This window comes from Baaleninema simplex PCC 7105 (assembly GCF_000332355.1).
Lineage (GTDB): Bacteria > Cyanobacteriota > Cyanobacteriia > Cyanobacteriales > Geitlerinemataceae > Baaleninema > Baaleninema simplex.
Map to the genome: position 1 here is coordinate 2552290 of NZ_KB235958.1, position 57671 is coordinate 2609960.

Below are 57671 nucleotides of genomic sequence, written 5' to 3' on the forward strand. Positions count from 1 at the left end.
CGCTCGCTTCGACTTCGCTCAGCGTTGAGTCCGAGCGGAGTCGAGGACTCAAACACTGGTTTTTTCCAACCTGACAAACCCCTATCTATCCCCCCAACCCCCCTTTCAAAGGGGGGCGAAGGGGGGATAGGGGGCTAAGGAGGGATGTGGTGAAGACTTCTTGAAACCTAGCTTATCAGAATTTAAAATGAGGTTTACTACCTTTTTTTTGGAAATTGAAACGTGACGAGAAGTAGCGATCGCATTTCCAAAATTTCAGCATCCGATTCGCTTTCGCAGTTGCCACAATAGCCACATTATAACACTACCACCAATACCAATTATTATACTAACAATAAAGGTATACTGAAAATAAAGGCAGGATCGAGCAAAATATTAAAAATTGTGAGTTCTCGTGTTTGCTATGAATCCGGGGTTTGAGTCGTCGCGACTGTTACCGCCAGCACACTGTCGGCTAAGCCGACATTTGCAATTCAAATTGTGACATTTAGCTTGCGATCGCTCTTGGTTTGTGCGATGTGGATAACACCTTCGGCAATAGATGGCTACTCTCGTTCTCTAGCACAGAGCGCTCCCTGATGTTGATGCCCCCTGCCGTTACCCTCTCCTTTCCCCGAGGCTGGTTAACTTCACGACGCCTCCCCTGTTAACTCTTCTGAAACTGCCGAATATCAGTGCTTAGAAACTCAGCCTTCACCAGTATTAGTATTAGCGTCGCCCTCGTCCTCACCCTTCCCGGCTGCACCTCCCTGGTTATCGACGAGTACGAAGCGACCGCCCTCACCACCTACACCTGGCGCGTCCCCTACGAAGAAACAACGAGCGACAAACTGCCGCGTTACGAAGAATTTGCCTCCAATTCCGTCCTCAACGTCAACGGAGAACGCCCCGAAGGAGCGGTGGGGAACGCCGACGAAAAAGGGCTGTGGTGGCCGAAACTCCCGCCTCGTCCGACTGTCGAAAACATTGAAGCGCGAGAAACGCCCCGAGAACGACCCGGAACTCCCGAACTGCTGAAGACAGTAGAATATTACATATCCTACGAACAGGGCGGACGCCAGGTGACACTCCCGACGGATTACGCCTCGTACCGACAAGCCGTCCGCGCCCGCGAGGCCGGAAAATCTCTCAAGCTCACCCTCGGAGTCAACGATCGCACGGTGGAAAAAGCCGAACCTCTCTAAGCCTATGGTTTCTCAGCTCCTCAACAACCGTTACCTCGCTCTCGAAACCCTCGGAACTGGGGGTTTCGGACAAACTTACCTCGCCGAAGACACCCACCTGCCCTCGCGACGCCGTTGTGTCATCAAACAACTGCAACAGGTCACGCAAACCCCCGATCGCTACGCCGACGTCTGCACCCGCTTCGAGCGCGAAGCTGCCGTTCTCGAAGAACTCGGAGAGGAACACCCACAAATTCCCCGTCTGTATGCCTACTTTTCCGAAGCCGGTCGTTTTTACTTAGTTCAAGAATGGATCGACGGCGATACCCTCTTGCAACAAGTCCAGCAACGGGGATTGTGGAACGAAGGCGCTGTGGTTCGGCTGTTAAGGCAAATTCTCCCGGTTCTCGACTTCATTCACAGTCGCCACATCGTCCACCGAGACGTCAAACCTGAAAATATCGTCGTGCGCCGCAAAGACGGACTTCCTGTCCTTATCGATTTCGGAGCAGTGAAGGAAGCCGTGAACGCGCCCGAGTTGCCCACAAAATCTTCTGTGGTTATCGGGACGCCCGGATTTATGTCGAGCGAGCAGGCCGCCGGACGTCCGACCTACGCCAGCGATCTCTACAGCTTGGCATTGACCGCCATTTACCTGCTGTCGGGAACGCTACCCCAGGACATTGCCGTCGATCGCCGCACGGGAGAACTGCGCTGGCGCGAGGTGGTGCCGAACCTGCGGGGAAATTTGGCGACGACCCTCGAGCGAGCCGTGCGCTTCCATCCGCGCGATCGCTTTTCAAGCGCCAGCGAAATGCTCGCCGCCCTGACGCCGGGAAACAACCTCTCGTCGATGAAAACGATCGCCGTCGCCCCGGCCGCCCCGTCGCAAGTCGTCACGCAAGTTCGATCGCCGGTGACGATCCCTCAAGTGACGCAACCGCCATCTCGCCAACACCTGCCCCGAACGATAAAACCCACTCAGGCGAAGCCAGGGTTCGGACGCCTTCCGGCCGTCGTCGCAGCGATCGTCGCGGCAGCGTTGGGCGGCCTGGCTATCGGTTGGGAAAGCATGGAAAACGACCGCGAGACCCCAAATACCCCCGTCCTCGACAAAACGCGCGATCGCCCCGACGCCCCCCAACCGGTCGCTCGACCGGCCGTCGATCCGACACCGAACACCGAACCCGACGAACCCGCCGTTCGCGACGTTTCGGCACCCCGAACCGACGAAACGTGGGAAGAGAAAAAGCAGATCCCGAACCCCGAACCCGAGGTGACGCCAGAACCGACCCCCTCCCCCGAGGTGACTCCAGCGCCAGAACCGACCTGGGAACCCCAGATGGAGGAGAACCCGGAAGAACTCACAGACGACCCCGCACCGACGCTGAAAACGCCCTCAGACGCGAAACCCGTACCGGTGGTCGAGTCGGAGTCTGCCATCGACGAGATCGAGGGTTCCGCGATGCCCGAGTCGAAATCTGCACCCGCTACCGTTCTCGACTGGGGAGACGATCCGGCAGAGGTGACGAGGTAGGGCTGAAATCATGATAAAACGCGTGTTTCCCCTGCTCGTCGCGATCGCGGGTCTCATCTTTTGTCTCGATTTCGCCGCGCGGATCGTCGGTGAAGTGTTTTGGTTTCAGGAAGTCGGCTATCTCCCGGTCTTCCAAACTCGACTGCAAACTCAGGTCGCCGTGTGGGTGCTGTCGGTGGGGGCGACCCTCTCGGTCGGTTGGGGAAACCTGCGTTTGGCGCAACGGTTGAAATATCTCGATCGCGTCCAGTTCCCCCGCCAAGCTAACGGAAGCGATCGCTCCAAAACGCCAGCCCTCGGCTTGGGGGGACTGCTGTTCGTGGGATGGGGACTGGGATTTTTGCTGTCGTTGATGTTGCTGTACTACAGCGACTTAGCCCTCGATCGCTGGCATCCCGATTGGAACCTCCCCAGTATCGCCGCGACGCTTCCCCAACGCTTTAACGCCATCGAATACCTGCGATCGCTGCAACCGATCGCCGAGTATCCCCTCGCTTGGGGCGTTTTGGCCGTGTTGCCCGTGGTAATTCTCCTGTCGCCCCGCCTCTGTTTGCGGATCTCCACGATCGCCTTGAGTCTCGGCTTCGGCGTCCTGTTACCGGCCCAGTGGGCTCGGATATTGCAAGCGTTTCGTCCGACGGAATTCGCCCAAACCGACCCGCTCTTCGGCCTCGATATTGCCTTTTACAGCTTTCGCCTCCCAGTCCTCGAACTCTTGGAATTTTGGAGTTTCGGCATCGTCGGCTACTGTTTCGTGGCCGTCACCCTTACCTATTTGCTCTCGGGGGATTCTCTCAGCGAAGGGCGCTTTCCGGGGTTTTCGCGACGCCAGCAACGCCACTTACAAGGACTCGGCGGCGTTACGGCGATGGTTTTGGCGTTGAGTTTCTGGCTGCAACGATACGAACTCCTGTACTCGGAAGACGGGGTGGTGTACGGTGCCAGTTATACGGACGTTAACGTCACGCTTCCGGCCTATACGGCGTTGGCGTTGTTGGCGGTGGCGATCGCCGTGTTGCTGCTGTGGCAAGCGCTGACGGGGGCCTCTCCCTTCGATCGCCGTTCCCGTCGCCGACCGACCTTGGAGGAAAAACTTGCCCCCCGACGGCCGCGAAAAACTCTGGTTCCGCCACTGTACGTTATTTTGGGCGGTTACGCGATCGCCGCCGGTGCGACGACCTGGCTGCTTCCGGCGTTGGTACAGCGTATCGTGGTGCAGCCCAACGAGTTGGCTCGGGAACGCCCGTTTATCGAACGCAGCATCGCCTACACGCGAGGGAGTTTCGATCTCGACAACATCGAAGTCGAAACCTTCAATCCCACGGGAACCTTAGACGAAGCGTCTTTGAAAGCCAACAGCCTCACCATTCGCAACATTCGCTTGTGGGACAGTCGCCCCCTGTTGGACACCAACCGCCAACTGCAACAAATTCGGCTGTATTACAAGTTTGCTAACGCCGATATCGATCGCTACACCATCCGACGCCGACCGACGCCGAACAATCCCCAGGCTAACGAAACGCGTCAGGTGATTTTGGCAGCGCGAGAGTTAGACTACAGTGCGGTTCCCGAACGCGCCCAAACTTGGGTCAACCAGCATTTGGTGTACACTCACGGCTACGGGTTTACGATGAGTCCGGTGAACACGGCCACGCAAAGCGGGTTGCCGGAGTATTTTGTCAAGGGTATCGCCACCGAACCCACCCCCGGACAAGACGACCCGATCGAGGTGACCGATCCGTTGGTTCGCGATAGTATCCCCATCGGTTCGCCCCGGTTGTATTACGGGGAACTGACGGATACTTACGTGATGACCTCGACGCGGATTCAGGAGTTGGACTATCCCAGCGGGGACGAGAACGTTTATAACACTTACGACGGACGCGGGGGAATTCGCATCGGGACGGGGTGGCGGCGTTGGCTGTACGCGGTCTATTTGCGCGATTGGCGCATGGTGTTGACGGAGAATTTTTTACCGGAGACGAAGTTGCTGTTTCGCCGCACGCTCGATCGCCGGGTTAAGTCGATCGCGCCGTTTCTGCGCTACGACGCCGATCCCTATCTGGTGACGGCGGATTTAGACCCGGACAACGACGATCCGAACAAGAACTATTTGTATTGGATTCTCGACGCGTACACGACGAGCGATCGCTATCCTTACGCCGATCCCGGAGACCATTCGTTTAACTATATTCGCAATTCGGTCAAGGTGGTCATCGACGCCTACAACGGCTCGGTACAGTTTTATGTGGTGGACGGCCGCGATCCGATTTTGCAAACCTATCAAAAACTGTTTCCGACGTTATTTCAACCCCTCTCGGTGATGCCTCGGACGCTGCTGCGCCACATTCGCTACCCTATCGATTTGTTCTCGGTGCAGTCGGAACGGTTGCTGATTTACCACATGACCGATCCCCAGGTGTTCTACAACCGAGAGGACCAATGGCAGGTTCCCACGGAAATCTACCGCAACGAGGAGAAGTCGGTGGAACCGTACTATTTGATTATGAAGCTGCCTCAGTCTACCTCGGAGGAGTTTATTTTGCTGCACCCGTTTACGCCGCGACGACGGGCGAATTCGATCGCGTGGCTGGCGGGGCGATCGGACGGGGAAAATTACGGCAAACTGTTGTTGTATCAGTTCCCGAAACAGGAGTTGGTTTACGGGCCGGGGCAAATTGAAGCCCGCATCAATCAAGATCCGGTGATTTCCCAGCAGCTTTCGTTGTGGAACCAGCAGGGATCGCGGGTCATTCAGGGGAATTTGTTGATGATTCCCATCGAGCGATCGCTGTTGTACGTCGAACCGCTGTATTTGGAAGCCGAACAGAATAGTTTACCGACGTTGGCGCGGGTGATCGTGGCTTATGAGAATCAGATCGCGATGGCACCGACGTTAGATCGGGCGTTGACGGCCATTTTCGAGCCGGAACAGTTACCCGCTCGGAGTATTATTCGGTCGATCGAGGGAATTTTGCCGGGTGCGGGCGATGGAGAGGAGGAAACGGAGGAATAGGTCGCGCGAGGGTTCGATACAATCGGAGAAACGACGACGGAGAAAGTTATGAGTCGCCAATCGAAACCGGGAACTACTGCTACGATCGCTCTGTACGTGGCGGGATTTGCCCTCGTCTTCGTGGCGATTATTTTGCTGTTGAAGGGAATCGGTTTGTTGGGGAATTTGCCGAATTCGATTTTGTGGGCGATCGGTTTGTTTGCAGCGGGTGCGGGGATTCTCGCCGGGATCGCCAACGTGACGAAACGCAGGCGGTAAGAGTTGGTCACGAATCCCTGGACAGGGTGGAATCGGCTTTAGGATTCCTGTTTCTCGGGATTTTCGATGAGGTTTTGAAAACGCAGGTCGTTGCGAAGTTCGTTGAAGTCGGTGTTAGTTTGTACTAGCTGGCGAGACTCATCGGGATTGAGTTGAAACGCACGTTTTAAGCTGTCGAGAGCGAGTTCGATCTGGTTTTGCAACAGGTAGATATGGGATTTGTAGTACCAGCTTCGGAAGTTGTTGGGAGTGATTTCGAGGGCTCGCTTGAAACTGTTGAAGGCTTCTTCGTAACGTTTGAGGTTAAATAACGCAATCCCTCGATTGTACCAGCCGAGATCTTCGTTGGGATTGATAGATACAGCGCGATCGTAACTGGCCAGGGCTTCTTCGTGGCGACCGAGATTAAATAGAGCGTTACCTCGATAATCCCAAGCTGCATATCGGTTTGGCTCGATTTCGAGCGATCGATCTAAACTCGTAACGGCTTCTTCGTAACGTTTGAGGTTAAATAACGCAATACCCCGATTTTTCCAAGCTTTATGTTTGTTGGGCATCAGTTCTAGAGCGCGATCGTAGCTGGTAATGGCTTCTTCGTAATATTTTAACGCCAAGAAAGCGTTGCCTCGGTTGTTCCAAGCTTGATGGTGGTTTTCATCAACTTTTAGGGTGCGATCGAAACTGGCGAGCGCTTCTTCGTGGCGACCGAGTTTGTCCAGAGCAATGCCTCGGTTGTTCAAGAGGTCGGGAAGGTTAGGATTGAGAACGAGCGCTCGTTCGTAATAGGCGATCGCTTCTTCTAAAAAACCTGTTTGAATGCAATGGTCTCCGAGAACAGTCAAAGTCTGTAAATTGTTAAAGTCAGGTTTCATTTTTTTATTTAAGTTTTTAGCATTTCAAGCCATCGAAAGTCAATATCTTAAAAGATAGGATTTATAATTTAAAGTATAAAAATATCATATTAAGGACACCTCAATTAATTCAAATTTATTGAGAAACAGGCTCTACTATCGAGAATTGACAAGGAGATTTCGGGTCTTCGGATTTTGAGGTGATAAGCGAATTTTATACCCGGTCAAAACCATCCCCCCAACCCCCCTTCGCAAGGGGGGCTAAGGGGGGATGCGCCTCGGTTCGATTTCGTATTATTAATAACAAATTACACCGTAATTTCAGGAGACCCGAGATTTCAAGGATTTCAGCCATTGGAGTTTGAGCCAGAATCAATTTTTCGAGGTTCCCTTCAGTCAGGATATATTCGTCGTCGTATTGAAACATCGTCGTCTCGCTCCACTCTACTTCGATTTTACGCGAACAAAAGACTGACTCCAGCCACAGCTGCGATCGCCCCTAAAACTGCTCGAATGCCAATTTTTTCTCCCGTCCAGGCGGCGATCGGTAGGACGAACAGGGGACTCGTGGCACTCAAGGTCTGAGAAATGCCCGCCGGGGCAAATTTTAACGAGGTTTGTTGCAACCAGATCGCTAAATACGTCCCGATAAAGGCAGCGACGATTAAAATTCCCCAAATTCGCCCCGATCGCACGGGTTTCCACTCGACACGCCGCTCTGCGGGCAGCCACAACATCCACAGGGGTAACACGACTACCCCCGCGACTAACCGTACTAATGCCGCACTGAGGGGACTCGTCGTCGTTTCGGCTAAGGCGGCTCGGGAGAGAATCGCACCTCCGGCGTGGGACAAGGCCGCGATCGCTCCCCAGACGACCCCCTCGGAGATGTTTTGGGCTTCTGTGGAAGTTTCTCCGACGCGATCGCCCACGACCCATGTGACGCCAAATAAAATTAAACCTATACCACATATATCTAGTATTGTCAATAGTTCGCCGAGAAAGATCGCTGCAAGCAAGGCGGTTAGGGATGGGGCAAGGGTTTGCACGAGCAGGGTGCGCCGAGGTCCCAAACGATTTAATGTTTGGAAAAAAGCAGTATCGCCCCAGCTAATCCCGATAATTCCACTGAGGGCTAAGAATAAAAGTGAAAACGTGGGAATTTCGGGAACTAGCATCCCTCGCAGCCCTAACGTCATCAAAATCATCGCAATGGCGAGCGTTCCTTTAATGACAGTCAGTTGGAACGGGGAAATTCGCTGTCCGAGGCGACTGTACAGGACGGACGAGATCGTCCAAAATGCCGCCGCTAAAAGGGCCGCCAGTTCGCCTCGGAAGGTCGTAAGGAAGTTCGACACGATCGCTCTCGGTAACGTTACATCACGTAATGTAACGAAACTGGAGCTGCTAGGGTTTGCGGAATTCGATGTTCCCGTCGGGGGCGATGATGTAATGCGTCTCTTGACGGGAGAAGGGGAACGGCGGCGGCGAAATCCGTCCGGGGTTGCGATATCCACCGCCCCCTCCGCCGTAACCGTTTCCGTAACCGTAGCCGTTTCCGCCGTAACCCCGTCCGATGCGTTGGTTGGGGTGGGCTTGGGGGGAATCGGCGTGTTTGAGTCCCTCGAAGGCGTCGTCTAAGTCGGATTTCGTCACGCCGTCGCCGAGAGACTGGCTGAGGGGAAGGTTCTCCAGTGGGGACGGGGTTTCGGGTTCGGCGGTGGCGGAGAGGGGAACCAAGGGAATGGTGAGGGAGGCGAGAACGGCGGCGACGCGGGCGAAGGGTACGGCGGGACGCGGACGCAGGAGAAATTGACCGTCTACGACGTCGAGTTTGAGGGTGTCGCTGAGGTGGCGGCGTTCGAGGGCGTTTTCGACGGCTTTTTTCGATCGCGCGATTTGCAGGGTTTGATGTCGCCGGGAGGTGTTCTCTCGGTGGAGGCGGTAGAAGTAGAGGGGTTGGGGAAGGTGGTAGATTTCGGTGATTTCGGAGAGGCGCAAGCAGAGGTCGTAGTCTTCGGCGTACTCGAAGGCGGGGTCGATGCCTCCGGCGCGATCGAAGGTGTCTCGACGCAGTAGCCGAAAATGGAAGGTGACGAAATCTGTCAGGAGGCGATCGCGGGAGTAGGGAATGCGGCAGCGATCGCCTTTTTGCAGGATGTTTCCAGCTTCGTCGATGTCGAGATAGTCGGTGTACACCATCCCGATGTGGGGGTGGGTCTCGAGGACGGCGGCGGTTTGTTCGAGGGCGGTGGTGGCGAGGAGATCGTCGCGATCGACCCAAGCTAGGTATTGTCCGCGAGTTGCTTCGATCGCGGCTTTCAGGGCTTTTCCGCGTCCTTGGTGTGAGGCGGCGACGACGCGAATTCGGCTATCGGTGACGGCGAATTCTCGGGCGACGGCTACGGAGTCGTCGGTGGAACCGTCGTCCCAAATGAGTAACTCGAAGTCTTTGTAGGTTTGGGCTAAAACGCTTTCGATCGCTGGTTTGAGATAGTGGGATTGGTTATAGCTATTGATGACAATTGAGATGTTTGGTGTCATGGTTTTAATGAGATGGGTTGGGTGGTATGTTAATGAATATTATTGGGCGTATGGTAACACAAGTCTCGGGGAAGGATTGAGGCAGAAAATCACCACAGAGACACGGAGAACACGGAGGGATTTGAGGGTGTTTGTTTAATTTTTGTTAAAAATACTTGACGTGTTTTGCTTTTGATATTAGCTCGAGCGTGCGATCGATGTAGTTGGAGGAATTCGGCGCGATCGCCCCTTGAAAATTGACAGTTTTGAGAAATTTGGCGTGAGTTTGGTCGTGTCCAGTTTTTGTCACGATGGGAAGCTCGAATTCGAGGGCTTTTTGAATTCCTAATATTGGAGAGTTTGGGAAGTTGTCGAGGTAGATGTTGGCTTGGGAGTAGAGAGAATTTAAGGTATCCACGTTTATGGAATTGAGAAGGAGAACGCGGGAGCGATCGAGTTGGTGATGTTGCAAGGTTTCGGAGATGCGATCGCGCGGGTTTATTTGCAAAAGGTTACGGTGTTCGAGGTTGCAGAGGGCTAATACGAGGAGAGTGTCGGGTGTGCGATCGAGAATTGTTGCCCAAATTTCTCGCCATTCAGCCGTCAATCCATCTGGGTAAACGTAGGATAGTAAAATTTGGGTTTCGTCTGAAAGTCCTAATCTCGATTTTAAGTCGAAATCGGGGTTGACCTTCTCGCGAGTTGCAGGTACACTATAAGTATACTGAGAAAGATGCTGCTCTATAAACTCTTTTGTAGCATTCGTTACCAAATCTGGAGAACGCCGCCACATCTCCAACTCTGGAATTTCTTCTAAGACCTCTTGATATCTCGCCAAGTGATGAACCGACAGCAACGTTAAAGGTGTGGTTGTCGCGGTAATCTCACCACAGACGAACAGCATATCTAAATCGTCGTTGCGAAGGGTTCGAACTTGTCCTCGCAAATTTAGTGGAAGGGAAATCCAGGGAATCGAATCCTCTTCAGAACCCGCATCGAAACTGTAAACGCGAATTTCGAGAGGTTGAGTCGTCGGAAGTCTTTTGAAAACGTTCCAGCTTTCCTCGGCGTTATCGACAAATCCTAAATTTTTCTCGGTTGTCGAAACTTCTAATTCAGACAACTCTTCTCTACAAACACGAGAATCGCGTTGACTCTCGACAAACCCCGGATTTTCCAAGGTTTCCGATTCAGACGACTCTTCTCGAGAGACATCAGATTGAGGTGGATTCTCTAAATCCAAGGTTTCCGATTCAGACGACTCTTCTCGAGAGACATCTTGTTTGAATTGACTCTCGACAAACCCCAGATTTTCCAAGGTTTCCGATTCAAACGACTCTTCTCGAGAGACATCTTGTTTGAATTGACTCTCGACAAACCCCAGATTTTCCAAGGTTTCCGATTCAAACGACTCTTCTCGAGAGACATCAGGTTGGGAGGGATTCTCTAAAAACCTCAAATTTTCCCCGGTTGTCGAAACTCCCGCTTGAGACAACTCTCCTTTCGAGACATCTTGTTTGAATTGACTCTCGAAAAGCTGGGGATTTTCCGAAACTCCCGATTCAGACGATTCTCCTCGAGAGACATCAGGTTGAGGTGGATTCTCTAAAAACCTCAAATTTTCCCCAGTTGTCGAAACTCCCGATTGAGACGATTCTCCTCGAGAGACATCAGGTTGGGAGGGATTCTCTAAAAACCCCAGCTTTTCCAAGTTTGTCGAAACTCCCGACTGAGAAAACTCTCCTTTCGAGACATCAGATTGAGGTGGATTCTCTAAAAACCTCGGATTTTCCGAAACTCCCGATTCAGACGACTCTTCTCGAGAGACATTAGGTTGGGAGGGATTCTCTAAAAACCTCAAATTTTCCCCAGTTGTCGAAACTCCCGACTGAGACAACTCTCCTTTCGAGACATCTTGTTTGAATTGACTCTCGAAAAGCTGGGGATTTTCCAAGGTTTCCGATTGAGACGATTCTCCTCGAGAGACATCAGGTTGGGAGGGATTCTCTAAAAACCCCAGATTTTCCAAGTTTGTCGAAACTCCCGACTGAGACAACTCTCCTTTCGAGACATCAGGTTGAGGTGGATTCTCTAAAAACCCCAGATTTTCCCCGGTTTCCGATTGAGATGACTCTCCTTTCGAGACATCAGATTGAGGTGGATTCTCTAAAAACCTCGGATTTTCCAAGGTTTCCGATTGAGACGATTCTCCTCGAGAGACATCTTGTTTGAATTGACTCTCGACAAACCCCAGATTTTCCGAAACTCCCGATTCAGACGATTCTCCTCGAGAGACATCAGGTTGGGAGGGATTCTCTAAAAACCCCAGATTTTCCCCGGTTGTCGAAACCTCCGATTCAGACAACTCTCCTCGAGAGACATCAGGTTGAGGTGGATTCTCTAAAAAATCCCGATTTTCCGCAACTATCCCTATTCCTGGTTGAGACGACTCTCCTCGAGAAACATCTCGTTTGAATTGACTCTCGACAAACCCTGGAATTTCCGACACTCTCCATTGAGAAACATCTCCTCGAGAGACGCGAGAGTCGCGTTGAGTCTCGACAAACCCTGGAATTTCCGACACTCTCCATTGAGAAACATCTCCTCGAGAGACGCGGAATTCAGGTTGACTCTCTAAAAACCCCGAATTTTCCGAAACCTCTTCGCAACAGACATCAGATTTCGCCTTCACCCACCGCGACGCCACCAGATGGAGAATCTCCCAAGACGACGGTTTCCGAGACATTCCCCATAACACCCCAATTTTTCCCGACGGCGTTGGCGAAAACTCCCAATCCAAATCATGCTGATGCGTCGAAAGTGCAAATTTCAGCAGTCGCCACCGTTTCGCCAACAATTCTGAAAAATCCACATCTATATAATAGAGAGGCGCAAAACAGACATTGAGAGAAAACCCCATCGCCGCCTCTCGCCACACCGCAGATTCCGGATTTTCCATCACCGCCTCCAACAGCGTCTCCGTCAACCGCCACAACCGTCGAAAATACGCTTTTCCTTCCCCCAACTCTCGCCATTGGGGAAGTTGCGACGTGGCGAGTGTCACGTAATCCCCCACCAACCACGACGGAATCTCAACCAGCGACATCTCAAACCGTCGCCATCGCATTTCCAGCAAACCCCTCGCCGCCGCATTCACCGTTTCGGGAAACTCCCCGACTTCCAAAACTGTCGCTTCCCGAAACACCGCCTCTCGCAATCCCCGAGAATACAACCGCCGCAACGCCGACGCCGCCACCTGGGGAATCAAGCGACACAGCCAACCTTCCCAATTCGCCAATTCCCCAAACGCCAAACTCCGACATACCGCTTCCAACCGCAACCGAGGCGAAAATCGGGAACTTTCTACCACCTTCTTCAACAACGCATCCTCGTCAAACCCTCCCTCGACAGCGTGGCGAAACGTCTGTTGGCGGGGATGAAGCCGAAAATAGGATAGTGGCGTGTCTAAAAATCCCACTTTAAACCGCGTCAGAATCCGCCACCACATCTCCACATCCACCAGTTGACGCAATTCCACATCGAAATTTCCCACGGTTTCAACGGCGGATTTGCGAATTAACACCGCCGTCGGTTCTCCGATTTTATTGATTGGCGATTCCAAGAGTTGCCAATCGTCGAGAAGTCGGCTTCCCTCCTGTATCGATTCTAATTTCGTCCATCCGCGATGAACGTCGCGACAAATCTGATACACTTCCATCAATTCGGGAATTTCTTCGGCGTCGTCAGACAGCAGTAAAATTCGGGGGGCAAATACCAAACCGATATCTCCGTCAGACTCCGCCAATTCCACCATTGCCTCGATACAGCGGGGAGATAACACATCGTCTTGAAACAGAAACTTGATATATTTCCCCGTCACCATCTCCAGACAGAAGTTCCAATTTCGCACCATTCCCAGACGGGAGTTGCGAAACAGACGCAGTGGCGTTTCCAATTTGTCTCGAAACGACTCGATAAGTTCTACTGTCTCGTCAGTCGAACCGTCGTCGGCGACGATGATTTCTAAATTCGGGTATGTCTGTTTCTCGACACTCGCCAACGCTTCTTCTAAAAAACGGCTTCCGTTGTAGGTGGGAATGCAGACGCTTACCAACGGCTGAGACGAAATCGGCGTTTTTGACAATCCCAAATCTTCCCGAAGTCGCTGTTGAAACTGTCGTAACTGCTGGCGTAGGGAATCGACGCGAAGCTTTTCCCGTAACGTCGCCGACTCTTTTTCTACAAGAACTCGCAACCAGCGAGATTCGTATAGACTGCGATGTTTCTGACAGATGTAGGAAAACAGCTTTTCTCGATTTTCGGGAATATTACACGCATTCACCATCGAGTCGGAACGCATCCGGTACTCGAACAGTACCTCAGAAACCTTGTAAAATTGCCAATCTTTCTCCGCTACACTCAGCCAAAACTCCCAATCTTCATAACCGAGGTTTTCGGGAATTTCAGTATCGTAGCCTCCCACTTCTCGCCATACCTGTTTTCGGAACACCGCACAGGCGTCGATATAGTTTCCCTGAAGCAACCGTTCCAAATCGAACGGGGGAACGTGATGGATGTGGTTTCGCGTTCCAAAAAGCAAAACGTCGCCATAGACGACGCCGACGCTGGGAATGCGATCGAGAATTTCGATTCCTTTTTCGATATACTCGTGACGAATGCGATTGTCAGCATCGAGGGGTAAAATATATCGTCCCCTGGCGTCTTCAATTCCCCGATTTCTCGCCGCCGCCAATCCTCGATTGGGTTGGTTGAGAATTCGATAGCCTCGCTGTCGCAGGTTTTCCAAAACCGCCAAGGTTAAGGAATCTGTCGAACCGTCGTTGACGATGAGGATTTCATAGATGGGTTCGGGATAGGTTTCGACGCTGCGAATGGCGTCTTCGAGATATTCGCCGTCGTTATAGCAAGGGATGACAACCGAAAGAATGGGAGTTGCGGAAACTTGGGAATTTTCGAGGGTTGAAAATAACGGCGTCTGTAAGGTTTCTCCGAATTGGGGAATTTCTGGATGCGAAATCGTAGGTTGGGTTTCGTTTCTCAACCCAACGCTAAACCCTTGTGGCTGTTGGGTTTCACGGCGTTTACCCCAATCTACCTCATCCCTTGCGGAAACTCGAGAACGTTCGAGGGATGGAAATAAAGGTTTCTGCGAAGTGTCTCTCATTTGGAGAATCTGCGAAACCTCCTCTGACTGCTGTTGGGTTTTATGGGATTCACCCCAACCTATCTCGGTAACTTTCAAATTTTGGAGGGGTTCCTCAGATAAGTCTATAGAGTTGAATAAAAAATCAACTCTATCAAGATCCGTCGCAGTACTCCGCCTATACCGCGAAGCGGTTAGGGGGTGGTGAAGCGGCGGTGAGTTGAGGTGCGTCCCCTGAACAATGCGATAGCGAGAGAAGGGGATAGCGCCGAAACGAGCCATCAAATATAATTGATAAGGTGGTAACACGCTGAAAACATACGGATAGCTCATCCAGTAGGCAGCCCAGAAGTAACGGTTAAGACACTGGCAACACGGACATCTCACGGTGGCGAACTCGGTTCGCCACCCGTGTCCTCCTGTATAGAGCATAAAGCCCAAAACCAAAAATCAGATCCGTCCGGCTTGGGGGCACCAAGTGGACGTAAACAAAAAGCCTGTGGAATCGTTCTGGCGGGGACTTGAAGTTATCTGAGTTCAAGTCTAGTCAAGAGGTTGAGAAGCAGGAAATCCTTGGTGTGAACCCGGGAATCTCCCTGCATACCCGATAGGGTTGCTGGGAGAGGATGTCAAAGACTCCCATCGGAATATCTGCATTGTCCTCAAGTTCCGCAAGACGTTTCCAGTATCGCAAGGGAAGTTGACAAACTTCGGGAGAATCCCAATCGAGACTTTTGAAAAGTTCCCGAGACAGTCGCCGCGATATCGCAGCAGCGTCAATGGATAAGTTTATAGAGTTGAATTTTTCGCCAACTCTACGATCGAACAATTCAGGATGGCGAACGATCGCATTACAGGATACCAGCAAACAGCGATCGCGGTGATTTTTATAAAACTCTAGAATGTGGCGGTTGTAATAGTCCCAAACCCGCAACCCGAAATCCGACGCTTCGTTAAATATATAAGGATTCGTTCGAGAAACCGACTTCGAGACATCCCAGGGATAGCGATAGACAAAAATATAGTTCGCGTCGGGACATAATTCGTCCCAAAACTCCAACATTAACGCAGTTCGGGGATCTTTCCATCCCCAGAGTTGCAGAGACTTTCGCGTTTCGAGAAGTTGTCTCGCCGCTTCTCGGTAAGCTACAAACTTAGATTTATCGAGGGTTTCGTTTTCCGTCCATCCCCAATCTGGCCATCCGCCGTCTTGGGAGTGACAACTGGCGATAAGTATCCGACGCTGAAACGTCAGAAAATCGAGGTCTTCGTAATATCCTCTGGGGTTGAATCGATCGCCGGGGTACAAGCGATCGCCCAATCGAACCCCCATTTCTTCGAGAAACGATGCCACGAGGGAAGTTCCCGAACGGTGCATTCCGGTAACGACGAAAACTCGGGCGTTTTGCGAAATCTCTCTCTCTAGGCGCACACCTATTCCCATTCTATTTATAGGATAACATAACTTTCGCGAATGCAACAGCATCCCAGAAAAACTTAACAATTTAGAAGCATAAAAAACCGAAGATTTTCCACCTCCGACCCATCGTTTCAAACATATAATTTCCAATCTTGGAAAATGCGATCGAAAGCCGATGCGATCGGGTACATCTCAAAAATGTAAATTTATCGAATTGGGCGCACTCAATTTCCAGATCCCCGGCATCTTGGAGATGCCGGGGATCTTATACCGGAAGTGCTAATTGGGAATTTTTCCACCCAAAACTGATGTTTTTGCAAAAGTGAGATGCACCCGATGCGATCGCTACTTTTAAAAACCGTTTCTTGAGATAAAAAGCGAGTAGTAAAACGCGAATTTCGACCGTATAATAAACTGCACGACAACGAGTAACCTGCAACCTTCTCCCCCTCTCCCTTTCTCCCCCTCTCCCTTTCTCCCCCTCTCCCCCTCTCCCTTTCTCCCCCTCTCCCTTTCTCCCCCTCTCCCTTTCTCCCCCTCTCCCTTTCTCCCCCTCTCCCCCTCTCCCCCTCCAAAAACCGATCCAATTTCGCTAAAAAACGCCCCCCTTAGAGCTACCAAGGACTCCCCACTAAAATAAACGCCGACCAATAATAAGGATGAGCGAAAGACTTATCCGAAACCCGTTGCACGATCGCCTCCGGTAGCGACACCGTTCCCCCCAACGTCACCAACTCCCCATTTTCGACTCGCACCTCTTCCCGCAACATCGCCAACTGAGTTTGACGCAATGCCTCAGCCTTAATCGGCGTCGTTTTCAACTGCGCGTAAAACTCCGTCATCAACCCCAACGTACCGTCGTCGCTAACGTACCAAAAACTCCCCAACGCCGTCTTCACCCCAGCCGCCACCGCCAACCCCGCAAACCCCAACTCTGCCTCCTCACTCCCAACCGCCGTTCGACAAGCACTCAACACCAACAATTCCACCGGAGGACGACTCCAATTCAACTGACGCAGGCGATCGAGCCGTAACTTCGTGTCCCACAACTGAATATAAGAATTCTCCGCCTCACCTTCGACAAACTCCCCGTGGGTCGCCAAATGAACGATACCGTAAGGCGTCTGTTCCCGCTGCGATCGCAAATTCTCCAACGTAAACGCCTCGTTGAGAAACGCCGCACCCGGCCACAACCGTTCTGCAATGGTCGTCACCTCCACGGGAACCGCCGGAAGCGGACTCAACGCCGTTTCCGGGTCGAACTGTGCCGAACCCATCGCCAACACTTGCGTGTCGCGGATATCGGCGTACTCCGTATTCGTCAAACTCAAACTCGGCATCAACCCAACGCTGTAGGATTCAATGAGAAACCCATCCCCATCGAACAACGCCGCCACCGGAAGCGTCCGCAACCCTTCCGGCATCACGAAGGTCAAATTCTCGATGTCGCGATCGCTCAAAACCGCTTCCAACGGACGAATCAACCACTCGTAAAGCTGCTTAGCTTGAGTGAGATAGCGATCGCCCCGCCGCAGGCGAGGGTTCGTCAGGTTGCCCCGAAACGCCAACGACACCGCCTCCACCCGTTCCCGCGTCGCCTCCGGCAGCACCACCCGAACCGGCGGTTCCGACGCCGTGACCACCAGGATTTCCAACACTTCCCGAACCGCCAAGCGATCGAGATTCAACAGCCCTTGCTTTTGCGGCGTCGCCTCCAACCGTCCCGGCACGAACTGCGCGTATACCAACGCCGGTTTCACCCCCGTCTGCCGTTCGATACGCGCCAAAATCTCGCGAGTTTTCGCCAAACTGACCTCGGGACGGGGTTCGAGTCCCAAATACTCCGTATAGTCTCGGGTATAGCGAATTTCCGGATCGAAGATCTCTGACATCGCCACCCATAAAATCTCCCGCAACGGTTTATCGGGAATCCGCTGCAACCGTTCGATGTCGTCTTCGGCATCCGTCGTGTTCGCCGGGTCTCTCCTCGTGGGAGTATCCGGTCTAGACGGCGTCACGATAGTAATATCCCCTTGTCTCACCGTTCCCGGTGGAGCGACAAAGGTAGGATCGATGGCGTTGGCGTCCGCCGTCAAACTGCCTTGCGTTCCGTTCGTCGTGGAGTCTCCCACGATAAACGGGGCGGTGTCGTCCGTCAGTTCCACCCGAATCGACCCCCCTGCAATGGAACTCGTATCGCCACCCACAATTCCCGTAGAGACGAAATCCGAAACCCGTAGCTGACGGTGTTTCAGGTCGATCGCTCCCCCCGAAACCGCTCCCCTGGCGTCGATGGAGTCGATCTCCGCGTCCTCGAGAGACGACAGTACGATCGCCCCTCCGTTCCCCACCAACCCTTCCGCATCTACATTTCCCAAACTCAAACGCGTTCGGGCTGAAATTTCGATATTGCCCCCCTCGAGTCCCGTCGCGATGAGGTCGTCCGCCGTTACCGCGTTATCCGAGAAGATCGTAATATCGCCACCGCCAGAAAACAGCGTTCCTGCCGTCACCGCCTCCTGAGAAGCGATCGCAATATCGCCGCCAGCCTCCAACCCCGCCGTATTGACGTTTCCCAAACTTATCGAACCGGGGGCTTCTAAAACGACGACACCTCCCTCAACTTGGTTTGTCGCCGTATCGATATCTCCTACCGCGATCGTTCCCGGCGTCGTCGGCGAATCTGACAGCGTAAATCCCGGCGAGGCTCCCGTGGGATCCGACACTGCCACCCCCGCCCGTAAAATTAAACTTGGCAGCGTCGTTAAAACGTCCAAATCTGGGTCGTTGGGAAAACCGCCACTCAACGAAGTATCCGGCGACGTAATCGTAATATTTCCCCCCGAAATACTGCCCCCCGCCTCAATTTTCAGCGCCGCCCCCGTATAATCGCCGAAAGAGACATCGCCAACCGCTAAAATAATCGGATCGAAGAGACTTTGTAGCCTCCCATTTCCCAGAACTCTAAAATCGCCGCCACTGCGAAAATGGGAATCCGTCGAAACGATCCCGTTTCCCAACAGAACCAAATCGCCACCGCTGACGACGGGAGGGGTTTCGAGATGGTTCAACGCCAAAATATCAAGAGTGCGATCGCCCCAAAGTTGCAGCGTTTCCCCCGCTTCGAGGATTAACGGCGTAGAAGGGCGATCGCGCAACCGAACCGTTTCCCCCACCACAGACAAATCCCCAGAAACCCGTATCGTACTCGCTTCGACCTCAACCGTCCCCCCCGCCACCCGTACCGACTCCGCCGTCACCCGCACCTCTCGTAGCGTCGCCGTTTCTCCCCCCGTCAGCAACGCCGGAAGTTGCAGTGGCGTCACCGAAGACACCGACGCGGGAATTTCCAAACTCAACAGAAACCCCGGTTGACTCAAGCGCAAACGATTGCCCTCCGACACCGCCGTCACCACGAGAGTTCCCGCCGAGAGACGGTTCGTCGCCGTCACCGTTCCCCCGAGTAATCCCAAGGTTTGCCCCGAAGACACGGATAAATCCGCCTCGCTGACGATGGTTCCAGAACCGTCGAAACGGAACCCGTTCGGCGTTCCCACCAACGCCGTATAATCCGGCGTTCCCACCGCCTCGAACCAACCGCCATCAAAGCCAATTCCCGAGGCGGTAGTGGCGAAGAAGGACGCCGGAAGGTTTAACTGTGCCTGGGGTCCGAAGAGGAAGCCGGAGGGATTGAGGAGAAACAGATTTGCCGAACTGCCAGTGAGTTGAAGAATCCCGTTAATTTGAGAAGTACGGGCGCCGACAATGCGTCCGAAGACGTTTTGAATCTCGGGGGAGGTGAGGAAATTTGCCGTTTCCCCCGCATCGAGGTCGAGTTGTTGGAAACTGTGAAAGAGGTTGTCTCCGTCACCCGAAAGACTGCCTCCATCGATGTCGTAGCGATTTCCCACAGGCGTCACCTGGGTTCCCGTTCCGTCATCCGCCGGAACCACCGATTGAGACAAACTGACTTGAGGAAATGTCCAATGTCCCAACAGAGCCAGCAGCACCGAGGAAACGCCGAGACGAGAAAACCCGAGACGCGCCAAACTTGCTCGAAATCGAGTTAAATCAGTCCAATATCGCGCCTTTTCGCTCCTCATCTCATCATCACCTCATCTCTACCCCTAACAAGGTGCGTGACGCAGAAAGTCTCACGTTACCGTCAACATCCGACATTTTCTGGCCGCGTCACACACCCTACCGACTATCCCCCTCTCCCCTGCTCCCTTACTCCTCTTTCGCCCAGGATTTCGCCCATTCCAGGGTCGATCGCACCTGTTGTAAATCGGCTGCTTCGCAGTACAGTCGCAACACCGGTTCCGTGCCGCTAAAGCGAACTAGCAACCAGCTCCCGTCTTCGAGACGAAACTTGTAGCCGTCAGTGGTTTGACAGTTGGTGACGGCTTTTCCGGCGATTTCCGTCAGAGGCTGAGATTCGAGGCGATCGACCAACTTCGATCGGACGTCCATACTCGCCAGAGGTAAATCGATGCGATCGTACTCCGAGAGAAAGCCCGTTTTTTCCTGCAATTCCCGATAGAGAGTGCTGAGGTCTTTTCCCGACTGCACCACCGCCTCGAGGACGTACAGTGCCGACAGGAGGGCGTCTCGTTCGGGAATATGCGTATTGTAGCCGATGCCACCGGACTCCTCGCCACCGAGCAGTACGTCCGCACTCAGCATCCGGTCGGCGATGTATTTAAAGCCGATGGGGGTTTCGTAAACCGGCAGATCGTAGAGGGCTGCCACCCGAGGAATCAAATCCGAGCCGCTGACGGTCTTGACAATTTCCCCAGAAAGTGCTTTGCGTTTTGCCAAATGTTCGATGAGGATGGGAATCAGAGTTTGAGAACTGAGGAAATTCCCGTCGCCGTCCACCGCTGCGATGCGATCGCCATCTCCATCGAATACCAGTCCCACCGAAAGCCCTTGCGCTTCCCGACGGTGCGTTTTAATCTGCTCGAACAGCCCAGTCAGATTGCGCGGCAGCGGTTCCGGAGAACTGCCGCCGAAGAGGGGATCGCGATCGCCGTTGAGTTCCCGCACCGGCGCCTCGAGGAGTTTCGGCAGTCCGCCCGAGGCAGCCCCGTGCATCACATCGGCAAACACCGTCAGCCGTCCCGACTCGAGAACCTCGCGAATCCCGTCGATATCGACTTTCGTTCGTAAGTTCGCGCAGAACTCCGTCCACGGATCGAAAGAGTCCAACCGACCCGGAGACGCCGCTACCAGGGAGTCCTCCGACTCTAACATCGCCTCGATTTGCTGCGTGACCTCCGGCGAGACCGATCCCCCGAAAGCCCCCTTAACCTTCACGCCCAAATATTGCGGCGGGTTGTGACTGGCAGTCATCACGATCGCCCCGAGGGCCCCGTAGCGGTGAGCCGCCCAACTGAAAGCGGGAGTCGACGCGTAAGTTTGAGCCAGAAGAACATCGTAGCCAGCCGCCACCAGAGATTCGGCGGCCACCTGAGCGAAATCTTCAGCCATAAAGCGGCGATCGTAACCGACGACGACCGACTTCTTCAAGCGAGCCTCATCACCGTAGGTTTGCTCTAAAACCCGAGCCGCGATCGGGGCGACCCGAGCCACCCGCTCGAACGTAAAATCGGCGGCGATCGTACCGCGCCAGCCGTCGGTACCAAAGCGAATCGGACGAACCGAGAAAGAAACAGAACTGGGGTGAGCCACGATCGTACTGAACCTCTCAAACACAACGGGTCGGGGACGAATCGTCGTTGCTGCCGAACGCTCGCGCCAGCAGAACGGAGTTCTTTAGCAAAGTTCGGCAACCCAGAAGTAATTTAACACGTCATGCTAACGTGATAGTGCCTCGCCCGCGACCCGGCACGCCTACCGTTACGGGCATGGAGAAACGAAGTCCGCCGCGACCGGTGCGATCGTCGGCTCGTCCCTACCCCCGTACGTCACGGGCGGTTTGTCTCGCTGTGTTTTTCTCGATGTGAGGGAGTGTTTCCTATGGCTGAAATGGGTCTCAACGTTACCCTAGACGACAACGACAACGAATTTGTCGCCACCCCCGCCAACGATACCGTCTTCGGCGCCGGCGGTAACGATAGCCTCTTCGGTTTCCTCGGCGACGACCTCCTCTCGGGTGACGACGGGGACGATATCGTATTTGGTAGCGGTGACGACGACGCCATCTCCGGTGGGAACGGCAACGATGCCCTCTACGGTGAAACCGGCGACGACGCCCTCACCGGCAACGACGGGGACGATACCCTCTTCGGCGGGGCAGAAAACGACTTCCTAAGCGGCAATGCAGGAAACGATGTCCTCTACGGCGAAACCGGCAACGACTTTCTGTTTGGCGGTCTCGACAACGACTGGCTCTTCGGTGGTCTCGGCGACGACATCTTACGGGGCGAAGCGGGAGACGACACTCTCGATAGCGAAGGGGGCAACACCGTCCTCGCCGGAGGCGGCGGTAACGACATCCTCCTGGGCAGAACCGGTCGCGATACCCTTTTCGGCGGCATTGGAGACGACAGCCTCAACGGTGGCGGAGCCGACGACCTCATCTACGCCGAAGACGGAAACGACCTCATCGGCGGCAGCCAAGGCAACGATATCGTCTTTGCCGGTCTCGGGAACGATAGCGTCTTTGCCGGAAAAGGCGACGATCGCGTCAACGGCAGCGAAGGCAACGACTTCATCTTCGGCGATATCGGTGCCGACGTCCTGACGGGCAACAACGGCAGCGACACCATCTCAGGAAACGCGGGAGCCGATGCCGTCTTCGGCGGGGCAGAAAACGACGTTCTCGTCGGCGGACAAGAAGACGACACCCTGTCTGGAGACAACGGAAACGACACCGTCGCCGGAGACGCAGGCAACGACCTCGTCGTCGGGGGCGAAGACAACGACAGCCTCTCGGGAGGAGAAGGAGAAGATATCGTCGCGGGAAACACGGGCGACGACACCCTCTTTGGCGGCGACGGCGACGACGTTCTCGCAGGCGGCAAAGGCAACGATCGCATCCTCGGCGAAGGCGGCAACGACACCGTCAGCGGCGGGGCCGGTGCCGACGTGTTCGCCCTCATCGACGAAGAAGGCAGTGCCGACACCGTTCTCGACTTCAACACGGCCGAAGGCGACAAACTCCTCCTCGGTGGCGGCTTGATGTTCGATGACATCGACATCGAACAAGGCAACGGCTTGAACGTCAACGACACCATTATCAAACGCAACAACTCCGACGTCGTCATCGCCGTTCTCACAGGCGTTCCCGCCAGCAACATCACCGAAGACACCTTTTCCCCCAACATCGACCTCCCCACCGACGGCGATACCGGCGGCGACACTGGCGACGACACTGACGACGACGCCAACATCAGCACGACTCCTCAACTGCGCGGTGCCGAACTCCTCGTGGCCGACGTCGCCGGACAAATCGGGCAAGTGGCCGCCAGCGACGCTACCAGCTTCACCGTTACTGCGGTCGAAACCGATGACGGCGACACCGTCGAAGACGCAATCGAGATCGACAACTCCGGTAACATCACCCTCACCGACACCGGAGAGAGTACCCTTAACGATGCCGATGTCGAATTTATCGACGTCAGCATCGAAACCGACGCGAACAACTCCGGTACGATTCGCATCTACAGCAACATCGCCGACGCCCTCGAAGACGACGAAATCGGCAACGGCGACGACGTCAGCGTGGGGAACGCCCAAGATACGATCCGCATCGCCGTCGGCACGTACGAAGATAGTTTCGAGATTACCCAAGCCGTAACCCTCATCGGTGCCAACGCCGGACTCTCCGGCAGCGACGAAAACCGAGAGGACGAAGCCAGCATCACGGCCACGGTGGAAATTTCCAGTGCTGACGTTACTCTCGACGGACTCGAATTCACCGCCGACCTCGATGCCGACAACACCGGAGACAACCTCGTTATCACCAACAACGTCTTTACCGGGGCGAGTCTCAGCGTCCAACCCAGCCAAACCCGCACGGGCATCGAAATTTCCGACAACCAGTTTTCAAATACCGACAGCACGGCGATCGACTTACAAAACCTCGAAAACGCCACGGTCAGCGGCAACGACATCGACGTCAACGACGCCTCTACCGACAGCGACGGCATCGCCGCCGAGGATATCACCGGAACGAGTATTTCCAACAACACCATCGCCGTACCTGCCGATGGTGGTTCGGGAATTCAAGTGACCGGGTCTACCGATGCCGATACCCCTGCCAGCGACATTACCGTTTCGGGAAATACCGTCGAGGGCGCCAACGGTGCCGGAACGGCCGACACCGACGGCGGCATTACCCTACGAGACGGCAACTTCAGCAACCTCCGCCTGACCGACAACACCGTTGGTGGGTTTAGTGCGGCCGATACGACGGGTTCGCTCCTGTTCGTGCGCGGTACGGAAATTCCCGACGCCGACGAACTGACGATCGCGGATAATATTTTTGCGGCCGACTCTCCCGGCTTTTCGGTTTTCAGCAATACGGCGGCCGGAGAAGCCACCAGCATTATTCTGGGGGATAACTTCTCCGAAAGTGGGGTCGCATTAGGGCAAGACGACGTGGCATCTGCCGGAAATACTGATTTCGTACTCTCTTAATTTTGAATGAAACCTTTGAATGGGTGTCCGGTCGATCGAGTCTCTCGGTGTACAGTAGAAGTTGTCTTTCCGGACTCAAACACGCACGTCGGGATGGAGTCGATCCCGGCGTCTTTGCCTCGAACCTGCATCATGGACGTGCAATTTAGCGAACAGTACCCGCTACGAATTCTCTTAGCAGAAGACAATCGGGTCAATCAAAAGGTGTTGCTCCGGCTGCTCAAACGGTTGGGGTACGAGGCAGACGTGGCGAACAACGGTCGGGAAGCAGTGGAATGGGTACGTCGCAAACCGTACGACTTGGTTTTAATGGACATCCAAATGCCGGAAATGGACGGTCTCGAAGCCACGCGGAAGATTTTCGAGGAGTGGCCCCCTGAAGAACGCCCCCAAGTCATCGCCGTAACCGCCAACGTCATGCAGGAAAACGAGGTTGCTTGTCGATCGCTCGGAATGACCGATTTTGTGACGAAACCCGTCAGCCTCGAAACGATCGTTTTAGCACTCCGTCGCTGCAAACCGATTACGGGACGGTGATGGGGAGAGGGGGAGAGAGCTGACAAGGCTATGACTTTTACTTAGGAGATATCGAAAGCCAAAGAAGCCCCAGGATAGGGAGAAGTACGGCGGCGTCCCCTGTACCACTGTTGAAGTCTTTGACGAGCGTTGGTGAATTTTTCCCCGTTGACTTGGGCAATACACTCTGACACTTGAGTCAGACTTGAAGAGCGACTCATCATCATGCCAAAGCTCCAGGTGGCTAGCCCTGATACTTGTGGCAAGGAAAGATTCGGAAAATGACGACTGACTTCTTGCGACCACTGTTTGAGGTAAGCTGAGTTGTATTTCATGGCTTCTCCTAAACGAGTCTACGGCTTTCTCTTTGTCGGCTCTTTCTCTCTCTTGCACTCATAGCCTTGTCATCTCCCCTTCTCCCCTGCTCCCCCTCTCCCCTGCTTCCCCTCTCCCCTTCTCCCCTGCTCCCCCTCTCCCCTGCTCCCCCTCTCCCCCTCTCCCCTGCTTCCCTGAAGAAGCTCCCTTCTCCAAAATGCGTTACCTTTACCTTCACGGCTTGGCCTCGAGTCCGAATTCGACTAAAGCTCGTCAGTTGGGCGATCGCGCCCTCGCCTGTGGTTTAGATTGGGAAGTTCCCGACCTCAACGGCGGCGATTTTTCCACCCTGACTCTGACGCGACAAATTCAGCAGGTTCGCTCTCTCGTCGGCGAAATTCCAACGGTTCTCGTGGGATCGAGTTTGGGCGGGCTGACGGCGGCGTGGGTAGCGCAACAAACCCTCGCAGTCGAACGTTTGATTCTGTTAGCCCCCGCGTTCGGATTTCCCGATCCCTGGTTGAAGCCAGACGATCGCGCCGTTTGGCAAAATACCGGATATCTCGAAATATATCACTACGGGGAAGGGTGCGAGTTACCGCTACACTACCAGTTTGTCGAAGACTTGCGCCGTTGCGACTCTCGAGAATTGATGCGCCCGGTGGACACGACGATTTTTCACGGCGTTCGCGACGACACGATCCCCATTTCCGCCAGCCGAGAGTACGTTAAAACGCGACCGTATGCGAGACTGGTGGAACTCGACAGCGACCATCGTTTGACCGATGCGATCGCGCGAATTTGGGAGGCGATCGAACCATGTGGGAAGACCTCGTAAAAGCAGCGTTGTTGGGGACGCAGCGACAGTCTCCCCAACTCCCGACGGCGAGCGATCGCATTGAAAAACTGCTCGATCGCACGGACGAAGAAGGCCAAATTTACCGAGGTGCGGCGATCGAAGCCACGCGGCGACGGGCCGGAAAACGCTTCCCCAAGCTCGAAGGCGAAGCGATCGCTCCCGCCCCAATCGAAACGCTCCGCTACTCTCGAGAAGCAGGGCGGTTATTACAACAAATCCTCGATCGCCCGGACTGTTCGGAACTCCTTCCCCAGTGGGTTCGTTACGCCGCCGCCGCCAAAGTCTGCGTTCCCCCGGAGCAACTCCCCGCCTTGTTGGATTTAGCCGCCTCTCGTCGCCATTTGCGTTCGGCCGTTCTTTCGGCGATCGGGTCGCGGGGGCGTTGGTTGGCGGCGCAAAATCCCGCCTGGGAAGACGTGGCGGGAATTTCCCCAGACGACGATCTCGATCGCCAGTGGCGTCTGGGAACTGCGGCGACGCGTCTGCTCCTGTTGCAACGACTGCGGGAAACGCAACCCGATACAGCCAGAGAATTCGTCGAATCCACTTGGCAGCAGGATAAAGCATTCGATCGCGCGGAATTTTTGAAAACCTTCACCGTGGGGTTGAGCGAGGCGGACGAACACTTTCTCGAAACGGCTCTCGACGACCGCAGTAAGCAAGTTCGGGCGGTGGCGGCGGAGTTGCTGGCGAGACTTCCCAATTCGGGGTTGTGTCGTCGGGTGAGGCGACGGGTGGAGGTGGCGATTTCTATTGTGCGACGGGAAACGTCCCTCGAGTTGCGCGTGAGTCTCCCGATTTCCGGTGGTGCAGAGATGCAACGGGACGGTCTCGATCTCAAGAAACCGACGAAAATCGGCGAAAAAGCCTGGGTGTTGTTGCAACAGTTGGCGATGGTTCCGCCGACGCGGTGGACGGAAACGGCGACGCCCCAGGAATTGGTGAAAGTCGCACTCGAGAGCGAGTGGGCGGGGGTGTTACTCGAAGGGTGGGCGGTGGCGACGACGCGACACCCGGATGCAGCTTGGGCTGAGGCGTTGTTAGAGGTGGCTGAAGACATTCCCGAGAAGTTGTGCGATCGCCGCGATCGCGATCGGGGGTTGGCAGAGTGTTTGTCCGTCGAACGTCTCGAAGGCTTCGTGTGGCGACATCTCGAGGCGAACCCGCAGCCGTTGTTGAAAAGTCATCCGAGTTTGGCACTGTTGAAAACCTGTCGTCATCCCTGGAACGACGTGTTTTCTCGTCGGGTTATCGAACGCTTTTGTGCTGAGATAAAAACAGCAAAAGATAATTACAATTGGGCGGTGCGATCGACGTTTCAAAGTTTTGCCTATTATATTTCTCCGATGCTCATCGACGAGATTTCTCAAAAACTCAACGCGGTAAAGACACCGGGATCGTACTGGGAGCAAACTGTTGACGATTTTTTAGAACTCCTACAGTTGCGAAGCAAAATGCAGGCAATAGGCAAGCTGAATCGATCGAGTTAGCTTTTGATAATTAATCGCAATACTGCTCAAAAGTAACTCAAAAGTAACGACAGAATTTACAACGCTGTCACTTTTGTCAGTTATCGTAAACATCAGACAGGTTTAGACCCAACTCCTCACGTATTTTGTTTGCGATGGAACTTCTCAATACTTCGACTGTCGATACATCACCGCAGGGATTTCTGCAACCCGGAACCTCGATTTCGGGAGTCGTAGAAGGCTTTGTCGATAATGGCGACGATTTCCTGTTACAAACAGGAGGACAACGCTACGTCGTCGATCCCGACCCGTTTCCGGCCAGTCAGTTGGGATTGACGGTTGGAGAAACGATCGACCTCGTCGTCAGTGAATTTGACGGACGGGAAATCGACACGCGAGCGATTTCTCGAGGCGATACTCCCGTTTCGTTGCGATCGCAGTTTTATTTCGATCCCCTCACGGGATACGGTTTCGACGCAACAGAATACTTACAACGCAATCCTGATGTAGCAGCGGCGGGTGCGGATGCTTGGGAGCATTTTATAACCTTTGGTGCGATGGAAGGACGGATGCCGGAACTGTTCGATCGCGATTTTTACCTATCGAGTTACGGGGACTTACAAGCAGCGTCCGAGGCGGGAACACTGACCAGTGCGTGGGAACACTATCGCCTTTTTGGATATCGAGAAGGTCGCGTCTCGACACCGTTCCAACAAACTGTCGGCGATCCCCTCACCTCTCCCGGTGTGGGAACGATTACGGGAGTCGCGAACGCTTGGGTCGATAACGACGAATTTCTATTAGAAACCGATTCGGGAACGGTTCTCGTCGATGCAGACCTTCAGGATTCGCAAATTCTCGACCTCACGCCGGGAGAACGAGTGACGGTGACGGGAATTTACGACGACGAAGATTTCGACGCCTTTTCGATAACCCGTGAAGACGGTTCGCTGGTGGGATCTCGTCCCGGTTTTGAATCGCCGACTGGAGGAATGAGGAACGACCGTTTATCGGGAGAGGCGATCGCGTTAGTCGATAACGACGAGTTTTTACTGAATACGGAGATGGGAACGGTTCGCGTCGAAGCCGAACTTCCCGATTTCCAGGTGTTGAACGTCGATCCCGGCGATCGCTTGACGGTGACGGGAGTTTACGATGACGAGGATTTCGACGCTTTTTCGATCGCTCGTGAAGATGGTTCGCTGGTGTGGACGCGAACCCAAGGGGAATCGGACGACCGTTATGACGATTGGGACGACGATGACTATGACGATTATGACGACTATGACGACGATTAGAACTCAATTGAAAGATATTACGCAGAGTTTTGCCCCGTTCTATCTTTTCGCACGAGGGATGTTGTAAAATTAGAGATTAACGATAAATAATTGGGATTTGATATCGATGAGTAGTGCTGGGACTTTAAACGGTCTCACTCTCTTCGATCGGGTGCATCTCAAAAATGTAAATTTATCAGATCGGAGTCTCTGCACTGAATTGAGCTGTGGTTGGGTTTCGCGATCGCTCCACCCCTGGACGGCAGCGTTGCCGAAGTCAAACCTACTTCAAACTCATATTTTTACAAAAGTGAGATGCACCCCTTCGAGCTTTGATTTTTGCAATCTTTTCTGTTCAAAAAAAGTATCTTCGTACTGGAGATTTAGGTAGATGAAAAAAGCCTTATTATCGATGGGATTAGTAATCGCGACGGCTATGTCCGTTCGTGCGGATTCCTTTGATTCGATACCGTTTTATCCCAAGACAACCCATCGTTTGAGCCAAAGCTTCCAGCAGCGTCAGGAAATTGTGGGAACGGTGCGATCGATCCGAGACCACGATGAGTTTATCTTAGAAACCGATCGCGGCACAGTTCGAGTCGATGCCGATCTCCGCGATTCCCAAGCCCTCGATTTGACACCGGGAGAGCGGGTGACGGTGACGGGAGTTTACGACGACGGAGATTTCGACGCGTTTTCGATAACCCGCGAAGATGGTTCGCCCGTCGGTACGATCGATCGCGGATACGGCTACGGTAAGGATTACAACAAAGATTACGACGACGACGATTACGACGACGATTACGACGACGATTACGACGACGACGATTACGACGACGACGATTACGACGACGATTACGACGACGATTAAAAATAGCGGCGATCGAGGGGAGTTTCTCAACGGGAGGGTGGGAAACTCCCTATCATGGTTAAAGCACTCTCAACCTTGACCCCAGATGCTCGATCGCATCAAAGATATCGCCAAACAACTCGCCCCTCGACTCATTGAAATCCGCCGTCACATCCACACCCACCCCGAACTCAGCGGCCAGGAATACCAAACCGCTGCTTACGTGGCCGGGGTGTTATCGTCCTGCGGGTTACAGGTGCGCGAAGGCGTCGGGAAAACTGGCGTTGTCGGCGAACTAGCCGGACAAAACAGCGATCGCCGCCGGATCGCCATCCGTACCGACATGGACGCCCTCCCGATTCACGAACGAACCGACTTGAGCTTCGCCTCTCGCAATACAGGAATCATGCACGCTTGCGGTCACGACGTTCATACAACCTTGGGACTCGGAACGGCCATGGTGTTGTCGCAACTGGCGTCAGAGCTTCCCGGTTCAGTACGCTTTCTATTCCAACCTGCCGAAGAAATCGCACAGGGCGCGGGCTGGATGGTCGCAGACGGCGCGATGGAGGGGGTCGATAGCGTTTTTGGGGTTCACGTCTTCCCGAGCATCCCCAGCGGTCAGATCGGCATCTGTTACGGAACGCTGACCGCCGCCGCCGACGATCTCGAAATTACGATTACGGGAGAATCCGGCCATGGGGCGCGACCTTACGAAGCGATCGACGCCATCTGGATCGCCGCCCAAGTCATTACCGGGCTACAGCAAGCCATCAGTCGCACCCACAACCCCCTTAGACCAGTCGTGTTGACCGTCGGAAAAATTCACGGCGGACGCGCCCCCAACGCCATCGCCGACTGCGTGAAACTCTCGGGAATGGCGCGATCGCTCCACCCGGAAACCCACGCCACGCTTCCCCAATGGATCGAAAATATCGTCGCCAACATCTGTCAAACCTACGGTGCTGGGTACGAAGTCAAATATCGACGGCTCGTCCCCTCCGTCATTAACGATATCGGCTTGACGCAAATTGTCGAGGCGTCTGTAGAGGAAGCGTGGGGAAAAGACGCCGTGCTACTGTTGACGGAACCCTCGTTAGGGGCTGAAGATTTTTCAGTGTATTTAGACAAAGCCCCCGGAACGATGTTTCGCTTGGGCGTCGGTTATCGAGACCAACGCAACTATCCTTTGCACCATCCCCAATTCGATATCGACGAAGCGGCGATTTTAACGGGTGTCGTGACGATGGCAAACGCCGTCTGGAAGTACTTCCAAACGGCGTGAGACTTTCCTCGAAATCGAGGGTTAACTGTGAATTACATCCAATTTCCCACTAGCACGAACGGGGCCCAAAAGGCAGGATGGTCGTAAATCCCTTCTGTGAGAAGGGCGACTTGCGATCGCCGCAAGGCTTCGGCTTTGGAAATATTGGGGTCGCGGTTGAGTTGTTTGTAAAACTCGACCATGAGTGAGGCAGTGGGTTCGTCTTGAACCGACCAGAGAGTGGCGATGGTGCTGCGAGCGCCCGATCGCAAGGCGAATCCCGCCAGTCCCAAGGTGGCGCGATCGTCTCCCGCCGCCGTTTGACAGGCGCTGAGAACTAGCAGGTCGAGGGGGTTGATATTGCGATCGGTGGTGGTTTGCAGGACGCGGCCGAGTTCCTTAACGTTAATGCGATCGTCCCAAGTCAGGAGAAAGGTGTCTTCGGCGTTGGAACTAAACTGACCGTGAGTCGCCAAATGCAAGATCTCGAAATTCTCTCGATCGAGTTTTCGGACGAGCGCTTCTCGGGTAAAGCTCTCGTTCAACAGAACGTCCGAGGACACTTCCTGCGAGATGAGGCTGACTTCCCGTTCGACTTCGGGAATGGCGGAAAATCCCTGACGGGCTTCGCTGAGTCCTCCCGCCATCACCGAAACTGTTCCGTCTTGATTGCGGCGGGTTTGAAACAGTTGCAAGCTCTGAGTCAGGGCGAGACTGTACTTTTCGATCAAATACTGTTCGCCGTCGAACAAGGCCGCCATGGGAACGTTCCGCAACTGTCCGTCGAGAACGAATACGAGCGTTTCGATATCGTGTTTGTCGAGTAACGCTTCGGCCGGGCCGACGATGCGATCGTAAAGCTGTTTGGCATAGCTTAGCCGGACTTCGTTATCGTAAGCGGGGTTGAGGGATTGCAAGAACTGCTCGACGGTGCGATCGATGTCAGTGGGGGCGGTAAAGGTTTCGTACAGTTGCAGGGGTTCGCCGGGAACCGACAAGACCACAGCTAGGCGATCGGAGAGTAAAACGGTATAGAGAACGGCGGCGCGTTCGTCGATTTGCTCGATCGATACCGGCTGAACTTCCAAACAGGCTTCTCGGAAGAAGTTATCGAGTTCTGCCAGTCGCAGGGCTTCTAGCGTGTTGCGAGCTTCGGTGAGGATCTGTTGTCGATCGCTGGCATTTCGGGCCTTATCGGCTTCGTCGAGGAGCAAGCCCACGAATTCGCGATAGACCGGTTCGACACTTTCTCGGTAGGAAAACTGAACGTCCGGGTCGATGGCGACGAGGTCTTTTCGCAAATCTCCTAAAACGTCGATGGTGTTACGGTAGACCGTCAGGGCTTCTGGGGCTTGACGTTGGGCGGCGAACAGGCGGCCGAGTTGCCATTCCCAACGGGCGACGAGGTCGAGGGCGTCGATGGTTTGGGCCACAGTTAGGGCGCGTTCGGTTAGGTCTTGCGCCTCTGGCCACTGTTGGCGGTGTTCGTAAAGATGTCCGAGTTGTCCGAGGCTGTAAGATTCGGCGCGAGCGTCGTCGAGATCTCGGGCGTCGCCTACGGCTTCGGCTAACAGGTCGGCGATTTCACCGGAATCGGACACTTCACCGACAGCGTCGTGGAGTTTCATGAGGCTGGTGGCGAAGTTGACGCGGCTGTAAATCGAGGCGCGATCGACCGTTCCGGTATCGAGGTTCGTGCGGACTTGGGGGAGTAAGGCGCGGGCGTCGTCCCAGCGATCGGCTCGAACCAGAAGGCTGAGTTGGTTGAGTAATGCGTCTCGGCGAAGTTGACCTCGCGTTTCGCTGACGATGTATTGGTAATAAGCGATCGCGTCGTCCGTGTTGCCGCGATCGCGAGCGATGTTGGCCAGAGCAAACTGGCTGGCTAGGACGTCGTTGGAGAGTCCCAAACGTTGGGCGATGGCGAGGCTGCGTTCGAGAACCTCTTGAGATTTATCGATGTCTCCGACGACTTGTAGGGTGACGCCGAGATTTCTCAGGGCTTCGACCGCTAGCGGCGAGTCGGGGAGGGCTTCGAGTCGGGTGACGAGGTCTTCGAGGCGATCGCGGGCCCGTTGGTACTGTCCGAGAGCTTGTAATGCCTGGGTTTGGTTGATTTGACTGCCGATCCGTCCCGATTCGTTTTCGGCGCGTTCGTAGGCGACTTCGGCGTCTTGCCAGGTGAGTAAGGCATTCTGGGCTTGTCCGCGTTCGAGCAACAGGCGACCTTTGGCGTTGAGGGCGATCGCTCTGACGAGAAAACGATCGCTCGTTGTGGAGGGGAGGTCGTCGAGGCTTGCGATCGCCTCATCGACAACACGGCTGGCCGGTTCCCACTGTCCTAGATTTTGATAGGCCAGGGATAGATAGGCTTGGCTGAGGGCGGCGTTGAGAACGTCGCCCCGCTCGCGGTAGCTTTGTGCTGCCGTTTGCCAAATTTCGGCGGCGCGATCGTACTGGCCGGTCTCGTAAAACTGTTTGCCCCGCTCGATGAGGTTGCCAGTCTCGGCTGTGGGGTTCGCCTCTTGAAGCGCTGTCGGGGTCGGCGACAACGCCGCTGAATTGGGAACGAAACGTGCTACAGCGGGAACCCCAGTTGTCACGAGGAGAAACGTGAGGGTGCTTAGCACGACGTAAAAACGAAACGTTTTCATGGATCGGGTGGATTGGAAAACTATTAATTGGCGACGATCGAAAATAAATCCCAACAAACAACAAATCTAGCTGTATTTTAAGCCGAAATATCGCGTCAATTCTTTAAAACTTAAAAAATTGAGACAGTTGGTTTGTTGGCGATCGCGATCGCTTTGAAGGAATCGTTTCGAGTTTACAGTTCGACGCGATCGCGGGTGTAAATCGTCGAACACTGTTAAAAATAGACTGCACCAGTTGACATTGTCGCGACAGACGGATAGAGGTTTGCCACTGTCGAAATTTAGCCGAGCGATCGACTCACCAGTTAAAGCGATCGGAGCGATTTATTGCCCTTTTTTCGCATCGATACGTATCGATTTTCAGTCCGGGTGCGGGTAACACTGCCAGGGTAACATTCGTCCGCTTGCGAGTCTGCGATCGAGCAACACCACCGTTCCGTCGGATCGACGTTGCCAGGTCGTCGCTTCTCGTAAAGACGCCCGAGACGACTCTGAGGTGCCATCGGGGGCGATCGCGTCCCGACTCGAGGCGTTCGAGCTGGGCAGTTCTCCCGATCGCATATCCTCCCACACGGTTTGACCGTGCAGCATCTCAGTGGGATCGGGGGGAAGTCCGCCGTTTCCTGTCACGACGAAACTATTCTCGCGAGCCGCATCGCAGGCACTGGTGACTTGGGTTGCCGGATCGATGGGAGCCGAACTCAGTTCGACGAGTCCGGCATTGGTATCGATCTCGGGTTCGGTCACTGCAATAACACCGTCTACGCCGAACTCGGAACTAGCCGTTATCGAGCTGTTCGGCGAGAGAAAAATGCCCGTCGTAGAAATGGAGATATTGCCGCCCCGTCCGCGAACGGCGTTGGCTGAAATTTGGCTGGACTCGAGAAGGGCGAGCGTTTCGGTCTCGATGGCGATATCGCCGCCAGTTGCCGTCTCGGTGGCGTTCGTACGAACTTGGCTGGCATCTCGCAACAGCACTTGCGAGCTGGTGAGTTCGACGCTCCCGCGAGATCCCGATGCGGTTTCGGCGACTAAACTGCTATTGTCGTTGAGTTCGATGCGATCGGCCCTGACACTGAGCGTCCCGGCGGGAAACTCGCCGAGACTGCTGACGATGGCTCGGGCGTTGTCGTCGAGGGTCAGAACGTTGGCAGACAGCGTTAAATTGCCAGCGTTGCCGTTGCCATTCGAGGCGGCGGTCGCGATACTGTCTCCCTCGAGGCTCAGGCGATCGAGAACCCGAACCTCGACATCGCCGCCGTTTCCGGTTCCCGAGGTTTCGGCGGAAATGCGAGCGCCATCGCTCAAACGTAACTGTCCGGCTTCGATGGCGATCGTGCCAGCGTTACCGCTGGCTCCGGTTTCAACCCCCGTGGAGTTGACATCCTCACCGACCTAAAGGTGCGGTGATTCCAAACCTCACGATTTGGCTTTTCTGCTTCTGTCCCTTACGGGGTTTTCGCAGTTGCTCTCCAGAACAATGTCTTTCAAGTCTTACACTCGCTCCACAGACTGTAACGGTGTGTCCCACCGCCTTATGTGTCGAAATCTCAAAGGAGAAATCTTGATGTAATTGGTTGATTCAGGGGTTGGACTGCCCATTGCCCCATCATCTTTTCCCGGTCTACCGATTTTTCTGCGCCGTTGCGGATTCCGCAATCTTTGAAGTTAGGCTTTCTGTCTCCATCGTCTCGGGTGGGTCAGTGACCAATTTCATTCTACTGTAAAGCCGTCCTAGAAGGACGGGGTTTCCAACCCAAATTTTTCGATGACAATCTCCACTAGAGGCGACCTCAACGGAACGACGCACAGGACGGCAGGCGGAAGGGGCGATCGCCCGTTGGAGGACGTGCCACCAGTTCGACCGTCCCAGTCTCGTCAAGATGCCATCCCGTGGCTTCGACGAGGGGGCGATCGTCATGTTGAAATATCTCGGTTGCAGGCGATCGGTCAGCACGTCCTGAAATCTCCGTCAGTCGCAAATCTTCCCAAACCGTTTGACCGTGAAGCATCTGGGTCGGATCGGGGGGCAGTCCGCCGTTTCCCGTCACGATAAAGGTGTTGCCCTCATCCGCCGCACAGGTCGAGGTCAGTCGCGTCGTCGGATCGATCGGCTCGTCGCTGAGTTCGACCAACCCCGCACTGGTGTCGAGTTCCGGTTCGGCGATCCGAATCACCCCGCGAACGCCGAGTTGAGAACTGGCAGTAATGCGGCTCTCTGGTGCGACGAACAAGCCTTGGGTTTCGATTTGGATGTTTCCCCCTGCCCCTTCAATCGCGTTGGCGGTAATCGTGCTGTTATCGAGCAGCACTAACGATGTCGCTTGCAGGCGGACGTTACCGCCGTTTCCCGCTCCCCCAGCCTCAGCCGAGATCGTGCTGTCGTCTCGCAGTTGCAAGCTCTCGCGAGCGCGTACGGTCACGTTACCTCCTTGTCCCGATGCCGTCGATGCAGTCAGCTCGCCGTTTCCCGAAAGGCGGACGTCGCTCGCTTCGACAAAAATCGAACCGGCATCCTCGAGTCCTTCGTTCCGAACGGTGACGAACGACCCCGCACCGATTTCGAGGCGTTCGACCCTCAAACTTAGATTTCCGGCTTTTCCCTGAGAATCGATCGACGTCGCTCCAATTTTTCCGCCACCCTCGACCCTCAACTGTCCGGCCGAAACTGACAAACTGCCGCCATCGCCCGTTATCGCCACGTCGAACCCCGGTAAAAAGCCCCCGATGCGTCCGGTGGCTGCAAACAAGCCGCTATTGAAAACGGTGTCTTCGTCTCCAACAAAGGTTCCGCTGACTTCGAGAGATTCCGAGGCGGCGATCGTCAAATTTCCTCCTCGTCCGCCTCCGAACGTGGTCGTCGAAACCTGCGCGCCGTTTAAAATCGAGACGCGACGGGAGGCGATCGCAAGTTGTCCCGAATCGGTCGGCCCGACGGTTTGGGCAAAAATCCCGCTTCCTAAGTTCCCGTTGGGGGTGCGACCGCTGACCCGCACGGACTCCGACGCCTCGACCGTGACGTTACCGACTCGTCCCGTGCCGAAGTTGAGGGCGGATAGTTGTGCGCCGCCGCGAATGTCGAGGGTTCCCGTCGCGATCGCAAGATTCCCCGTCGCGCCGCGATCGGTGGCAGTACTGCTAATTATCGCCACATCGGACGGCGATCGCGTTCCGGCAATGGCGATCGACTCCGAGGCGTTGACGATGATGTCTCCGGCCCGTCCGCTTCCGAAACTTACGCTTCGCAAATTCGCACCCGCTAAAACTCCGAGCGTTCCCGTCTCGACCGTCAAAGTACTGCCGTTTCCCACATTGTAAGCGTCGGTCAAGGCGAACGCCGTTCCCGTCAACCGAACGGCATCGGTGGCGACGATATCTAACGTCGGTGCGTTTCCCGTGCCGTAACTCGAGGCTTCTAAGGCCGCCTGGTCGAGATGGAACACTCGGCCGCGCACGTTCACCGAACCGCCGTCTTCTGCCCCGAGCGTCGCCGAAATGACGTTCGTGTCCCCCACGATATCGATCTGTCTTCCCTGAAGGACGATATCGCCTCCAGTGGCTCCCGTCGTGGAAATCCACGCTTGTTGGCTTAACGTTAAATCGGCGAAGGCTGCTACGGGGGAATAGTCCAACTGCCAACCGTCTGGGTGAGGAGCGAGGTTGACGGTACTCTCTGCTGCTACGCTCCCGAGTTCGATCCGACCGGATTCGGCGGTGAGGCGACCCCCTTCGACGTGCAGGTCGTTGGCAACTAGAGCGAGGGTGCGATCGCGATCGACTTGCAATCCGGTCGGATCGGCTAAGGTGTCGAGCAGATCTTGCCGCGTCTCGACAAAAGCACGCGATCGCATCTCGGGTGAGAAGAAAAGCCCGTTTCGCAACGGAAACTCGAACGGCTGACCGCTGCCTGAAACGTTTATGATTCCAGGGTTCGCACCAAACTGCACTCCGACGGGAACGCTAACGGTCAGGAGTGCAGGAGTGCCGGGACGCACGGTGTCGAAGGAAAATCCGTCCTCGAATACTAAACGCTCTGCCGTCGTTGCAAAAAAAGACCCGCCGATGTCGAGGCGGGCGTTTTCTCCGAAGACGATACCGTTTGGATTGAGGAGGAACAGATTCGCCGTACCGTTGGCGCGAATTAAGCCGTCGAGGTTAGAAATGTTGTCCCCCGTGACGCGGGTAAGAATGTTGTCGATCGCCGTGGCGTTGTTGAAAAATGCCTCCGCTCCTGTGGGGATAGAAAAGTATTCAAAGGAATGAAATAAATTTCCTCCGGCTTGGGTTCCGCCCTCGAGCGTGTAAGTATTGCCCTCGACTGTGACGCGGGAGTTTTCGGGGAGGGTCGCGTCGGGTAAGATTTGTCCGAGAGCGGGGTCGGTCGTCAGCAGCCAACTGGCAAGTATCGGGGCGAGCGCAATCCGACAACAGTGGCTTGGGAGTGGTTGGCGATCGCGTAGAGTATTCATATCAAGGTCTTGTCCTACCTAGATCGGTTCGATCTCGTCCTCGAGTCTGTGAGTTCGAGCTTCCTCCGGATCGTAACTTCCGTATTGAGGATTAGGGAAACGACGCACAGAACGGCAGGCAGAAGAGGCGATCGCTCAAGGCCGAACCTCGTTCAAATCACCGGTCAAATTCCCTGAATCTTTGCGATGTCCGTTCTCGCGATTCTCCTCTGGCTCGTACTGCTGAAGCAACTGTAAAATTGCTTTCTCCTGAAATTGTCGCGCGAGTTGTTGTAATTCTCGCGTCAACGATACCAGATGAGGGTGACTGGCTTCGAGACGTTGAGCTTCTTTGATAATGCCGCGCAAGTGACCCCGTCGCGCTAAGTGCATTAACGACTCGAGCGCTTCAGTTGGGATAGCCGCCGGATCGATATCCTCGAGAGAGAGTTCGTCTTGGGGGATCTCGTCAGTCTCGCCAGGTTCCTCGATGGCGTATTCCCAGGCGATATCGAGATAGGTTTGCAGTTTTTCGAGTAAATCGTCGGCTCGAATAGGTTTCGGCAGAAAGGCATTCGCGCCCGCCTCGAGACTGCGACGGCGATCGGCCTCGAACACCCGAGCCGACGTCACCAACACGGGAATGTCTTTTAACTCGGGACATTGGCGAATTTGTCGCGTCAGTTCGAGTCCGTCCGTGACGGGCATAATAATATCGGTCAAAATCAAATCCGGCCGTGCGTGTTGGGCTAACTCGAAGCCGACTTCACCGTTTTCGGCCTCGAGAATTTTAAATCCTAAAGGCTCTAACATAGCCGTGACGACAACGCGGTTGTCCGGGCGATCGTCCACCAGGAGAATGGTTTTCGCCGCGCCAGAAAGTCCGACGATCGCACTAGCATCGAATTTAGCAGTCGGCGAAGTCGAGTCTGTGGCGTGCAGAACCTGCAAACGCAAGTCGAACCAAAACGTACTGCCTCGACCGAACGTACTTTCGACGTGAATTTGTCCCCCCATCAGGTTGACGATCTGCTGGGCGATCGCCAAGCCGAGTCCAGTCCCTTGGGCGATCTGCGTGGCTTCTTTGACTTGCTCGAACGGTTGAAAAATCTTCTCGAGCTGTTCGGGAGTCATGCCGATACCCGTGTCTTCGATTTGAAACCGCAGTTCGACGGTTTCCTCGCCATCTTCAGGTCGGTCGTACCCGAGAACCTTCACGCGGAAGGTGACGCTCCCCTTTTGGGTGTATTTCACGGCGTTTCCCAACAAGTTAATCGTCACTTGTCGGAGGCGTTTTTCATCAGTACGGACGAATTCGGGAAGGTTTTCGTCGAAATCGGAATAGAAGAGAAGGTCGTTATTACGGGCTTTGACCTGACAGATTTCGGCAACCCCCACCAGAAACGCCGAAAAGCGAACGTCGGTTTCGTACAAATCCATCTTCCGCGCTTCGATTTTCGACAAATCTAGAATGTCGTTGATCAGCGAAAGCAGGTACGAGCCGCACTGGTGAACGATCGCGACGCCCTGGCGCTGTTGGTTGAGGTCGCGGGCGTGTTCCATAATTTGGGCGTAACCGAGAATCCCGTTGAGGGGAGTTCGCAGTTCGTGGCTCATATTGGCCAAAAACTCGCTTTTGGCTTGGTTGGCCACGTCTGCGGCCTGTTTGGCCGCTTCGAGTTCGCAGGTTCGCTCTCGTACCTTGACTTCGAGGTCGGCCGAATACTCCCGTAGGCGATCGTTGGCTCGGCGAAGCTGCCGCTGGTTGTAGGAGTTGGTGGCCAAAACTGCCGAGATAACTAACGCCAGGACGGGGGTAACCGACGGCACGATCCAACCGGCCAAAAAGGCTACGTCGGCGATAACAACGAGAGCGACGCTTCCAATACCGGCGATCGCGATCGTTCCGAGAAAGAAAATGTTGTTGCGACAGAATTTCCTCGGCAGTAGCATCCAGGTGGCGACGGCACCGACCATCGACCACACCCAAACCCACACCCATTCAGCGTAACGCGGCCACAGGTGCATCAGCGGCCGTCCGTCGAGGGCTGAGCTGAGAATTTGACTGACGATATGGGCGTGGATCTCGACGCCGCTGGTTTGCAGTCGTTCGCTACTCTCTGAGGTGATGTTGTTGGAATAGGGGGTAAAAAAGAAGTCGTTCGTGCTATCGGCAGTCGATCCGATGAGGACGACGCGATCGCGCATCAAGTCAGGAGGAATGCGGTCTTGCAAAACGTCGAGAATCGACACGGTCTCGAAGCTACCACTCGGACCGCGATAGTTGAGGAAAATCTGATAGCCGCCGGCGTCTTTACTCGAGTATCCGGCTTCGTTTCCCTCGAGTGGCACGAACGTCGCTCGTCCGAGTCGATAGCGAGAGCGATCGCCTTCGACGGGTTCGAGAGAAATGCCTTCGGCTTCGAGATACAACAGACTCAGGCGAGTGGCCAAACCGAGAACGAGTTCGTCTTCGACCATTGCCGAAATCAAGGCACGGCGAACTTTTCCGTCTCGGTCTTCGGGAAGGTCGGCCAGGGCGACGCGCTCGACGCGCTCGAGAGCCGGTGGCGGGGCAACCGTACCAGCTCCGAGGGATTTCTGCACGCCGATCAACATCGGCGTCTGTTCCATCACTTCGACTAAGCGATCGTGGCCGGGTTCTTCGGGTAAGTCGCGGTAAATATCTAAGCCGATCGCCCTGGGGTCTTGGGCGGCGATTTTTTCGACGAGATCGGCGAGAACGGCGTCGGAAATCGGCCAGTCTCCAATTTCGGTAATGTCGTCTTCACCGATGGTAACGATAATAATCCGCGAGTCCGTGGGGTCTGCCGGTCGCAGGCTGAAGAAGCGATCGATCGCTGCGACTTCGAGGATTTTAAACCAACCCCAAAACGCGCCGGCACAGCAAACGACTGCCGTACCGGACGCGAGAACTACCACGTGTTGCCACGTTTTAAGAGACCGTTTGAACTGATTCCACACTGGGACTTCGTCCGATTATTTCGTGAGGGGGCGATCGGCGATTTCGTCGAGTCCGACTTGAACGAGGAAGTCGTTCCACTCGCTGGCCAGGGTGGGATCGTTCGGGTTCGTCTCGCGTAGTTCGGCGAGGGTACCGAGTGCGTCGTACCAGATACCGCTGCGACCGTAAGTATCGGCCAGCTCCAAGGACGGTTGAGCGGCAACTTCGACTTCAGCATCGATCCGTTCGATCCATCCCGAGACTCGGGGGCTGTCGGGACGCAACAGGTCGTCGGTCATCAAAACGACGTGCCATTGATAGTCTTGTCCGATTTCGAGTTCGGGGGCGTCCGAGGGCAAGCTAAAACGCACCACTCCTTGACGTCCGGAAAGACCGACGAACCCTTGATAGTGCAGGTTTCCGGCTTCGTCTTTCAGGCTGAAAAACGCTTGTTGGACGTTGGTTTCTGGAACGTAGACGAACAGGGACGGCCGGCCGGCTGTGGTGCGACCGTAGTTACTCGGAGGGATTAACGGTGTGAAGAAGGGTTCGGGCCGTCTCGACGCACCGCCGCTCACATCGCTGGGAGCGCCTTCGCCGGGAGGTTGAAACTCGACTTCACCGCGAGCTGCTCCGCCGCTGGTTTGGTTGGGCGAACCTTGTCCGGGGGGTTGAAACTCGACTTCGCCGCGAGACGCACCGCCGCTGGTTTGTTGGGGAGCCGCATCGCTCGGGGGTCGGAAGTTGACGTCGCCGCGAGACGCGCCGCCGCTGGTTTGTTGGGGAGCCGCATCGCTCGGGGGTCGGAAGTTGACGTCGCCACGAGATGCGCCGCCTGTGGTTTGTTGGGGAGCCGCATCGCTCGGGGGTCGGAAGTTGACGTTACCCCGAGATGCGCCGCCTGTGGTTTGTTGGGGAGCCGCATCGCTCGGGGGTTGAAACGTGACTCGACCGCGAGACGCGCCGCCGGTTGTTTGTCTGGGGGCTTCGTCTGACGGGGGAACGAAGGTCACCGCTTCAGCTTTGTAATTCCAAGAGACACCGAGAAGTAAGCCGATAGTGGCGGATGTTAGGGCAAGGGTTAGGCGTTTCATGAGTCCGATCCTCAATCAAGTATGGATTACAAGAATCCTGGTGGTCGTGTTTTAAGCTCTTTAACAGTCTGAACCTGGGTAACTGTCAAACAGATGCTACGGGTCTCTCTCCTAAAAATATCGGATTTTTATACGAGTTACGTAGTATTTCTGTAAAGACTTTGCAAAGACTTGGTAAGTTGGGGGGTCTGGGTCGAACCGATCGGTTTCCTATGTGCCTAAGTTCGTCGGTAATGTTAAATATTTTGTGGTTGGAGATAATTTCGAGTAGGCGATCGCGTTTTCAAGACGATCGCGGGCGATCGCTTGCGAACGGTATCGTACAGACTTAACGCTAGAAGCCCGATCGCTTCCTCATGGAGTAAACGATCGAATCCAACAAAAGTTTGTAGGGTCGCGATCGAATACATCAGGTCTGAGACATCTTGACGGTTTGGGAGGTTCTTTACAGCTTCATCCTACACGAAATTAACTTCTATCAAGAAGACATTTTACAATTGTTATAGAAGGATTAGGTTAAATTTTAGTTATGTCGATATTTTATATCCCAATCGACGATCTATACCCTTAGACCGTGCTTCAAGACCCGTAAAGCACGGTATATCAATAAAAACAACCGAACAGCAAATTTGTATTTCATCCTTTTCGATCGTCTAGAGTTTTAGTTTGACTTTTAAAACAACCGAGTTTTTATGTAGTTCAGCTTCCTGTTTCGTGCAGGATATTACTGAATTTTAAAAACAACGAACAAAAAATATCAGTAAAAACACGTAGGCAGCGCTCCATAGTGACGAATATTAAAATAAGTAAAGCTTATAAAAAATAGAAATCGCCCGATTTTCGAGATGAAGATCGGGCGATCGCATCGTGGGTCGAACGAGATCGGTCAGTTATCGCAGCCGCCAAAGCAGCCAGGACAGTTTGACGGCTAAAAACTCAAACACAGCCAGAGCGAACTGTCCTAACCCGATCGGCGATCGCTAATATCCTCTCTCAAGCCCCCGGTACGCTCGTCGTGGCTTTGTTAGGACGACCCGATACCTTAGTCGTCAAAGGGGGGTAAGCGTTCGTCAGCGACATCGAACCGTTCGACGAATTACTGCGATCGAGATTCGGACTCGTCAAGTTAAACCGATAGCCAACATTGCGAACCGTCTGAATCAAATTCGGCTGACGGGGATCGAGTTCGATTTTCTTACGCAACGACAGGACGTGCGTGTCGATCGTCCGAGGATTGTCGATCGCTTCAGGCCAAGCCCGTTTGAGCAGTTCCGTCCGGCTCAGGGGAGTGCCTCCCGCTTGCGCGAGAACGTAGAGCAGGCTAAACTCTTGAGGCGTCAGTTCGATCGACTCTTCTTTATATCGAACGCGACGTTGAACGAGGTCAATTTTCAAATCGCCGTACTCCAAACAGGCCGGAGGCGTCATGGTTCGACTGCGGCGCAGTACCGCTTCGACCCGAGCTAAAAACTCTTGCATTCCGAACGGTTTGCAAACGTAATCGTCAGCCCCCGCTTTCAACCCCGCCACCACGTCAGCTTCTGTATTTCTTGCAGAAAGCATCAACACCAACGACTGTTGTTGTTGATAAAGCCAGTGACAGAATTCGAGTCCGTCTCCATCGGGAAGATCGGAATCGACGATCGCCAACGTCGGTTGTCGTTGATAAAACACGTCTCGTCCGTGGCTGATGTCTGCAGATTGACAAACGCTATAGCCGGCTTGTTGGAGATGCCAGCCTAACAGAGATCGAAGCTGAGGGTTTCCCTCAACAATTTGAATACACAAAGAACTCACAGCATCCCTCGCCCGTTTTCTCAGTCGGTCTAGACAAAAAAGTCTTTCAGTGTTTATCAAAGTAACAAAGGCTTTGTCAGGGTTCTGTAACGCCTGCTACGTCTAGTTGGGCGGAAAAGCGACCGATGCGCCTCCAATCGCTTTCTGTTACCCTAAAAGTATTAGGGTCGGTCGCTCGTTCGACTAAACCATCGCCAACTCGCTGTTGCGTTCAATCGTCCAACCATGCTGCAAGACGCTTCGACCATTCGTCACTACCAAACCCTCACCGACCAGTTTGTTTCGCTGTGGAATCGGGGCTATCGAACTGACGATCTGAGAATGTACTTAGACGGGTATTTGCGAGCCTTGAGACAGGCAAACGTCCTCGAACCGTTCCTAATCCATCGCCTCGAAGAAGAAGCCTCTCGCTTTATGCGCGATCCCTCGAACTTCGAGATGTCCTATTATTAGCCGAGCCGGGGAGAGGGGGAGAGGGGGAGAGAGGGAGAGAGGGAGAGAGGGAGAGGGGGAGAGAGGGAGAGAGGGAGAGGGGGAGAGGGGGAGAGAGGGAGAAACGATCGACTATTCCCCGTTCCCTGTTGCCGATTCCCTGTTGCCGATTCCCCGTTCCCCGTTCCCTGTTCCCCGTTCCCTGTTTCCCGTTCCCCGTTCCCTGTTCCCCGTTCCCCGTTCCCTGTTCCCCGTTCCCCGTTCCCCGTTCCCCGTTCCCTGTTCCCCGTTCCCCGTTCCCTGTTCCCCGTTCCCCGTTAACTGTCTTCACTGGTGACTGGTGACTGGTGACTGGTGACTGAAAAAGACTGCTCCTCCTCGAGATGTATTTCTTCGACGAGGACGTAACGGCTTTTTCCCTGCTTCTTCGCCTGCAACATCGCTTCGTCGGCCAGGCGAATCAGTTCGTCGATATCTTCGCTGTGGGTCGGATACAAACCGATCCCGATGCTGGCTGTAACCGACACCGTTCCGGCTTCTAATGCGAACGGTTCTGCCAAACCGCGAATGAGCTTTTCGGCGACCCGTATCGCATCGTCGGTACTGGGAATCCCCGGTAAGATGACCGTAAACTCGTCGCCTCCCCATCGAGCAACGGTATCGCTTCCCCGCAAACTGTCGCTGAGACGTTGTGCTACCGCTTTCAACAGGGCGTTTCCCGTCAGATGACCGAGGGTATCGTTGACTTCTTTGAAACCGTCGAGGTCGAGGAACATTACCCCCACGCATTTCTGGCGAGATTGCGCCCACTCTAACGACTGCTTGAGGCGTTCGTAAAACTGCTTGTGATTGGGCAATCCCGTGAGTTCGTCGTGAGAGGCGTCTTGTTGGAGTTCTTGGTTCGATTGAGCGAGTTCGGCCGCAATCTGTTTGAGTTGTTCCTCCATGTGTTTTCGTTCGGTAATGTCGCGAATCACGCCGACTAAAAACAAATTTCCCGCTCCGTCTCGGTGAAGCGATCGCTTTGTGGCGATAATACGAACGTTGCCTCGGGCGTCGGTAAACTGGTCTTCAGATTCGCGATCGCGCCCCGTTTTCAACACGACATCGTCTTCGTCACGAAACGTCTGGGCTTGGTCGGCGGGAAACACTTCAAACTCCGAGCGATCGATCAGATTCTCGAGGGAATAACCGACCAGTTTTCCATATGCTTCGTTCAACACAATCCAGCGATGGGCGGTATCTTTAACGAAAATCGGGTCGGGAATCGTATTAATGATACTCTGCAAAAATTCCTTGGACTTCCGTAATTCCTCGCCCAAATAGGCTAAATAGCCCACGATCGCCACCGTCGATCCCAACAGCGACAACATCGACGGTATGATGGGAATCCACCAACTGCCGAGATAGGCGACGTAACACACTCCCGTCAAGGCGACGGCTGCGATCGCAACCGCGACGGTCGCCCCTTTGACCGAGTGTAACCGCCAACTCACCAAGGCTCCGAACCACGCCCAACCGACAATCCAAGCAATTTCGAGCAGTTCGGGCCAAACGCGCAACAGCGGCCGTCCCTCCAAACTGGCATCGAGGATCTGCCCGACGAACTCGGCTTGCAGCAGCACCCCCGGCACTTCGTCTTGAGGCTTCAGAACTTGACGACTGTAGGGCGTCACGAACATATCGCGAATGCTCGAAGCCGTCGAACCGATGACGACGATGCGATCGCGAATCATCTCCGGCGGAACGGCATCTTCGAGAACGTCCCGCAGGTGAACGGTTGGAATCTTCGTGACTGGACCGCGATAGTTGGCTAAAAACTGATAGCCGCGATCGTCGGCTCGAGTGTATCCTCCATCGGCCTCTTGAAACTTAGGGACGATCGCCCGACCCAATTTCATGTAGCCGTGGGGGCCGGCTTCGGGACGGATATTTTCAACCTCCAAATACAACTGAACCAGTCTCAGGGCGAAACTGCGATGTAACGTTCCGGTATCGTCTTGCAAAAATAAATATCCCCGGCGAACGATCCCGTCGGAATCGACGATGGTATTGTTAAAGCCCACGGCATCTCGGAGGCTGAGAGCCGGGGGTGGGGCGACTCCCGACATCCGTTGGTCTTCGAGTTTTTCAATGCCCACGAGGTTAGACGACGTCTCGAACAACTCCACGATGCGATCGTGTCCCGGTTCGACGGGGAGGTCTCGATATAAATCCAAACCCACCGCTCGAGGGTCGTAGCGATAGAGCGTTTCGATCGCTTCGGCCAGTACGCCGTCGGGAACTGGCCACCGTCCCAACCGCTGTAAATCTTCTTCGTCAATGCCGACCACTAACAGGCGATCGTCGTGAGGTTCGGCGGGGCGCAACCTCAAAAAGATGTCGGCCGTTGCCCATTCCGCTGTTTGCAACAGACCGATCGTTCGCAACAACAACACGCACCCAGCAGCCCCCATCGAAGCCACGGTTACGCTACGCCACTTGAGAAGCCACTGTTTGAAGTCTGACCACACGATTGGATTAAATCTTTGAAGATTGAGAAGACGGACTCGAAACACGCTCGCCGAAAAACCTTGCTAACAATGAGCTTCCCTGGCGAGATAGAGAAATCGGACTCGCGATCGCCACCCCTCCAACTAACGTGACCGAAGCGACGAACGAGACGATCGCACCCCAACGCTCGGCTCGAGTTCCACGATACATCACCGTTACCCGAGTCAGACCGGGCGGAACTGAGAGTTCGAGTCTGTCGCCGGACGTTCGGCCGTCCTCAACGGTCGATCTGCGAACGAGCGGTTGCCATCGACCGGCATCGAGGCGTGCGAACCACCCTGGATAATTAAACGTTCTCAAGCGAACGATTCGCTCGACTGGCGTGGCGTTGTTCGTCACGAACTCCCTCAAACCAAAGTTCCAACGTTCGACCGTCAATCCGTCGCGCTGACCGTCCTGCCATTCTACTAAAGGGTAAACGCGATCGGGCGGCATCGGCAACGTCACGCCTTTAGCGCGATATTCGTAAACGTCTACGAACGCCAACCCGTCTGGATAAATCCAATGCCATCCGAGAAACGGCGTTCCCGGTTGTTGACGAGGTTCTTCGGGAAACTGTTTCGCCTCGGACAGACGTGCGAATTTGTCGAGGGTGGCGGGTGCGTAAATCGCTCGTTCGGCAATTAACATTCCTTGAAACCCATGCCAGGCGACAATTCCCCACAGTAGAACCGCTAAAGCACCCTTGACGATCTGCAATCTCTTGTCAGTGGGCTGGGAACACCGAGCGACGCGATACAGGCTATCTCCCAACAGCAGCGGTACGAGAACGGTCGCCACGCTCAACCAACGCCAGGAAAACTGAATTCGTTGCAAGGGGGGAACGACGAGATACAGCCAGCCTAGCAGATCGGTGGTCATCAGTAAGGCGATCGCACTGACGATCGACCAGTAGAGAACGGTTCGACGTTGGCGAGACCCCGATCCGTCGGCCGCAACCCATCGATCGACACTGTAACCGACGATCGCTCCCAACGTCACGACCCCCATCATCGCCCACGGTGCGATCAGTTTGCGGTCGAACCAGTGATTCGTCAGATCGGGATTCAGCCACCACAACCCCGACAACAGCAACCGGTTTTGCGGTAAATAGTCGAGGGTGGCGTACAGTGCGTCTAACTGGACCGAACGACCGTCGATCGCGACGGGAAGCAGGAAAAATGCTGTGACGCTCCAGGCGATCGCCAAGCTGCTGTAACTGCGTAAAACTGCTTGCAGACGCCGTTTTGAGGGCGCGATCGCCCAAGGTAACGGCAGCCAAAGTAAGGTAAAAATCAGTAACGTGGGTAAGTGGGACAACACCAACGCCCCATACGCGATCGCGAACTGGACGATATCCCAGTCGGGATCGAGTCCCCACCGAACTCCTCGCCGACGCGGTGGGGGATGCGAGGCGCGTTCGATAACCTGTTGCGATGCCAGTAAAATCCAAGGTAAGGTCGCGATCGCCCAGACTTCCCCAATTGCGCCCCGTTGGTAAATATCGATCGTAAAATACGGCGACATCATACCCGTCAAGGCGACCGTCAGCGACACCCATCTCGGATAAAATCGCCGAGTCAGACGGTATAATCCGATTCCCAACAGGGCGATCGCTGCGGCCATACTGGCGATTAACGATCCCGCCAACCCCAACCCCATCATCCGAAACGGTAGCGTCGCCACCATCGACAGGGGAGGGTAAAAGACGAAAGTGGCGTTTCCGAAGCCGAAGTTAGAAAACTCCAGCCAACGGGGGTAAAACTGTCCTGAAAAAAATTGACGTTGGTATTGAAACGCCCAAATGAGGTTGAAGTGAGTCGAATGGGTTAGCGGATAGCTTCGTTCTAACATGGGGGCGATCGCGAATCCCACCACTGCCGCTAACAATACCCCAACTTGCCAGTGTTTCAATCGATCGCGCATGGTCGGTTGTTGAGATTTATCGATACCTGGAGTTTTTCACAGTCGATCCTCTGAGTTAATACCACGATCGAAACCACATCCGAGCGTCGAACGCTTCTCGGGTTAAGGGTAATCCTAAATAGATCGGCAGCCAATACCAAAATCCCAAGACGACGATCGCGATCGCGACGCTTCCTAGGATACGCCACCGGCGATCGCGGCAACTCAACGCCCGATCGACCCACCACGCCAACGCCATAAACGAAAACAGCGAAGCGGCCATGTAGTGGTAAATGTAAGTACAGCGAGAGACTTTTGCCCAGGGGAGAAAGTTCGCGACGAACTGACAAACGAGAACGCTATGCAGCAGAAAGCGGGTTTGCGACATCGGACGATTTAACACCCCATCGATCCCCTGACGGACGAACTGAAATGTCACGCCAGCGATCGCAAAAGCCGACAACCACCACAACGGGGGATTTCCAAACGCGTGAACGTCAAATACGATCGTTTGAAGTCCGCGATCGACCGCCTCGAAATAATAGCCCACCGGACGCACCATCCACGGCCAGCTATACCACGTCGAACAGTAAGGATGGGCTTCGGCAGTGTTTCCGATGCTTTCGTGATAGGTTAAAATTTGCCACTGCATCCCCGCGAACGTAAAGTCTGTATTGAGTTGTAAGTGGGGAATCCACAGCAATCGATAGACGAGAAACGGGACGAGAGCAAAATGAATGGCAAAGTCTAAGCGATCGATCTCGAGAATCGATCGAAGGGGATTTTTTAAAATCTTTCGATCGGGTGGGGTAGGGTCGTCTTGAGGGTTGGCGTCGTCGTCGCCGGAGATCGACGACTCTGTTTCTAAATCGGAGGGTTTAAAACGGCGATCGCACGTCGATTTTAGGGATTGTAACGCCCAGGCTCCCCCGTAGAGTAAATAAATCCCTAACAAAAATCCCAAGCCGTTCCATTTTACTGAAGCGCACCCTCCCAAACACGCGCCAGATGCCATCATCCAAAGGGTTTGACGTGCGGAGGTTAGGGATTTCAAAAATGCCAGTACGCCTAACAATCCGAAGGCGAGTAGATAAACGTTAATCAGTCCATAGCGAGATTCGACTAACACCAAGCCGTCTAAAGCAACAAACACGCTAGCTAAAATTGCGTAGCGTTTTTGTCGTGTAATTTGATAGGCGATCGCGCCGACTAATATCGGAATCGTCGTCCCCACGACTCCGTTTGCCCAACGATATGCAAAGGCGTCAATTTCTTCGACAGTCGCGGCATTTTGAAACGCTTCTAACCCTCCCATAAAGTGAGCGTGAAGCCAAATTCCCAATGCAATAAAGTATTTTCCAAATGGTGGATGTACGTCAAAAAAAGGAATTTGTTTTAGATAACTAAAACCGTACTTTGCAAAATAAACTTCGTCGAAGACTAACGTATTAAATCGATTTAAACCCCAAAATCTAATCGCTAAAGATCCGGCAAAAATACTTAAAAATGCCATCCAGAGCTTTTTCATTTTAAAATTTAGTTGTTTTTTACGATCGCTTATATAATATAGCAGCATAACTTTGTTTGCGACTCGCGATCGAAAAAAGCTTCTGGCAGAATAAGAAGTTCGATCGCTCTGTTGCTACCCAGGATCTAATATTGCTGTATTTCGAGCGTTTGAACAAATAATTTTGTGAGTTTGAAAGCAGTTTTATCGATTTAAATTATCGATATGTTGTAGATTCTTATAAATATTATAATCTTCGCGATCGTAACAGCAAAAAATAACATTTAGAGAGCGATCGCGATCGCAAAAATAATTATTGTACGAGGCGATCGCGACTTCGGCTGCTAATAGTTTTGGATATCCGTAAACCCCCGTACTGATACAGGGAAACGCGATCGATTTAAACTCGCGTTCTATCGCCAGATCGAAACAACTGCGGTAACACCGACTTAAAATGTCCGGTTCTCCTTTACAACCCCCCTGCCATACCGGACCGACCGTGTGAATAACATACCGAGCGAACAAGCGATATCCTCGCGTTAGTTTTGCCTCTCCAGGTTGACATCCAGCCAGTAGACGACACTCGTTAACCAGTTCCGGGCCGGCCGCTCTATGGATCGCACCGTCTACACCACCGCCCCCTAACAAGCTAGTATTGGCCGCATTCACGATCGCATCGACCTTTAATTTAGTAATATCGTCTAAAACAACTTCCATCGCTCGATTTCTGCTTCTAAACTTCTTTTTCTAGGCCTTGTAGTTCGATACTATCTTACGGATCTCAACGATATTTGATGGGAACGACTCGAATCCTCACTGAATCGAGAAAACAACCGCACCCAAACGATTTTGAGATCGACTCACGATCGCGTCGTCCTTTCCCGATCGCGCTTCCGGTGAAACTGCTTCGCCCAATCGTTAGCCCAGTCTTCATCCATCCCTAAGAGTAAAGCACACTCGCGCAGCTCGGAAACCTCGATGTCGGGACATTTCGTCACCATCTGATTCGTCAGCCATCGCAGCGTGATATTGCGTCGGACTCGCCGTTGAAACCCGACCAATCGATAGAGTTCGGCTAACACTTCGATGCGACAGTCGAGGGGAATTTCCCAAATTTCGGCAGTTGCATCCTTTTCGAGAGTACGTGGCGGCCGAGTTTCGCCGCTATGCGTCACTTCTAACTCGATGGCTTCGCCGCAGTGAGGACAGGTGTAGCGACAGATTAAAACGTACTCCCCCAGTTGGGGATGCCATTGATAGCGGTGAGGTTGGCGATCGCCGGGACGAGGTTTGAAGACGTGGCGACAGTGAGAACATAACACGTTAGCACGGCCGGGCGATAAGCTAATGGCATCGAGACTCCAGTTGTGGATGCGATCGGGAGTGCCGTGAACGATCCAGTTTTCGGTATGGTCGAGGAGGATGGCGTGGTCTTTACCAGGATGGGGACGCAAGCCTCGACCGATAATTTGTAGCCACAGAGTCAGAGAACTCGTCGGACGCACGCATTGAACGGCTTCGATGCTGGGGAGGTCGAACCCTTCGGCGAACAAGCCGCAATTACTGAGAACGAGGGTTTCTCCCCGTGCAAACCGTTCTAAAACCGCTTTGCGATCGCCGTCTTTAGTGTTTCCGTCTAAGTGTTCGGCGGGAATTCCGGCCTGGCGGTAGGCGTCGGCGATGGCTTGGCTGTGTTCGACGTTAACGGCGAAGACGACGGTTTTTTTGCGATCGGCAAATTCTTGCCAAGCGGCGATTAAATCCCCCATCACCAGAGAATTAGTGACGGCTTTCGCCAGTTGTTTGGTGTTGTAATCCCCGGCGGTTTTTTGAATTCCAGTGGTATCGACAGTTTTGGGGGCTGCAAACAGCTTGAACGAACAGAGGTAGCCGCGATCGATCAGTTCGCGCACCGACGGACCTAAAATTAAGCTGTCGTAGAGGTCTTTGAAGCCCCGGCCGTCAATGCGGGCGGGCGTGGCCGTGACACCTAAAATGTAAGCGTTGGGAAACTGTTCGAGGAGTTCGGAATAGGTGGCAGCGGTGGAATGGTGAGCTTCGTCAACGACGACGAGGGCAGCAGGGGGCAGTTTGCGGTTAATCAGAGACGCGATGCTGGCGACTTGAACCCGGTGCGATCGCTGTTCGGGATATCCGGCTTTGATGAGTCCGACGGGTTCGTCTGTGACCCGTTCGAGCTTGTCTTTGGCTTGGAGGAGGAGTTCTTCACGGTGGGCTAAAACGAGAACGGGCTGTTTGCGATCGGTGAATTGCTGGGCAATACTGGAAAAGACCACGGTTTTTCCGGCTCCCGTGGGAAGTTGTAGTAAGACACGGCGCGATCGCCCGGTCGTCCATTCTTTGAAAACCTGTTGAACGAGAATTGATTGGTAGTCTCGCAGGGAATATCGCAAAGACATCTCGCGTTAATATCGTGAAGGTGAGAGTTGGAATTGAGGTTCGAGGTGAACCTTAGATCGATCGTATTATAAACTATTTAAAATAATACAAAACGATAGTATTTAAATTTTATCTATCTTATTTTTTAATTTTAAATACACCAATGCAGTGTTTCGTTTTAAATTTAAAATATAATTTGTTTGAATTTTTTGATATAATTTTATGATATTAAATTGCAAAAAATCACGATCGCTTAACGTTTCATCATAAATCAAAAAACATAAATTTGATGTTATTTTATGTTTGCTGTATTTTATTTTATTTCGATTGTGAATAAAAGATCGCGATCGAATCATCATGTTTTTATGTTTTTTTATTTTGAAACTCACTTTTATTTTTAGTATTTCTCGATCTTATTCGAGCAATTTAGCAGAATCGTTTGAGTTGTGAACACCCTCTGTAGTTGGGATCGCCGTGCTACAGCACTTTCAGATTACAGGATTTCACCAATCGGCTGAGTTGGCTATTCATTATTTAATATCTAATTATTTTGTTGCTAATTATACTGAAAAAATATATAACAGTCCCCAATGGTTTGTCAAAAATTAAAATGCCAGAAAAAATTCGATTCCCCATTCCCCGTTCCCCATTCCCCATTCCCCGTTCCCCATTCCCGACTTTGCTACACAACTGATTTAGGGTTGCTATAGTAAATTTTCGAGAAAGAAAGAGGAATGGGTATCGTGAATTCATCAAAACCAAACAAGCTGCTTTTACGATTGCCAAACCCCGAGCGAAAATGCCACAATGAAATCGACCTGTCATTTCGTCCGCCGAGCGCACTTCGGGCGTCAAGCATTGAGGTACGCAGTTCGATCGCGTCGATCTCGATTATCGTCGGTTTGTATCGGACGACTGGCTTGGAGTCCTTTTCAATTTAACTCGTTATGAGCGTCTCTTGGAAACAACTGACGGTATACGCCGCCCTTCTGGCCGTGGGAGGAGCAGCAGGTGGAGCAGTCAGCCGCTATCTCGACGCGCGATCGCCCGATCGGAGCGAAACGACAGCCACACCAGTTATGCTCAGTCCCCCCATTATCGAACGTGGAAGCCTCGAGACCGAGTCCGCCGACGGCGAAACGAGTCCCAACTTCATCGCTCGAGCTGTCGAACGGGTGGGATCGGCAGTGGTTCGGATCGATGCAGCTCGAACGGTATCCCCCGACACCTCCGATCCGCTCGATCCCTTCTTTCGCCGCTTTTTCGGCCAGGATTTCCCCGAACCCTCCGAACGCGTCGAACGAGGAACGGGATCGGGATTTATCCTCTCGAGCAACGGACGTATCGTCACCAACGCTCACGTAGTCGAAGGGGCGAACGTGGTGGACGTGACGCTGCGGGACGGTCGCACGTTTGAAGGAAAAGTGTTAGGAACGGACGCGCTGACCGACATCGCCGCGATTCAAATCGAAGCGCAAAACTTACCCACGGCACCGCTGGGATCGTCGGCGAACCTCGTGCCAGGTCAGTGGGCGATCGCCATCGGAAACCCCCTCGGCTTAGATAATACGGTAACGGTGGGCATTATCAGCGCGACGGGGCGATCGAGCGCTCAAGTGGGAATTAGCGACAAACGGGTGCGCTTCATTCAAACCGACGCCGCGATCAACCCCGGAAATTCTGGCGGTCCGCTCCTCAACGATCGCGGCGATGTTATTGGAATTAACACGGCGATTCGTGCTAACGCCCAAGGGTTGGGGTTTGCCATTCCCATCGAAACCGCCCAACGGGTAGCCGCCCAACTGTTCGACCTCGGCCGAGCCGAACACCCGTTTTTAGGCATTCAAATGGTCGATCTCAATCCCGATCTCAAACGCGAACTCGAACGCACTCGCGATCTCGACTTTTCCATCGATCGCCTCGATCTCGATCGCGGCGTCCTGATTATGCGCGTGTTGAACGGCTCTCCCGCCTCGGCGGGAGGCTTGCAAGCTGGAGACACGATCGTTCGCATCAACGGCTTTGAAATCGACTCGGCGGCCGAGGTGCAAGAGCGCGTCGAAGCGAGTCAGGTGGGGGAAGCTCTCGAAGTGGAAGTATTGCGGGACGGCGAACTCGAACTCGTCCGCGTTCGTCCCGAACCCTATCCGTCTGACGCTTTCACGCCTTAAAAAGATCGCTGGGGAGGAGCGATCTAGAGCTGTCTAGGGTGTCGTGTCGTCTGAGTGGCGATCGAGACCGCTTCCTTGCGACAGTTGGCGATCGAGTTCCATCCGCTGTTCCATTTGGCGCAAAAAGTAACCCGTCATCATCGCCGAGGCGAGCATTCCCGCCATATTATCGCGATCGGTCGAAATTTGAACGTTGAACCCTTCAGCCGGGAGAACGCCGACTAGCCCTTGAACGTTGCGGGAGATAATGTCTTTAATTTCCGGGCTGACTGACTTCGCCACGCGAGCGAGAATGTCAGGCGATTGGTCTTGAAGATACGTTAGCAGTTGGTTGCCAGCATCCTCGTCGAGCTGAGAAAAAATTTCGGGGTCGAAAACCATGAGCGTGTGATAATCCGTCAGTGGGCTTCAAAATTGGCCTGAACTAGATCTAGTGTAACGTCAGTTTGGAAGAGCAGGGGAGCAGGGGAGCTTCTTCAGGGAAGAGTGAAGAGGGAAGAGTGGGGAGTTCTCCTCATCTCATCATCCCGTCACCTCCTCACTGGTGACTGGTGACTGGCGACTGGCGACTGAAATACTGCTCGCTGTTCACTGTAAAAGCGGTAAACTTTCAATTTGGAAATATTGATGAAATTTGGGTGTAACTCGTAGCTCGTAAGAGCGAGCTTCGGGGGATTTGCGGCGTCGTACTAAGCCGAGTTCCATCAGCTCCTTGACGTGCTGGTAAGCTCCCGAACCGCGCCAATCCACTAACTCCGACTGCAAAATTGGCTGTTTTAAGGCGATCGCCGCTAGGGTGCGTTGCGCTCCGACTCCCATTTCCGGGGGAACTAAATCGAGCATGACTTCGCGGAAAGCTTCGCGTAGCTGCAAGCTGTAGCCGTTTTCCGTTTCGACGATTTCCAACGCACTGTCGCGACGGGCGTAATCGTCCATCAATTCCAGTAAGGCGTCTTCAATTTCAGCGCGATCGCATTTCGTATACTCCGTCAACTGCGAAACTGAGAGTGCCTTTCCCTTCAAATATAAAATTGCTTCGATCGTTGTCGCTAAACGTTTCATTGACAATTGATAATCGTTTTTCAAAACCTTTTTCTTATTTTTTGAAAAAAATCAACTTTAAAATAAGAAAAGATTGCAAATTGAATGATTTGAATTCAATTCCATAGAAAACAATTTCATTTTGACGCGGTTGGCTTTCGGTTTGCTCGACCTAACCTACACTCAAAAAGAAACTGTACACTATTTATAGCAAGTTTAAAGAAAAATGGTATTCAAGCCAATCGTGCAAATATAGCAACCCTAAATCAGTTGTGGCAACTACACAGAAGTGAAACTCACAACTGAAGGTCGGATGGTCTCTCCAGATCCCCGGCATCTCCAAAATGCCGGGGATCTCACACAGCCATTGACCGATAGGGGATTTTGCCACGAATCATTGAACACTGCTGAAGTTAACGGCTCAAGCAGGTATTTCTCCCTTGCTCCCTTGCTCCCCCTCTCCCTTGCTAACTCTACTGCTCTACCGTTGTTTGGGTCGATCGCTCTCGGCGACGCAAGGACAGCCCCTCAAAGGTTAACTCACCCTCGCGAGCATCAACGTAAATTAAAGAGCCGGGGAGAAACTGGCCTTTGAGAATCGAGCAACCGAGGGGACGAACCAACAGCCGTTCGATCGTCCGTTCCATTTCTCGCGCCCCTAATTTTTGGTTGTATCCTTGTGCCATCAACACGTCGTAAGCCGAGTCAGTCAGTTTCAACCGCAGATTTTGAGCGTGGAGCCGCTGGCGAACGTTGTCGAGGACTTTATCGGCAATTTGACGCACTACCGTCGGCGATAAAGGCGAGAAATAGACGATTTGACCGATACGGTTGAGAAGTTCCGGACGTAAGGACTGGCTGATGGTCTTCAAAATTCCGTTGCGGTAGTGTTTGGAATTGGGAAGGTGGAGACTCTCCGACTCCAAGCCAAAGCCGAGGGACGACTCAGAACTGACGTTCGCCCCTAAATTCGAGGTCATCACAATAATGGTTTCTCGAAAGGAAACGTGATTTCCATGACTGTCTGTCAACCGCCCTTCATCGAGAATTTGTAAAAACAAGTCCAAAACCTGGGGATGGGCTTTTTCGATTTCGTCGAACAAAACGACACTGTAGGGATGGGTTCGCACGGCTCCGGTGAGTTGTCCTTCGCCTTCGTGGCCGATATACCCTGGAGGCGCACCGATGAGACGAGAGACGGAGTTCGGCTCCATGTACTCCGACATATCGATGCGGACAAGTTTTTGGGGATCGTCGAACAGGAATTCTGCGAGGGCTTGAGCCAGTTGGGTTTTTCCCGTTCCCGTTTGTCCGACGAACATAAACACGCCGACGGGTTTTTGAGGGGGTTTCAACCCGGCGCGAGCGGTGCGGATAGCATCTGCAACGGCGGTTACGGCTTCGTCTTGTCCGATGACGCGCTGTTGCAGATAGCTTTCTAAGCGTAGCAGGCGCGATCGCTCGTCTTCGGTGACTTGTTCGACGGGAAGGCGACAGCGTTTGGCGATGACGCGGGCGATGTCAGCTTTCGTCACCCGACGGGGACGCGATCGCAATCTCGCCCCCGATCGTAACCGCACTTCCGCACAGGCGCGATCGATCGCATCGATGGCTTTGTCGGGAAATCGCGCGTCGC

At 53.9% G+C, this 57671-nt stretch carries 38 protein-coding genes (1 of these 38 running past the window's edge); 13 read left to right on the forward strand and 25 right to left on the reverse strand.

The genetic code is table 11. The features are described from left to right. The first annotated feature begins 674 nt into the window (after nt 1-674). The 4 genes from GEI7105_RS0113265 to GEI7105_RS0113280 are packed head-to-tail and all read left to right on the forward strand — an operon-like array spanning nt 675 to nt 5974. Nucleotides 675-1184 (forward strand): hypothetical protein, encoded by a 510-nt coding sequence (locus GEI7105_RS0113265; protein WP_017660942.1) that lies wholly within the window; start codon nt 675-677, stop codon nt 1182-1184. 4 nt (nt 1185-1188) lie between these two features. After that, nucleotides 1189-2700, forward strand: coding sequence for a serine/threonine-protein kinase (locus GEI7105_RS30395; RefSeq protein ID WP_017660943.1), 1512 nt, complete (start codon nt 1189-1191; stop codon nt 2698-2700). Nucleotides 2701-2710: 10 nt separating this feature from the next. Continuing rightward, nucleotides 2711-5716 carry a UPF0182 family protein gene (locus tag GEI7105_RS30400; protein WP_017660944.1) on the forward strand — a complete coding sequence of 1002 codons (3006 nt, stop codon included), beginning with the start codon at nt 2711-2713 and terminating at the stop codon, nt 5714-5716. A 48-nt stretch (nt 5717-5764) separates the two neighbouring features. Further along, nucleotides 5765-5974 (forward strand): hypothetical protein, encoded by a 210-nt coding sequence (locus tag GEI7105_RS0113280; RefSeq protein ID WP_017660945.1) that lies wholly within the window; start codon nt 5765-5767, stop codon nt 5972-5974. A gap of 38 nt (nt 5975-6012) precedes the next feature. Here the strand turns inward: GEI7105_RS0113280 and GEI7105_RS30405 are convergent, their stop codons facing one another. The 8 genes from GEI7105_RS30405 to GEI7105_RS0113330 form a co-directional block, all read right to left on the reverse strand. Then, on the reverse strand, nt 6013-6846 hold the full coding sequence (locus tag GEI7105_RS30405) for a tetratricopeptide repeat protein (RefSeq protein ID WP_017660946.1): 834 nt from the start codon (nt 6844-6846) through the stop codon (nt 6013-6015). 434 nt (nt 6847-7280) lie between these two features. Beyond that, nucleotides 7281-8183, reverse strand: coding sequence for an EamA family transporter (locus tag GEI7105_RS0113295; RefSeq protein WP_017660948.1), 903 nt, complete (start codon nt 8181-8183; stop codon nt 7281-7283). Nucleotides 8184-8232: 49 nt separating this feature from the next. Continuing rightward, entirely contained in the window at nt 8233-9369 is a 1137-nt protein-coding gene (locus GEI7105_RS30410) for a glycosyltransferase (RefSeq protein ID WP_017660949.1), read from the reverse strand. A 145-nt stretch (nt 9370-9514) separates the two neighbouring features. Continuing rightward, complete coding sequence (locus tag GEI7105_RS33465; protein ID WP_017660950.1) at nt 9515-14410, reverse strand: glycosyltransferase; 4896 nt, start codon at nt 14408-14410, stop codon at nt 9515-9517. Between the two features lie 649 nt (nt 14411-15059). Then, nucleotides 15060-15944 (reverse strand): sulfotransferase family protein, encoded by an 885-nt coding sequence (locus GEI7105_RS30425; protein WP_158413205.1) that lies wholly within the window; start codon nt 15942-15944, stop codon nt 15060-15062. Between the two features lie 339 nt (nt 15945-16283). Further along, a complete protein-coding gene (locus GEI7105_RS37285; RefSeq protein WP_035492538.1) occupies nt 16284-16553 on the reverse strand; it encodes a hypothetical protein in 270 nt (89 codons plus the stop codon). Further along, on the reverse strand, nt 16547-20035 hold the full coding sequence (locus GEI7105_RS30435) for a CHAT domain-containing protein (RefSeq protein WP_083862383.1): 3489 nt from the start codon (nt 20033-20035) through the stop codon (nt 16547-16549). The genes GEI7105_RS37285 and GEI7105_RS30435 overlap by 7 nt, the downstream gene beginning before the upstream one ends. 127 nt (nt 20036-20162) lie before the next feature. Continuing rightward, nucleotides 20163-21650, reverse strand: coding sequence for a phosphoglucomutase/phosphomannomutase family protein (locus GEI7105_RS0113330; protein WP_017660954.1), 1488 nt, complete (start codon nt 21648-21650; stop codon nt 20163-20165). Between the two features lie 264 nt (nt 21651-21914). Here GEI7105_RS0113330 and GEI7105_RS33470 point away from each other — a divergent pair, with 264 nt between their 5' ends. Both GEI7105_RS33470 and GEI7105_RS0113340 read left to right on the forward strand, forming a co-directional pair. Further along, the gene (locus tag GEI7105_RS33470) at nt 21915-24539 is read left to right on the forward strand and encodes a right-handed parallel beta-helix repeat-containing protein (protein WP_017660955.1); all 2625 of its coding nucleotides are present in this window, start codon (nt 21915-21917) and stop codon (nt 24537-24539) included. Between the two features lie 93 nt (nt 24540-24632). Then, nucleotides 24633-25076 (forward strand): response regulator, encoded by a 444-nt coding sequence (locus tag GEI7105_RS0113340; protein WP_218959070.1) that lies wholly within the window; start codon nt 24633-24635, stop codon nt 25074-25076. 41 nt (nt 25077-25117) lie between these two features. Here GEI7105_RS0113340 and GEI7105_RS37290 read toward each other — a convergent pair whose 3' ends face one another. Next, nucleotides 25118-25390: a hypothetical protein gene (locus GEI7105_RS37290; RefSeq protein ID WP_144053796.1), complete on the reverse strand. Its 273-nt coding sequence runs from the start codon at nt 25388-25390 to the stop codon at nt 25118-25120. 197 nt (nt 25391-25587) lie between these two features. On the opposite strand from GEI7105_RS37290, the gene GEI7105_RS0113345 reads away from it, so the two are divergent. From GEI7105_RS0113345 to GEI7105_RS0113365, 5 genes are all read left to right on the forward strand, one after another. Then, nucleotides 25588-26208: a YqiA/YcfP family alpha/beta fold hydrolase gene (locus GEI7105_RS0113345; RefSeq protein ID WP_017660957.1), complete on the forward strand. Its 621-nt coding sequence runs from the start codon at nt 25588-25590 to the stop codon at nt 26206-26208. Then, nucleotides 26190-27719, forward strand: a complete 1530-nt coding sequence (locus GEI7105_RS33475) for a DUF5691 domain-containing protein (protein WP_017660958.1) — start codon at nt 26190-26192, stop codon at nt 27717-27719. The genes GEI7105_RS0113345 and GEI7105_RS33475 overlap by 19 nt, the downstream gene beginning before the upstream one ends. Before the next feature lie 134 nt (nt 27720-27853). Further along, the gene (locus GEI7105_RS33480; RefSeq protein ID WP_017660959.1) at nt 27854-28996 is read left to right on the forward strand and encodes a hypothetical protein; all 1143 of its coding nucleotides are present in this window, start codon (nt 27854-27856) and stop codon (nt 28994-28996) included. Between the two features lie 370 nt (nt 28997-29366). Continuing rightward, complete coding sequence (locus tag GEI7105_RS39045) at nt 29367-29846, forward strand: hypothetical protein (protein ID WP_017660960.1); 480 nt, start codon at nt 29367-29369, stop codon at nt 29844-29846. Between the two features lie 85 nt (nt 29847-29931). Continuing rightward, a complete protein-coding gene (locus GEI7105_RS0113365; RefSeq protein ID WP_017660961.1) occupies nt 29932-31110 on the forward strand; it encodes a M20 family metallopeptidase in 1179 nt (392 codons plus the stop codon). A gap of 32 nt (nt 31111-31142) precedes the next feature. Here the strand turns inward: GEI7105_RS0113365 and GEI7105_RS0113370 are convergent, their stop codons facing one another. The 8 genes from GEI7105_RS0113370 to GEI7105_RS0113415 form a co-directional block, all read right to left on the reverse strand. Further along, nucleotides 31143-33743: a CHAT domain-containing protein gene (locus GEI7105_RS0113370; RefSeq protein ID WP_017660962.1), complete on the reverse strand. Its 2601-nt coding sequence runs from the start codon at nt 33741-33743 to the stop codon at nt 31143-31145. A gap of 66 nt (nt 33744-33809) precedes the next feature. Then, the gene (locus GEI7105_RS38470) at nt 33810-33956 is read right to left on the reverse strand and encodes a hypothetical protein (RefSeq protein ID WP_017660963.1); all 147 of its coding nucleotides are present in this window, start codon (nt 33954-33956) and stop codon (nt 33810-33812) included. A 147-nt stretch (nt 33957-34103) separates the two neighbouring features. After that, on the reverse strand, nt 34104-35051 hold the full coding sequence (locus tag GEI7105_RS0113380; RefSeq protein WP_017660964.1) for an S-layer family protein: 948 nt from the start codon (nt 35049-35051) through the stop codon (nt 34104-34106). A gap of 485 nt (nt 35052-35536) precedes the next feature. Then, on the reverse strand, nt 35537-38212 hold the full coding sequence (locus GEI7105_RS30455) for a two-partner secretion domain-containing protein (protein WP_017660965.1): 2676 nt from the start codon (nt 38210-38212) through the stop codon (nt 35537-35539). Nucleotides 38213-38347: 135 nt separating this feature from the next. Beyond that, the gene (locus GEI7105_RS30460) at nt 38348-41134 is read right to left on the reverse strand and encodes a CHASE2 domain-containing protein (protein WP_245555405.1); all 2787 of its coding nucleotides are present in this window, start codon (nt 41132-41134) and stop codon (nt 38348-38350) included. Nucleotides 41135-41191: 57 nt separating this feature from the next. Beyond that, nucleotides 41192-42250 carry a DUF928 domain-containing protein gene (locus GEI7105_RS0113400; RefSeq protein ID WP_017660968.1) on the reverse strand — a complete coding sequence of 353 codons (1059 nt, stop codon included), beginning with the start codon at nt 42248-42250 and terminating at the stop codon, nt 41192-41194. Between the two features lie 236 nt (nt 42251-42486). Next, nucleotides 42487-42660, reverse strand: a complete 174-nt coding sequence (locus GEI7105_RS38475; protein ID WP_017660969.1) for a hypothetical protein — start codon at nt 42658-42660, stop codon at nt 42487-42489. Nucleotides 42661-43243: 583 nt separating this feature from the next. After that, the gene (locus GEI7105_RS0113415) at nt 43244-44047 is read right to left on the reverse strand and encodes a response regulator transcription factor (protein ID WP_017660970.1); all 804 of its coding nucleotides are present in this window, start codon (nt 44045-44047) and stop codon (nt 43244-43246) included. Nucleotides 44048-44272: 225 nt separating this feature from the next. On the opposite strand from GEI7105_RS0113415, the gene GEI7105_RS0113420 reads away from it, so the two are divergent. Next, entirely contained in the window at nt 44273-44500 is a 228-nt protein-coding gene (locus GEI7105_RS0113420) for a DUF6761 family protein (RefSeq protein WP_017660971.1), read from the forward strand. Nucleotides 44501-44796: 296 nt separating this feature from the next. Here GEI7105_RS0113420 and GEI7105_RS0113425 read toward each other — a convergent pair whose 3' ends face one another. From GEI7105_RS0113425 to GEI7105_RS30470, 5 genes are all read right to left on the reverse strand, one after another. Further along, on the reverse strand, nt 44797-46992 hold the full coding sequence (locus GEI7105_RS0113425; protein WP_017660972.1) for a CHASE2 domain-containing protein: 2196 nt from the start codon (nt 46990-46992) through the stop codon (nt 44797-44799). Between the two features lie 7 nt (nt 46993-46999). Further along, nucleotides 47000-48937, reverse strand: a complete 1938-nt coding sequence (locus tag GEI7105_RS30465) for a putative glycosyltransferase family protein (RefSeq protein WP_017660973.1) — start codon at nt 48935-48937, stop codon at nt 47000-47002. A gap of 55 nt (nt 48938-48992) precedes the next feature. Next, nucleotides 48993-50429 carry a dolichyl-phosphate-mannose--protein mannosyltransferase gene (locus GEI7105_RS0113435; protein ID WP_218959071.1) on the reverse strand — a complete coding sequence of 479 codons (1437 nt, stop codon included), beginning with the start codon at nt 50427-50429 and terminating at the stop codon, nt 48993-48995. 198 nt (nt 50430-50627) lie between these two features. Further along, nucleotides 50628-51140 carry an O-acetyl-ADP-ribose deacetylase gene (locus tag GEI7105_RS0113445; protein WP_017660976.1) on the reverse strand — a complete coding sequence of 171 codons (513 nt, stop codon included), beginning with the start codon at nt 51138-51140 and terminating at the stop codon, nt 50628-50630. A 143-nt stretch (nt 51141-51283) separates the two neighbouring features. Beyond that, on the reverse strand, nt 51284-52843 hold the full coding sequence (locus tag GEI7105_RS30470; protein WP_017660977.1) for a DEAD/DEAH box helicase: 1560 nt from the start codon (nt 52841-52843) through the stop codon (nt 51284-51286). Between the two features lie 927 nt (nt 52844-53770). Here GEI7105_RS30470 and GEI7105_RS0113465 point away from each other — a divergent pair. Next, complete coding sequence (locus GEI7105_RS0113465; RefSeq protein ID WP_017660980.1) at nt 53771-54994, forward strand: HhoA/HhoB/HtrA family serine endopeptidase; 1224 nt, start codon at nt 53771-53773, stop codon at nt 54992-54994. A gap of 33 nt (nt 54995-55027) precedes the next feature. Here GEI7105_RS0113465 and GEI7105_RS0113470 read toward each other — a convergent pair whose 3' ends face one another. From GEI7105_RS0113470 to GEI7105_RS30475, 3 genes are all read right to left on the reverse strand, one after another. Next, nucleotides 55028-55375, reverse strand: coding sequence for a DUF760 domain-containing protein (locus tag GEI7105_RS0113470; RefSeq protein WP_017660981.1), 348 nt, complete (start codon nt 55373-55375; stop codon nt 55028-55030). Nucleotides 55376-55582: 207 nt separating this feature from the next. Then, on the reverse strand, nt 55583-56056 hold the full coding sequence (gene scpB / locus GEI7105_RS0113475) for an SMC-Scp complex subunit ScpB (RefSeq protein WP_017660982.1): 474 nt from the start codon (nt 56054-56056) through the stop codon (nt 55583-55585). 452 nt (nt 56057-56508) lie between these two features. After that, nucleotides 56509-57671, reverse strand: the end of a protein-coding gene (locus tag GEI7105_RS30475) for an ATP-dependent Clp protease ATP-binding subunit (protein WP_017660983.1). 1252 nt of this gene lie beyond the right edge of the window; only the last 1163 of its 2415 coding nucleotides appear in the window; its start codon lies off the right edge, out of view; the stop codon is at nt 56509-56511.

Bases quoted from the DNA above. Each gene is read 5' to 3' on its own strand.
- GEI7105_RS30395 (WP_017660943.1), top strand. From the start codon at position 1,189: ATGGTTTCTCAGCTCCTCAACAACCGTTACCTCGCTCTCGAAACCCTC.
- GEI7105_RS30400 (WP_017660944.1), top strand. From the start codon at position 2,711: ATGATAAAACGCGTGTTTCCCCTGCTCGTCGCGATCGCGGGTCTCATC.
- GEI7105_RS0113280 (WP_017660945.1), top strand. From the start codon at position 5,765: ATGAGTCGCCAATCGAAACCGGGAACTACTGCTACGATCGCTCTGTAC.
- GEI7105_RS30405 (WP_017660946.1), bottom strand. From the start codon at position 6,846: ATGAAACCTGACTTTAACAATTTACAGACTTTGACTGTTCTCGGAGAC.
- GEI7105_RS30410 (WP_017660949.1), bottom strand. From the start codon at position 9,369: ATGACACCAAACATCTCAATTGTCATCAATAGCTATAACCAATCCCAC.
- GEI7105_RS30435 (WP_083862383.1), bottom strand. From the start codon at position 20,035: ATGAGGAGCGAAAAGGCGCGATATTGGACTGATTTAACTCGATTTCGA.
- GEI7105_RS33470 (WP_017660955.1), top strand. From the start codon at position 21,915: ATGGCTGAAATGGGTCTCAACGTTACCCTAGACGACAACGACAACGAA.
- GEI7105_RS0113340 (WP_218959070.1), top strand. From the start codon at position 24,633: ATGGAGTCGATCCCGGCGTCTTTGCCTCGAACCTGCATCATGGACGTG.
- GEI7105_RS37290 (WP_144053796.1), bottom strand. From the start codon at position 25,390: ATGAAATACAACTCAGCTTACCTCAAACAGTGGTCGCAAGAAGTCAGT.
- GEI7105_RS0113345 (WP_017660957.1), top strand. From the start codon at position 25,588: ATGCGTTACCTTTACCTTCACGGCTTGGCCTCGAGTCCGAATTCGACT.
- GEI7105_RS33475 (WP_017660958.1), top strand. From the start codon at position 26,190: ATGTGGGAAGACCTCGTAAAAGCAGCGTTGTTGGGGACGCAGCGACAG.
- GEI7105_RS33480 (WP_017660959.1), top strand. From the start codon at position 27,854: ATGGAACTTCTCAATACTTCGACTGTCGATACATCACCGCAGGGATTT.
- GEI7105_RS39045 (WP_017660960.1), top strand. From the start codon at position 29,367: ATGAAAAAAGCCTTATTATCGATGGGATTAGTAATCGCGACGGCTATG.
- GEI7105_RS0113365 (WP_017660961.1), top strand. From the start codon at position 29,932: ATGCTCGATCGCATCAAAGATATCGCCAAACAACTCGCCCCTCGACTC.
- GEI7105_RS0113370 (WP_017660962.1), bottom strand. From the start codon at position 33,743: ATGAAAACGTTTCGTTTTTACGTCGTGCTAAGCACCCTCACGTTTCTC.
- GEI7105_RS30455 (WP_017660965.1), bottom strand. From the start codon at position 38,212: ATGAATACTCTACGCGATCGCCAACCACTCCCAAGCCACTGTTGTCGG.
- GEI7105_RS0113400 (WP_017660968.1), bottom strand. From the start codon at position 42,250: ATGAAACGCCTAACCCTTGCCCTAACATCCGCCACTATCGGCTTACTT.
- GEI7105_RS38475 (WP_017660969.1), bottom strand. From the start codon at position 42,660: ATGTATTCGATCGCGACCCTACAAACTTTTGTTGGATTCGATCGTTTA.
- GEI7105_RS0113420 (WP_017660971.1), top strand. From the start codon at position 44,273: ATGCTGCAAGACGCTTCGACCATTCGTCACTACCAAACCCTCACCGAC.
- GEI7105_RS30465 (WP_017660973.1), bottom strand. From the start codon at position 48,937: ATGCGCGATCGATTGAAACACTGGCAAGTTGGGGTATTGTTAGCGGCA.
- GEI7105_RS0113435 (WP_218959071.1), bottom strand. From the start codon at position 50,429: ATGGCATTTTTAAGTATTTTTGCCGGATCTTTAGCGATTAGATTTTGG.
- GEI7105_RS0113445 (WP_017660976.1), bottom strand. From the start codon at position 51,140: ATGGAAGTTGTTTTAGACGATATTACTAAATTAAAGGTCGATGCGATC.
- GEI7105_RS30470 (WP_017660977.1), bottom strand. From the start codon at position 52,843: ATGTCTTTGCGATATTCCCTGCGAGACTACCAATCAATTCTCGTTCAA.
- GEI7105_RS0113465 (WP_017660980.1), top strand. From the start codon at position 53,771: ATGAGCGTCTCTTGGAAACAACTGACGGTATACGCCGCCCTTCTGGCC.
- GEI7105_RS0113470 (WP_017660981.1), bottom strand. From the start codon at position 55,375: ATGGTTTTCGACCCCGAAATTTTTTCTCAGCTCGACGAGGATGCTGGC.
- scpB (WP_017660982.1), bottom strand. From the start codon at position 56,056: ATGAAACGTTTAGCGACAACGATCGAAGCAATTTTATATTTGAAGGGA.